At 62.0% G+C, this 53,514-nt stretch carries 63 protein-coding genes, 1 tRNA gene and 1 pseudogene (2 of these 65 running past the window's edge); 32 read left to right on the top strand and 33 right to left on the bottom strand.

Going from position 1 to position 53,514, the window contains the following annotated elements:
• The 7 genes from JNB71_RS03945 to JNB71_RS03915 form a co-directional block, all read left to right on the top strand.
• Window positions 1-271, top strand: partial view of a glutathione S-transferase family protein gene (locus JNB71_RS03945; protein ID WP_220370512.1) — the end only. It extends 335 nt beyond the left edge of the window; only the last 271 of its 606 coding nucleotides appear in the window; its start codon lies beyond the left edge, outside the window; it ends in the stop codon at window positions 269-271.
• Window positions 264-779, top strand: coding sequence for a dihydrofolate reductase (locus JNB71_RS03940; protein WP_220370511.1), 516 nt, complete (start codon window positions 264-266; stop codon window positions 777-779). The genes JNB71_RS03945 and JNB71_RS03940 overlap by 8 nt, the downstream gene beginning before the upstream one ends.
• A gap of 149 nt (window positions 780-928) precedes the next feature.
• The gene (hflK, locus tag JNB71_RS03935; protein WP_220370510.1) at window positions 929-2,032 is read left to right on the top strand and encodes an FtsH protease activity modulator HflK; all 1,104 of its coding nucleotides are present in this window, start codon (window positions 929-931) and stop codon (window positions 2,030-2,032) included.
• Window positions 2,032-2,949, top strand: a complete 918-nt coding sequence (gene hflC / locus JNB71_RS03930) for a protease modulator HflC (RefSeq protein WP_220370509.1) — start codon at window positions 2,032-2,034, stop codon at window positions 2,947-2,949. Before hflK ends, hflC begins: the two co-directional genes overlap by 1 nt.
• Before the next feature lie 8 nt (window positions 2,950-2,957).
• Window positions 2,958-3,143: a DUF2065 domain-containing protein gene (locus tag JNB71_RS03925; protein WP_018324324.1), complete on the top strand. Its 186-nt coding sequence runs from the start codon at window positions 2,958-2,960 to the stop codon at window positions 3,141-3,143.
• A gap of 3 nt (window positions 3,144-3,146) precedes the next feature.
• Window positions 3,147-3,533 (top strand): ACT domain-containing protein, encoded by a 387-nt coding sequence (locus tag JNB71_RS03920; RefSeq protein ID WP_220370508.1) that lies wholly within the window; start codon window positions 3,147-3,149, stop codon window positions 3,531-3,533.
• Window positions 3,534-3,752: 219 nt separating this feature from the next.
• Entirely contained in the window at window positions 3,753-5,282 is a 1,530-nt protein-coding gene (locus tag JNB71_RS03915; protein WP_431028311.1) for a DegQ family serine endoprotease, read from the top strand.
• Window positions 5,283-5,386: 104 nt separating this feature from the next.
• On the opposite strand, the gene JNB71_RS03910 is transcribed toward JNB71_RS03915, so the two are convergent.
• Both JNB71_RS03910 and serB read right to left on the bottom strand, forming a co-directional pair.
• Entirely contained in the window at window positions 5,387-5,944 is a 558-nt protein-coding gene (locus JNB71_RS03910; protein ID WP_220370506.1) for a GNAT family N-acetyltransferase, read from the bottom strand.
• Window positions 5,941-6,828 carry a phosphoserine phosphatase SerB gene (gene serB, locus JNB71_RS03905; RefSeq protein WP_220370505.1) on the bottom strand — a complete coding sequence of 296 codons (888 nt, stop codon included), beginning with the start codon at window positions 6,826-6,828 and terminating at the stop codon, window positions 5,941-5,943. The genes JNB71_RS03910 and serB overlap by 4 nt, the downstream gene beginning before the upstream one ends.
• Here serB and miaA point away from each other — a divergent pair.
• On the top strand, window positions 6,827-7,759 hold the full coding sequence (gene miaA / locus JNB71_RS03900) for a tRNA (adenosine(37)-N6)-dimethylallyltransferase MiaA (protein ID WP_220370504.1): 933 nt from the start codon (window positions 6,827-6,829) through the stop codon (window positions 7,757-7,759). The two genes, serB and miaA, sit on opposite strands and share 2 nt — an antisense overlap.
• Before the next feature lie 261 nt (window positions 7,760-8,020).
• Here miaA and JNB71_RS03895 read toward each other — a convergent pair whose 3' ends face one another.
• Window positions 8,021-10,075: an ATP-binding protein gene (locus tag JNB71_RS03895; protein WP_220370503.1), complete on the bottom strand. Its 2,055-nt coding sequence runs from the start codon at window positions 10,073-10,075 to the stop codon at window positions 8,021-8,023.
• A 327-nt stretch (window positions 10,076-10,402) separates the two neighbouring features.
• Between JNB71_RS03895 and JNB71_RS03890 the strand changes: the two genes are divergently transcribed.
• Entirely contained in the window at window positions 10,403-12,184 is a 1,782-nt protein-coding gene (locus JNB71_RS03890; protein WP_220370502.1) for an acetolactate synthase 3 large subunit, read from the top strand.
• Window positions 12,185-12,206: 22 nt separating this feature from the next.
• Window positions 12,207-12,779 carry an acetolactate synthase small subunit gene (ilvN, locus tag JNB71_RS03885; protein ID WP_112846222.1) on the top strand — a complete coding sequence of 191 codons (573 nt, stop codon included), beginning with the start codon at window positions 12,207-12,209 and terminating at the stop codon, window positions 12,777-12,779.
• Window positions 12,780-12,828: 49 nt separating this feature from the next.
• Here the strand turns inward: ilvN and JNB71_RS03880 are convergent, their stop codons facing one another.
• Window positions 12,829-13,674 carry an aldo/keto reductase gene (locus JNB71_RS03880; protein WP_220370501.1) on the bottom strand — a complete coding sequence of 282 codons (846 nt, stop codon included), beginning with the start codon at window positions 13,672-13,674 and terminating at the stop codon, window positions 12,829-12,831.
• A 197-nt stretch (window positions 13,675-13,871) separates the two neighbouring features.
• Between JNB71_RS03880 and JNB71_RS03875 the strand changes: the two genes are divergently transcribed.
• The 5 genes from JNB71_RS03875 (at window position 13,872) to JNB71_RS03855 (ending at window position 18,105) form a co-directional block, all read left to right on the top strand.
• Window positions 13,872-14,465 carry a LysE family translocator gene (locus JNB71_RS03875; RefSeq protein WP_220370500.1) on the top strand — a complete coding sequence of 198 codons (594 nt, stop codon included), beginning with the start codon at window positions 13,872-13,874 and terminating at the stop codon, window positions 14,463-14,465.
• Between the two features lie 168 nt (window positions 14,466-14,633).
• Window positions 14,634-15,257, top strand: a complete 624-nt coding sequence (gene nthA / locus JNB71_RS03870) for a nitrile hydratase subunit alpha (RefSeq protein ID WP_220370499.1) — start codon at window positions 14,634-14,636, stop codon at window positions 15,255-15,257.
• Window positions 15,254-15,913 (top strand): nitrile hydratase subunit beta, encoded by a 660-nt coding sequence (gene nthB / locus JNB71_RS03865; RefSeq protein ID WP_220370498.1) that lies wholly within the window; start codon window positions 15,254-15,256, stop codon window positions 15,911-15,913. The genes nthA and nthB overlap by 4 nt, the downstream gene beginning before the upstream one ends.
• Window positions 15,882-16,271 (top strand): nitrile hydratase accessory protein, encoded by a 390-nt coding sequence (locus JNB71_RS03860; RefSeq protein WP_220370497.1) that lies wholly within the window; start codon window positions 15,882-15,884, stop codon window positions 16,269-16,271. The genes nthB and JNB71_RS03860 overlap by 32 nt, the downstream gene beginning before the upstream one ends.
• A 235-nt stretch (window positions 16,272-16,506) precedes the next feature.
• Complete coding sequence (locus JNB71_RS03855; RefSeq protein ID WP_223215785.1) at window positions 16,507-18,105, top strand: sensor domain-containing phosphodiesterase; 1,599 nt, start codon at window positions 16,507-16,509, stop codon at window positions 18,103-18,105.
• 33 nt (window positions 18,106-18,138) lie between these two features.
• Here the strand turns inward: JNB71_RS03855 and JNB71_RS03850 are convergent, their stop codons facing one another.
• The 4 genes from JNB71_RS03850 to JNB71_RS03835 all read right to left on the bottom strand — a co-directional run bounded on the left by JNB71_RS03850 (window position 18,139) and on the right by JNB71_RS03835 (window position 21,048).
• The gene (locus tag JNB71_RS03850; RefSeq protein ID WP_220370495.1) at window positions 18,139-18,933 is read right to left on the bottom strand and encodes an anti-sigma factor family protein; all 795 of its coding nucleotides are present in this window, start codon (window positions 18,931-18,933) and stop codon (window positions 18,139-18,141) included.
• Window positions 18,930-19,484 (bottom strand): RNA polymerase sigma factor, encoded by a 555-nt coding sequence (locus JNB71_RS03845; protein ID WP_220370494.1) that lies wholly within the window; start codon window positions 19,482-19,484, stop codon window positions 18,930-18,932. The genes JNB71_RS03850 and JNB71_RS03845 overlap by 4 nt, the downstream gene beginning before the upstream one ends.
• The gene (locus JNB71_RS03840) at window positions 19,468-19,842 is read right to left on the bottom strand and encodes a COG4315 family predicted lipoprotein (RefSeq protein WP_220370493.1); all 375 of its coding nucleotides are present in this window, start codon (window positions 19,840-19,842) and stop codon (window positions 19,468-19,470) included. Before JNB71_RS03840 ends, JNB71_RS03845 begins: the two co-directional genes overlap by 17 nt.
• 105 nt (window positions 19,843-19,947) lie before the next feature.
• Complete coding sequence (locus JNB71_RS03835) at window positions 19,948-21,048, bottom strand: AbrB family transcriptional regulator (protein ID WP_220370492.1); 1,101 nt, start codon at window positions 21,046-21,048, stop codon at window positions 19,948-19,950.
• A 214-nt stretch (window positions 21,049-21,262) separates the two neighbouring features.
• On the opposite strand from JNB71_RS03835, the gene JNB71_RS03830 reads away from it, so the two are divergent.
• Window positions 21,263-22,393 (top strand): ATP-dependent DNA helicase, encoded by a 1,131-nt coding sequence (locus JNB71_RS03830; RefSeq protein ID WP_018324345.1) that lies wholly within the window; start codon window positions 21,263-21,265, stop codon window positions 22,391-22,393.
• A gap of 4 nt (window positions 22,394-22,397) precedes the next feature.
• Here the strand turns inward: JNB71_RS03830 and JNB71_RS03825 are convergent, their stop codons facing one another.
• Both JNB71_RS03825 and JNB71_RS03820 read right to left on the bottom strand, forming a co-directional pair.
• The gene (locus JNB71_RS03825; RefSeq protein ID WP_220370491.1) at window positions 22,398-23,078 is read right to left on the bottom strand and encodes a MerR family transcriptional regulator; all 681 of its coding nucleotides are present in this window, start codon (window positions 23,076-23,078) and stop codon (window positions 22,398-22,400) included.
• Between the two features lie 349 nt (window positions 23,079-23,427).
• Window positions 23,428-24,543, bottom strand: coding sequence for a hypothetical protein (locus JNB71_RS03820; RefSeq protein WP_220370490.1), 1,116 nt, complete (start codon window positions 24,541-24,543; stop codon window positions 23,428-23,430).
• Window positions 24,544-24,906: 363 nt separating this feature from the next.
• On the opposite strand from JNB71_RS03820, the gene JNB71_RS03815 reads away from it, so the two are divergent.
• Window positions 24,907-25,659, top strand: coding sequence for a pyridoxine 5'-phosphate synthase (locus tag JNB71_RS03815; RefSeq protein WP_220370489.1), 753 nt, complete (start codon window positions 24,907-24,909; stop codon window positions 25,657-25,659).
• Between the two features lie 241 nt (window positions 25,660-25,900).
• On the opposite strand, the gene JNB71_RS03810 is transcribed toward JNB71_RS03815, so the two are convergent.
• Complete coding sequence (locus JNB71_RS03810; RefSeq protein ID WP_220370488.1) at window positions 25,901-26,788, bottom strand: SDR family oxidoreductase; 888 nt, start codon at window positions 26,786-26,788, stop codon at window positions 25,901-25,903.
• A gap of 158 nt (window positions 26,789-26,946) precedes the next feature.
• Here JNB71_RS03810 and JNB71_RS03805 point away from each other — a divergent pair, with 158 nt between their 5' ends.
• Complete coding sequence (locus JNB71_RS03805) at window positions 26,947-27,354, top strand: winged helix-turn-helix transcriptional regulator (protein WP_220370487.1); 408 nt, start codon at window positions 26,947-26,949, stop codon at window positions 27,352-27,354.
• A gap of 127 nt (window positions 27,355-27,481) precedes the next feature.
• Here JNB71_RS03805 and JNB71_RS03800 read toward each other — a convergent pair whose 3' ends face one another.
• On the bottom strand, window positions 27,482-28,423 hold the full coding sequence (locus JNB71_RS03800; RefSeq protein ID WP_220370486.1) for a bifunctional helix-turn-helix transcriptional regulator/GNAT family N-acetyltransferase: 942 nt from the start codon (window positions 28,421-28,423) through the stop codon (window positions 27,482-27,484).
• Window positions 28,424-28,489: 66 nt separating this feature from the next.
• A complete protein-coding gene (locus tag JNB71_RS03795; protein WP_220370485.1) occupies window positions 28,490-29,209 on the bottom strand; it encodes an aspartate/glutamate racemase family protein in 720 nt (239 codons plus the stop codon).
• A gap of 173 nt (window positions 29,210-29,382) precedes the next feature.
• Here JNB71_RS03795 and JNB71_RS03790 point away from each other — a divergent pair, with 173 nt between their 5' ends.
• Window positions 29,383-29,847 (top strand): Lrp/AsnC family transcriptional regulator, encoded by a 465-nt coding sequence (locus JNB71_RS03790; RefSeq protein WP_220370484.1) that lies wholly within the window; start codon window positions 29,383-29,385, stop codon window positions 29,845-29,847.
• Between the two features lie 12 nt (window positions 29,848-29,859).
• Here JNB71_RS03790 and JNB71_RS03785 read toward each other — a convergent pair whose 3' ends face one another.
• Window positions 29,860-30,918: an SDR family oxidoreductase gene (locus JNB71_RS03785; protein WP_220370483.1), complete on the bottom strand. Its 1,059-nt coding sequence runs from the start codon at window positions 30,916-30,918 to the stop codon at window positions 29,860-29,862.
• 95 nt (window positions 30,919-31,013) lie between these two features.
• Between JNB71_RS03785 and JNB71_RS03780 the strand changes: the two genes are divergently transcribed.
• Both JNB71_RS03780 and JNB71_RS03775 read left to right on the top strand, forming a co-directional pair.
• Window positions 31,014-31,919, top strand: a complete 906-nt coding sequence (locus tag JNB71_RS03780) for a LysR family transcriptional regulator (protein ID WP_220370482.1) — start codon at window positions 31,014-31,016, stop codon at window positions 31,917-31,919.
• A gap of 85 nt (window positions 31,920-32,004) precedes the next feature.
• Window positions 32,005-33,300, top strand: a complete 1,296-nt coding sequence (locus JNB71_RS03775; protein ID WP_220370481.1) for an NAD(P)/FAD-dependent oxidoreductase — start codon at window positions 32,005-32,007, stop codon at window positions 33,298-33,300.
• Window positions 33,301-33,322: 22 nt separating this feature from the next.
• On the opposite strand, the pseudogene JNB71_RS03770 reads toward JNB71_RS03775, so the two are convergent.
• Window positions 33,323-33,726 (bottom strand): annotated as a pseudogene (locus tag JNB71_RS03770) (hypothetical protein).
• 318 nt (window positions 33,727-34,044) lie between these two features.
• Here JNB71_RS03770 and JNB71_RS03765 point away from each other — a divergent pair.
• The 3 genes from JNB71_RS03765 (at window position 34,045) to JNB71_RS03755 (ending at window position 37,505) form a co-directional block, all read left to right on the top strand.
• A complete protein-coding gene (locus JNB71_RS03765; RefSeq protein ID WP_220370480.1) occupies window positions 34,045-34,695 on the top strand; it encodes a TetR/AcrR family transcriptional regulator C-terminal domain-containing protein in 651 nt (216 codons plus the stop codon).
• Window positions 34,696-34,742: 47 nt separating this feature from the next.
• Entirely contained in the window at window positions 34,743-35,762 is a 1,020-nt protein-coding gene (gene ilvC / locus JNB71_RS03760; protein WP_037122358.1) for a ketol-acid reductoisomerase, read from the top strand.
• Between the two features lie 519 nt (window positions 35,763-36,281).
• On the top strand, window positions 36,282-37,505 hold the full coding sequence (locus JNB71_RS03755; protein WP_220370479.1) for a PLP-dependent aminotransferase family protein: 1,224 nt from the start codon (window positions 36,282-36,284) through the stop codon (window positions 37,503-37,505).
• Here JNB71_RS03755 and JNB71_RS03750 read toward each other — a convergent pair.
• Complete coding sequence (locus JNB71_RS03750; RefSeq protein ID WP_220370478.1) at window positions 37,502-39,163, bottom strand: M20/M25/M40 family metallo-hydrolase; 1,662 nt, start codon at window positions 39,161-39,163, stop codon at window positions 37,502-37,504. The genes JNB71_RS03755 and JNB71_RS03750 overlap by 4 nt on opposite strands.
• A 161-nt stretch (window positions 39,164-39,324) precedes the next feature.
• Here JNB71_RS03750 and JNB71_RS03745 point away from each other — a divergent pair, with 161 nt between their 5' ends.
• From JNB71_RS03745 to JNB71_RS03735, 3 genes are read left to right on the top strand one after another with little or no spacing between them, the layout of a single operon-like run.
• Window positions 39,325-39,741: an Lrp/AsnC family transcriptional regulator gene (locus JNB71_RS03745; RefSeq protein ID WP_220370477.1), complete on the top strand. Its 417-nt coding sequence runs from the start codon at window positions 39,325-39,327 to the stop codon at window positions 39,739-39,741.
• A 32-nt stretch (window positions 39,742-39,773) separates the two neighbouring features.
• Entirely contained in the window at window positions 39,774-40,031 is a 258-nt protein-coding gene (locus tag JNB71_RS03740; RefSeq protein WP_220370476.1) for a type II toxin-antitoxin system Phd/YefM family antitoxin, read from the top strand.
• Entirely contained in the window at window positions 40,004-40,432 is a 429-nt protein-coding gene (locus JNB71_RS03735) for a type II toxin-antitoxin system VapC family toxin (protein ID WP_346657235.1), read from the top strand. The genes JNB71_RS03740 and JNB71_RS03735 overlap by 28 nt, the downstream gene beginning before the upstream one ends.
• A gap of 16 nt (window positions 40,433-40,448) precedes the next feature.
• Here the strand turns inward: JNB71_RS03735 and JNB71_RS03730 are convergent, their stop codons facing one another.
• From JNB71_RS03730 to JNB71_RS03720, 3 genes are all read right to left on the bottom strand, one after another.
• Window positions 40,449-41,498: an aldo/keto reductase gene (locus tag JNB71_RS03730; protein ID WP_220370474.1), complete on the bottom strand. Its 1,050-nt coding sequence runs from the start codon at window positions 41,496-41,498 to the stop codon at window positions 40,449-40,451.
• A 112-nt stretch (window positions 41,499-41,610) separates the two neighbouring features.
• The gene (locus tag JNB71_RS03725) at window positions 41,611-43,512 is read right to left on the bottom strand and encodes a CASTOR/POLLUX-related putative ion channel (protein ID WP_220370473.1); all 1,902 of its coding nucleotides are present in this window, start codon (window positions 43,510-43,512) and stop codon (window positions 41,611-41,613) included.
• A 268-nt stretch (window positions 43,513-43,780) separates the two neighbouring features.
• Window positions 43,781-44,164, bottom strand: a complete 384-nt coding sequence (locus JNB71_RS03720; protein ID WP_220370472.1) for a DUF4189 domain-containing protein — start codon at window positions 44,162-44,164, stop codon at window positions 43,781-43,783.
• 207 nt (window positions 44,165-44,371) lie between these two features.
• Between JNB71_RS03720 and JNB71_RS03715 the strand changes: the two genes are divergently transcribed.
• The 4 genes from JNB71_RS03715 to JNB71_RS03700 all read left to right on the top strand — a co-directional run bounded on the left by JNB71_RS03715 (window position 44,372) and on the right by JNB71_RS03700 (window position 47,413).
• Complete coding sequence (locus JNB71_RS03715; RefSeq protein ID WP_220370471.1) at window positions 44,372-45,478, top strand: endonuclease/exonuclease/phosphatase family protein; 1,107 nt, start codon at window positions 44,372-44,374, stop codon at window positions 45,476-45,478.
• Window positions 45,479-45,483: 5 nt separating this feature from the next.
• The gene (locus JNB71_RS03710; RefSeq protein WP_220370470.1) at window positions 45,484-46,266 is read left to right on the top strand and encodes an NUDIX hydrolase; all 783 of its coding nucleotides are present in this window, start codon (window positions 45,484-45,486) and stop codon (window positions 46,264-46,266) included.
• Between the two features lie 27 nt (window positions 46,267-46,293).
• Window positions 46,294-47,211 carry a PhzF family phenazine biosynthesis protein gene (locus tag JNB71_RS03705; RefSeq protein ID WP_220370469.1) on the top strand — a complete coding sequence of 306 codons (918 nt, stop codon included), beginning with the start codon at window positions 46,294-46,296 and terminating at the stop codon, window positions 47,209-47,211.
• 126 nt (window positions 47,212-47,337) lie between these two features.
• A tRNA-Lys gene (locus JNB71_RS03700) sits at window positions 47,338-47,413 on the top strand.
• Window positions 47,414-47,476: 63 nt separating this feature from the next.
• Here the strand turns inward: JNB71_RS03700 and JNB71_RS03695 are convergent.
• The 12 genes from JNB71_RS03695 to JNB71_RS03640 form a co-directional block, all read right to left on the bottom strand.
• On the bottom strand, window positions 47,477-48,499 hold the full coding sequence (locus JNB71_RS03695; protein WP_346657234.1) for a tyrosine-type recombinase/integrase: 1,023 nt from the start codon (window positions 48,497-48,499) through the stop codon (window positions 47,477-47,479).
• The gene (locus tag JNB71_RS03690) at window positions 48,486-48,692 is read right to left on the bottom strand and encodes a hypothetical protein (RefSeq protein WP_220370467.1); all 207 of its coding nucleotides are present in this window, start codon (window positions 48,690-48,692) and stop codon (window positions 48,486-48,488) included. The genes JNB71_RS03695 and JNB71_RS03690 overlap by 14 nt, the downstream gene beginning before the upstream one ends.
• Window positions 48,693-48,694: 2 nt before the next feature.
• Window positions 48,695-48,856 carry a DUF5131 family protein gene (locus tag JNB71_RS24370; protein WP_223215740.1) on the bottom strand — a complete coding sequence of 54 codons (162 nt, stop codon included), beginning with the start codon at window positions 48,854-48,856 and terminating at the stop codon, window positions 48,695-48,697.
• Complete coding sequence (locus JNB71_RS03680; RefSeq protein WP_220370466.1) at window positions 48,856-49,362, bottom strand: DUF1643 domain-containing protein; 507 nt, start codon at window positions 49,360-49,362, stop codon at window positions 48,856-48,858. The genes JNB71_RS24370 and JNB71_RS03680 overlap by 1 nt, the downstream gene beginning before the upstream one ends.
• The gene (locus JNB71_RS03675; RefSeq protein WP_220370465.1) at window positions 49,362-49,694 is read right to left on the bottom strand and encodes a hypothetical protein; all 333 of its coding nucleotides are present in this window, start codon (window positions 49,692-49,694) and stop codon (window positions 49,362-49,364) included. The genes JNB71_RS03680 and JNB71_RS03675 overlap by 1 nt, the downstream gene beginning before the upstream one ends.
• Window positions 49,684-49,860, bottom strand: a complete 177-nt coding sequence (locus JNB71_RS03670) for a hypothetical protein (protein ID WP_220370464.1) — start codon at window positions 49,858-49,860, stop codon at window positions 49,684-49,686. Before JNB71_RS03670 ends, JNB71_RS03675 begins: the two co-directional genes overlap by 11 nt.
• On the bottom strand, window positions 49,857-50,186 hold the full coding sequence (locus JNB71_RS03665) for a hypothetical protein (RefSeq protein ID WP_220370463.1): 330 nt from the start codon (window positions 50,184-50,186) through the stop codon (window positions 49,857-49,859). Before JNB71_RS03665 ends, JNB71_RS03670 begins: the two co-directional genes overlap by 4 nt.
• Before the next feature lie 95 nt (window positions 50,187-50,281).
• Window positions 50,282-51,193: a DUF2303 family protein gene (locus JNB71_RS03660; protein WP_220370462.1), complete on the bottom strand. Its 912-nt coding sequence runs from the start codon at window positions 51,191-51,193 to the stop codon at window positions 50,282-50,284.
• Window positions 51,194-51,235: 42 nt separating this feature from the next.
• On the bottom strand, window positions 51,236-51,589 hold the full coding sequence (locus JNB71_RS03655) for a hypothetical protein (protein ID WP_220370461.1): 354 nt from the start codon (window positions 51,587-51,589) through the stop codon (window positions 51,236-51,238).
• An 18-nt stretch (window positions 51,590-51,607) separates the two neighbouring features.
• On the bottom strand, window positions 51,608-51,790 hold the full coding sequence (locus JNB71_RS03650; RefSeq protein ID WP_220370460.1) for a hypothetical protein: 183 nt from the start codon (window positions 51,788-51,790) through the stop codon (window positions 51,608-51,610).
• A complete protein-coding gene (locus JNB71_RS03645; protein ID WP_220370459.1) occupies window positions 51,787-52,008 on the bottom strand; it encodes a hypothetical protein in 222 nt (73 codons plus the stop codon). The genes JNB71_RS03650 and JNB71_RS03645 overlap by 4 nt, the downstream gene beginning before the upstream one ends.
• A 5-nt stretch (window positions 52,009-52,013) precedes the next feature.
• Entirely contained in the window at window positions 52,014-52,235 is a 222-nt protein-coding gene (locus tag JNB71_RS03640) for a hypothetical protein (RefSeq protein ID WP_220371185.1), read from the bottom strand.
• Between the two features lie 146 nt (window positions 52,236-52,381).
• On the opposite strand from JNB71_RS03640, the gene JNB71_RS03635 reads away from it, so the two are divergent.
• The gene (locus JNB71_RS03635; RefSeq protein ID WP_220370458.1) at window positions 52,382-52,678 is read left to right on the top strand and encodes a DUF4236 domain-containing protein; all 297 of its coding nucleotides are present in this window, start codon (window positions 52,382-52,384) and stop codon (window positions 52,676-52,678) included.
• Between the two features lie 7 nt (window positions 52,679-52,685).
• Here the strand turns inward: JNB71_RS03635 and JNB71_RS03630 are convergent, their stop codons facing one another.
• Together JNB71_RS03630 and JNB71_RS03625 are read right to left on the bottom strand one after the other, a co-directional pair.
• The gene (locus tag JNB71_RS03630; protein WP_220370457.1) at window positions 52,686-53,096 is read right to left on the bottom strand and encodes a thermonuclease family protein; all 411 of its coding nucleotides are present in this window, start codon (window positions 53,094-53,096) and stop codon (window positions 52,686-52,688) included.
• A 5-nt stretch (window positions 53,097-53,101) separates the two neighbouring features.
• Window positions 53,102-53,514, bottom strand: partial view of an XRE family transcriptional regulator gene (locus JNB71_RS03625; RefSeq protein ID WP_220370456.1) — the 3' portion only. 274 nt of this gene lie beyond the right edge of the window; 413 of the gene's 687 nt are visible here — the last part of the coding sequence; the start codon falls outside the window, past its right edge; it ends in the stop codon at window positions 53,102-53,104.

Genomic DNA, 53,514 nt, shown 5'->3' with positions numbered 1-53,514 from the left:
CATCAGCGGTCTGACGCAGACCAGTCCGGAGCTTGCGAAAGGTTACCAGGATATGTGTGCGCACGTGGTCGCGACGCTTGACAAGCAGCCCTATCTGCTGGGCGAGCGGATCAGCGGCGCCGACATCATGCTGGGCGGCGCGCTCGCCTGGATGCGCAGGCTCTTGCCGGCGAGCCTCAGCGTCGATCGCTATGTGCAGGCATTGACGTCGCGACCGGCACTTGCCCGTGCCCGCGAGATCGACAGCAAGCCGGACGGGTTTCATGACTGAGGCCAAGGTTACAATCGTCGTTGCCGTTTCGACGAACGGGGTGATCGGAAGGGACGGCGGTCTTCCCTGGCATCTGCCCACCGACCTCAAGCGCTTCAAGGCGCTGACGCTCGGGAAGCCGGTGATCATGGGGCGCAAGACCTGGGCGTCGATCGGCAGGCCTTTGCCGGGGCGGCCCAACATCGTCATCAGCCGCGATGCGGATTTCCGTGCCGACGGTGCGACGGCAGTCCGTTCGCTGGACGAAGCGATCACGTTGGCGCGGCAGCAGGCAAGGGCGCTTGGGGTCGACGAGGTCTGCGTCATCGGGGGCGGCGAGATCTACCGGCAGGCGATGCGTGAGGCCGACATCCTGCACATCACGCAAGTGTCCGCCGATGTGGATGGCGACACGCGCTTTCCGCCGGTCGATCCCGGCATTTTCGAGAAGATCGTCGATGAGCCGCTGCCGCAGGGCGAAAAGGACAGCCATGCCATGCGATTCTCGACCTGGCGGCGCAAAAGCTAAGTAAAGATAACTATTTTACCGGATTTACGGTGAAGTTGGATGCGCCGCGTTGAAAGCCGTTCTGGAGATACCTATAACGGGTTCACATCACGGCCAGCGGCGTGTCCGCAGGGTGTCGATCCTGGAATTTTTTCGTGGAAGAGGTATGAATGCCCTGGAGCAATCAGAACGGCGGCGGCGGCGGTCCTTGGGGCGGCGGCGGCGGAAATAAGGGTCCTTGGGGACAGGGGCCGAACCGCCCGCGCGGCGGCCGCGGCAATGGCGGCCCGCCGGATCTGGAGGAAATCTTCCGCCGGGGACAGGATCAGCTGAAAAACGTTGTTCCGGGTGGTTTCAACGGTGGCGTTGCGGCCATCATCGGCCTCCTCATCGTCGGTTTCGTGCTGATCAATTCGATCTATACCGTCCAGCCCGACGAGCGCGGCGTCGAAATGCGGTTCGGCAAGCCCAAGGAAGAAATTTCCATGCCGGGCCTGCACTATCATTTCTGGCCGCTTGAAAAGGTCGAACTGGTCAAGATCACCGAGCAGCAGCAGAATATCGGCAGCAAGTCGAGCCTGGCGAGCCAGTCCTCGGCCGGCCTGATGCTTTCCGGCGACCAGAACATCGTCAACGTGCAGTTTTCCGTGCTGTTTTCCGTGACTGACCCGAAGGCCTATCTCTTCAATGTCGAGAACCCGGCAGAGACGCTGCAGCAGGTCGCGGAAAGCGCCATGCGCGAAGTCGTCGGCCGCCGGCCGGCGCAGGACATCTTCCGCGATAACCGCCAGGCGATCGCGGCCGACGTGAAGACTACGATCCAGGCGACGATGGACACCTATGGCGCCGGCATTTCCGTCAACACGGTTGCCATCGAAGATGCAGCACCGCCGCGCGAAGTGGCCGATGCCTTCGACGAAGTGCAGCGCGCCGAGCAGGACGAAGACCGGTTTGTCGAAGAGGCCAACCAGTATGCCAACCAGGTGCTTGGCAAGGCCCGCGGTCAGGCCGCCCAGCTCCGCGAAGAGGCGGCAGCCTACAAGGGCCGCGTCGTCAAGGAAGCACAGGGTGAGGCGCAGCGCTTCATCTCGGTTTACGACGCCTATGCCAAGGCGCCCGACGTGACGCGCAAGCGCCTCTATCTCGAAACCATGCAGAATGTCCTCGGCAAGTCCAAGAAGGTCATCCTCGACGAGAAGAACGGGCAGGGCGTCCTGCCCTATCTCCCGCTCAATGAAATCGGCAAGCCCGCGCAGTCGGGAGGGGCCCAGTAATGAACAACCGTCTCCCCTATATCCTGATCGCTCTCGCGCTTGTGCTGATGACGGCCTATTCCTCCGTCTTCATCGTCAACCAGCGTCAGCAGGCGATCGTCGTTCGTTTCGGCGAGATCAAGGACGTCAAGAGCGAGCCGGGGCTCTATTTCAAGCTTCCCTTTGCCTTCATGGATGCAGACCGCGTGCAGTATGTCGAGAGGCAGGCCCTGCGCTTCGATCTCGACAACATCCGCGTTCAGGTCTCCGGCGGCAAGTTCTATGAGGTCGATGCCTTCGTCGTCTACAAGATCGCCGATGCCAGGCGTTTCCGCGAGACGGTTTCCGGCGATCGGGAATCGGCGGAATCGCGGCTGCGCACCCGCCTCGACGCGTCGCTGCGCCGGGTTTACGGTCTTCGCGGCTTTGAATCCGCGCTTTCCGACGAGCGGGCATCGATGATGCGCGAAGTGCGCGCCGATCTGAAGACCGATGCCGAATCGCTCGGGCTAAACATCGAGGATGTCCGCATCCGCCGCACCGACCTGACGCAGGAAGTCTCGCAGCAGACTTTCGAGCGGATGAAGGCCGAGCGTCTGGCCGAAGCCGAGTTGATCCGGGCTCGCGGTAACGAGAAAGGTCAAACGCGCAGAGCGGTTGCCGACCGCCAGGTTGTCGAGTTCGTTGCCGAAGCGCAGCGCGATTCGGAAATCCTTCGCGGTCAGGGCGAAGCCGAGCGGACCGCCGTCTTTGCCGATGCCTTTGCCCGCGATCCGCAGTTCTTCGAGTTCTACCGCTCGATGACGGCCTATGATCAGGCGATCGGCAGTCCGGATACGACGCTGGTGCTGTCGCCGGACTCGGAATTCTTCCGCTATTTCAATAGCTCGGATGGAGCCGCCGAACCGCCTGCCGCTCAGCCTGCGACAGGAAACTGATCGGCGCAATGAGTGATTTTCTGACGGGAATTGCATTTTTCCTGATCATCGAGGGGCTGGTGTACGCACTGGCCCCTTTGGTTTTGGTGGAAATGGCGAAACGATTGCCTCATATTCCGGAGCAACAGTTGCGGCTGTTCGGACTTGTTTCCGTCGCCATCGGCGTGGCACTTGTCTGGATGGTTCGAGGATAGAAAATGACACATAAACTGCTGATCCGTCTGGTGGACGCCGAATATGCGATCACCAGGCTCAATATCGGGACGCCATTGCCGGAATGGTTGATGGGACCGGGGTTCTGGACCGTATCGAGTTCGCGCGAGGAGATGACGCTGGTGTGCCGGGCCGCGCGCATTCCCCCAGGCGTGCAGTCATCCGGCGGCTGGCGCTGCCTGCGCATAGAGCAGCATTTCAGCTTCGCAGTCCCGGGCGTGCTTGCCTCCGTGCTCAACCCTCTGTCGGAGGCGGGCGTCGGCATCTTCGCCAATTCGACCTTCAGCACCGATTACGTCTTCATCATGGGTTCGGACCTGGACAAGGCCGTGGCAGCGCTGAAGGCGCATGGCCACGACATCACCAGCTGAACCCGTCCGCGGCCACGCGGGCTTTTCAGTGCTAACGAAAAGATGACTGGACGCGTCCCAAATCCGCCTTATCTTCAGACAGAATCTAGGCCACATTGGCGGCGGAAGGCTGGCGGAGATGCGATCCCGCAGCTGTCACGCGCGCCGGCACGACGAACGACCTGCTGCCGGCCCGTCTTTCTCCGACGTGTCACCCCTAATCGAGAGGACCCCATGGGTTTGTCCATCCGCGCTTCCTTCCTCCGCACCGCGACGCTGGCGGCAAGTGCCGCGCTTGCGATGAATTCCGTGCCGCTTGCGTCTGTCGCCACGGCGCAGACAAAGGCGCCGGTTGCGACCCAGCAGGGGCCGGATTCGGTCGCCGACCTCGCCGCCGGGCTGCTCGATGCCGTCGTCAACATTTCGACCTCGCAGAATGTTAAGAACGACGACCAGGCGCCGATGCCGCAGGTGCCGGAAGGCTCGCCCTTCCAGGATTTCTTCGACGAGTTCTTCAAGGGCCAGGGTGGCGAGGGGGGCAATCGCCAGCGCACCGTCAATTCGCTCGGCTCCGGCTTCGTCATCGACCCCACCGGCTTCATCGTCACCAACAACCATGTGATCGAGGGCGCCGACGACATCGAGGTCAACTTCGCCAATGGCAGCAAGCTCAAGGCCAAGCTGATCGGCACCGACACGAAGACCGACCTTGCGCTCCTGAAAGTGGAGCCGAAAAAGCCGCTGACCGCCGTTCCGTTCGGCGATTCCCGCCAGATGCGCATCGGTGACTGGGTGATGGCGATCGGCAATCCCTTTGGGCTCGGCGGAACGGTGACGGTCGGGATCATTTCGGCGCGCGGCCGCAACATCAATGCCGGGCCGTATGACAACTTCATCCAGACGGATGCGGCCATCAACAAGGGCAATTCCGGCGGTCCGCTGTTCAACATGAAGGGCGAAGTGATCGGCATCAACACGGCGATCATCTCGCCGAGCGGCGGCTCGATCGGTATCGGTTTTTCCGTGCCGACGGAACTGGCGCAGAACATCATCAACCAGCTCAGGGAGTTCGGCGAGACCCATCGCGGCTGGCTCGGCGTGCGCATTCAGCCGGTGACGGACGAAATTGCCGAAAGCCTGAAGATGGAAACCCCGAAGGGGGCGCTCATTGCCGGCATCATCAAGGACGGGCCGGCCGACGGCGGCCAGATCAAGACGGGTGACGTCATCGTCAAGTTCGACGGACGCGATGTCATTGAAATGCGCGACCTGCCGCGCGCCGTCGCCGAAAGCCCGGTCGGCAAGGCTGTCGACGTCGTCGTCATCCGCGACGGCAAGGAGATCACCGTCAAGGTGACGCTCGGCCGGCTCGAGGATGGTGAAAACCTGGCGGGCGCCGAGGCGGATCAGAACCCGCAAACCCAGGAAGGAACCGACCAGGCCGAGCCGCCGGCGGCAGACCTGCCGGCATCCGACCTCGTGCTCGGCATGAAGCTCGCCACACTCGACGCGCAAAGCCGCAAGACCTATGGCATTTCCGAGGATGTCGAGGGCGTCGTCATTGCCGAGGTTCAGCCACAGTCGCCGGCAGCCGAACGGCGGATCGCGGCGGGCGACGTGATCGTCGAAATCGGCCAGGAGGCGATGAAGACGCCAGAGGACGTATCGGCGCGGGTCGAGGAACTGAAGGCCGACGGCCGCCGCAATGCGCTGTTGATGATTGCCAACAAGGCTGGCGAGTTGCGGTTCGTCACCGTGCGGATGGAATAGGCGCTCGCGGCTGCGGCTGCGGCTGCGGCGCCGCGCCTCGACGCGGAGGCGTTCTGCAGGCGCGATCACGGAAGAAATCAGAAGGCGGGCCGCAAAGCCCGCCTTTATCGTGCCAGCCATTCCTTTCGGCTGATGGCATAGAGCACATGGTGCTTGAGCTGCGGCGCAGTGTCTGGCACCCGCGGATGTTCGAAGTCACGCGCCGGGTCTCGCCGCATGCCGATGCGCTGCATCACCGCCGTCGAGCGCGTGTTGCTTGGCACCGCAAAAGAGACGATTTCGGCAAGGCCGTGCGTTTCGAAGCCGTGCCGGAGCATCGCTTGCGACGCCTCCGTGACATAGCCCTGGCGCCAGAAGCGAACAGCCAGCCGCCAGCCGATTTCCACCGTGCCGTCCGGCAGGAACGGCTCCAGATCGGTGCGGGCGAGCCCGAGAAAGCCGATCGGCTCATCCGTATCCCGCAGCGCCAGCGCGAAAAAGCCGAGCCCGGTTTCGCTGATCCGGTGCCGAACCTCGTCCATCAGGGCGTCGGATTCCTGGCGCGAGCGCCGGCGTGGAAAGAACTCCATCACCTTCGGATCGGCGTTGATTTCGGCAAAGAGCGGCCGGTCTGTCTCCCGCCAGTTGCGGATGCGCAGCCTTGCCGTTTCGAGGACGATCAAAGAACGAAGTCCGTTTTCCTGTAACCCTGGATATAGAGGAGGGCGGTGAGATCGGCGTGGTCTATGCGGATTTTTACCTGCGACGAGACGACGGGTTTGGCATGCAGGGCAACGCCGGATCCGGCGAGATGCAGCATGCCAAGATCGTTGGCGCCGTCGCCGACGGCCAGCGCCTCGGCCGGCGAAATGCCGAGCCGGGCCGAGATGTCGACGAGCGCATCGACCTTGGCCTGCTTGCCGAGGATGGGCTCGGCAACGGTGCCGGTGAGGTAGCCTCCCTCTTCGAGGAGGATGTTGGCGCGGTTTTCGTCGAAGCCTAGCGTTTCGGCGATCGGCTGGGTGAAGACGGTGAAGCCGCCGGAAACCAGCGCGGTATAATAGCCCCTAGCCTTCATCGTCGCGACGAGTTGCCTGCCGCCTGATGTCAGCGTGATGCGCCTGGCGATCACGTCGGCGATGACGGTGACCGGCAGGCCCTTGAGCAGAGCCACGCGCTCGATCAGCGCCGGCTCGAAGGCGATCTCGCCGTTCATGGCGCGTGCCGTAATGGCGGCGACCTTGTCCTTGAGGCCGACTTCGGCGGCAAGCTCATCGATGCATTCCTGGCCGATCATCGTCGAATCCATGTCGGCGATCAGAAGCTTCTTGCGGCGCGTCTCGGATTGCTGGACGATGACGTCGACCGGCGCATCGCCGACGACGCCGCGCAGCAGCGCCTCCTGCCAATCGGGATTGGCGCCATCCTTCAGCGCAATGTCGCAGGCGATACCGTCAGCGAGCCAGTAGAGGCCGGACGCATCGACCGCGGCCGCGGCTTCTTCGGCGAGCGCCGGTGTCAGAACGGGGTTTGACGGATTGGCAACAAGCGTGGCAACGAAGGCCATGATGAAGAACCTTGAGATTGGACAGGACGCGATCCTGATAACCGGGCCGACCGCCAGCGGCAAGTCCGCTTTGGCCGTGGAAATGGCGAAGCGGTATAATGGCGTGGTCATCAATGCCGACAGCATGCAGGTTTACGATACGCTGCATGTGCTGACGGCGCGGCCGTTCGAACAGGACATGCAGGGCATTGCGCATCATCTCTACGGGCATGTTCCGGTGTCGCAGCTTTATTCCACCGGCGAATGGCTTCGCGACGCTTGCAAGGTTCTGCAGGCCGTGCGCGGCGAGGGGCGCATTCCGGTTTTCGTCGGCGGCACCGGCCTTTATTTCAAGGCGCTGACGGGGGGCTTGTCGGACATGCCAGCGGTTCCGGCTGCCGTTCGCGACGATGTCCGCAGGCGCCTGCAGGAAGAGGGTGCCGAGGCGCTGCACGTCATCCTTTCACAGAAGGATCCAGAAACCGCCGGGACCCTGCGGCCGGGCGACGGCCAGCGCATTGCCCGGGCGCTTGAAATCTTCGAGGCCACCGGGCAGTCCATCCAGGTCTTCCAGGCACGGCAGGGGCCGGTCGCCATCGATCCGGGAAAAGCGCTGAAGATCGTCGTCCTGCCGGAACGTGACGTGCTGCGCCGAAGGATCGACCGGCGCTTTGCCCAGATGCTGGATGGCGGGGCCGTCGAGGAGGTCGAGGCGCTGCTGTCGCTTGATCTGAAGCCAGAGATGCCGGCGATGAAGGCGATCGGCGTGCCGCAGATTGCCGCCATGCTGGCCGGGGCGATGACGAAGGCCGAGGTGATCGAAACTGCCTCCGCCGCCACGCGCCAATATGCCAAGCGGCAGATGACATGGTTTCGCAATCAACTCGACGAGAGCTGGCTGCGCTGGGATCCGGACGCCGACGATGCAACCAACGCTGACACTGGACGTTAATACCGATTGGAGCACCGGCATGAACAGCGCACCGCGCAATTAGCAGGATGGAGATGATCGGGTGCTCGCGGGAGACCTACATGGATATCACCACACTTCTCATCATCGTTGTTATCATTCTTCTCCTGGGCGGCGGTTGGTACGGCAGAGGACGCTGGTACTAATAGAAACCTGGGAGGCGGCTCGCGGGCTGGGCAGGTGCCGTTTCCGTCCCTTATCGGAAGCCGATTTATGAGCGCCATGCTGCCTGCTGCAGCAAACTTACTTGCGGATGATGCTGCTCAACGGTTTCTTCAGGAGGCTTTCGCGCAGTGATGGGCGGGTCAGGTCAGTTCCGGGCTGGGCAAAGCTTGGGGTGACGCGCGGCGGTGGCGCATGGTAAGGCTCCGGTTTCGGTTGAGCCGGAAGGTCTTCCGAGAGCAACTGATTGCGGATCTGGTTGAAGCGCTCAAGCTGCGGATTAACCGGCTCCGCGCGCGGCAGCATGGCCGGGTTGTACGGTTCGATTGCCGGCGTGTGCGGCTCGTTCCGAGCTTCGGCAACCAGTCCTGGAGGCCTGCTGCTTTCGGCGCTGGGATAGGCCGGAGCTCCAATGTCGTCATCGAGCCCGAGGCTCGCCGTATAGGCCTGCTGGAAGCTTGAGATGTCCGGACCATTCAGGGCTCGCATGCGGGCCACTACCGAGCGCAGGTCGACTGTGTCGGGGGTTTCGTCCGTTGCCCTGACGCCGACGCCATTGGCTTTCGGCAGATTCCTTTCGTCAATACGGGTAAAGCGCATGCGCATCGGCACGGCGACCGCCTCGCCGAAGGCGATTGCTTCGCCATTGCCGATCGAGGAGATGAAACTGGTCGAGGAAATCGACGAGTTCGGGATGGCCGAGCGGATGATGTCCTGGTCCCGGTCGTTGGAAAGGCGCATGGCAAAGACCGTCGAGCACTGCGACAGGATGGTCGGATCGAGTTCGCCAGGGCGCTGCGTGATGACGCCGAGCGACACGCCGTATTTGCGACCTTCCTTGGCGATGCGGGCGATTGCCTGACGGGTCGGAACGAAGCCCAGGCTGGCATCGGCCGGGACATACCGGTGAGCCTCCTCGCAGATGACCAGCATATGCACGCCGCCATTGCTCCAAAGGCCTATTTCGAACGCCATTCGGCAGAGTACCGAAGCGACGGAGTTGACGACTTCCGAGGGAATGCCGGCGAGCTGAAATGTCGTCAGCGGCTTGCCATCGCCGGGAATGCGGAAGATCTTGGCGATGGTCTCGAGGATCGTATCGGTGATTGTGTTCGACGAGAACATGAAGTTATAGCGCGGATCGTTGATCGCGCCGATCACCTTGACCTTCAGCGAGCGCAGGTATGGCTTGTCGCTGCGGCCTTCCAGCCGCCCGATGCGCTCGTCGATCAACGCCAGCAGATCGGCCATCCGGTAGGGGACGGGGGTGTCGGCGGTGATCGAGCTTTTTTCGCTGGTCCGGCGGGCAAGGCCGCTCTCCGCCGCGCCCTTGAACGCCCTCTTCGCCTCCGGAATGACGTCGCGCAGGATGTCGAGCTCTTCCGGAACGGGTGGCCGGCCGCGGAAGATCACTTCTGCGAATTCCTCAAGCTTCATCAGCCAGAAGGGCAGATCGAGATTGTCCGTGTCGACGACCACGGCAATATCGGGAAAGGCGGCGGCGAATTCATTGTGCGGATCTAGGATCAGGACGCGCAGCTTCGGATCGGCCGCGATCGCCTTGCGCAGCAGCAGGCTGACGGCCGTTGACTTGCCGACGCCGGTGGTGCCGACGATAGCGAAATGCTTGGACAGCATCGAGGGCACATGGATGGCGGCATCGAGGCTTTCATCCTGGGTAAGCTTGCCGATGACGCAGACATCGTTCTTGCCCGTGTCGTAGATGCGGGCAAGGTCGGCGGAGCGGATGCGGTGGGCGATGGCGCCGAGATGGGGGTATTGACTGATACCGGCGGAAAATTCCTCACGCCCTGAAGCGCCGACATGCACTTCGCCCATCAGTTCGACTTCGATGCGGAAGACGTTGTCGAGTTCCTCGCCCCACTCATTGGTGACGGTCTGCATCGAATAGACCAGCGCGACCACGCGGTTGTTGCCGACGCTGATCGAGATCAGCTTGCCGACGGACCACAATTCGGTCAGCGAGGTCTCACCCTTTTCGGCAACGGCAGCAATCATTGCCCGCGATCCGCTGCACGCGACAACGCGACCGAGGAAGCGATTGCCCCGGGTCAGAGCATCGCGCCGATCCTGTTCTCCTGCACTGATCGACGAATGAAGGTCACTGTTCAGCACTGCGAAACCTCTGGCCAAGAGTTCACTATATTACCGGAAGGGATTTAATAAGTCGTTTCTTGGGCTTGGGCTATTCTGTGCCGTTTTGCGACCCCCGCCGGTTGTTTTCGGGAAAGGCGTTGACGGGGTCGCCATTTCTGGTTATCACTGCGCCCCATGAAAAAGATCGTTGCAATTCTTGTGGTGGGGCGGCGCATGGGCAGGATGGTGTAACCATCCGGCGATAGCCACCCATGCGCAAACACGAGGCCCTCACGGGGCCTTTTTTTATGCCATCAAACACGATACTCACAGCCAAAATCGCGAAACATGGACGGAAACAGGCCAATGAGCGGCACAGAAAACCAGATGACAGGGGCGGAAATTGTTCTTCAGGCACTGAAGGACAACGGCGTGGAGCATATCTTCGGCTATCCGGGCGGTGCCGTCCTGCCGATCTATGACGAAATCTTCCAGCAGGACGCTATCCAGCACATCCTCGTGCGCCACGAGCAGGGCGCCGGCCATATGGCTGAAGGCTATGCCCGCTCGACCGGCAAGGTCGGCGTCATGCTGGTGACCTCCGGGCCGGGTGCGACCAATGCCGTCACGCCGCTTCAGGACGCGCTGATGGACAGTATCCCGCTCGTCTGCCTGACCGGCCAGGTGCCGACCTCGCTGATCGGCTCGGACGCCTTCCAGGAATGCGACACGGTCGGTATCACGCGGCCCTGCACCAAGCACAACTGGCTGGTCAAGGACGTCAACGAGCTGGCCGGCATCATCCATGAAGCCTTCCGCATCGCCCAGTCCGGCCGTCCTGGACCGGTCGTCGTCGATATTCCCAAAGACGTCCAGTTCGCCACCGGCACCTATACGCCGCCATCGGCCGCGAAGGTCCAGCATAGCTACCAGCCGAAGGTGCAGGGCGACATACGCCGCATCGAGCAGGCCATCGAGCTGATGAAGGGCGCCCGTCGTCCGGTCATCTATTCCGGCGGCGGCGTCGTCAATTCCGGCCCGGAGGCCTCGCATCTGCTGCGCGAACTGACCGAACTGACCGGCTTTCCGATCACCTCGACGCTGATGGGCCTCGGTGCCTATCCGGCTTCCGGCAAGAACTGGCTCGGCATGCTCGGCATGCACGGCACCTACGAAGCGAACATGGCGATGCATGATTGCGACGTCATGGTATGCGTCGGCGCCCGTTTCGATGACCGCATCACCGGCCGCCTCAATGCCTTCTCGCCGAACTCGAAGAAGATCCACATCGACATCGATCCGTCCTCGATCAACAAGAACGTGCGCGTCGACGTTCCGATCCTCGGCGATGTCGGTTCCGTTCTGGAAGACATGGTTCGCCTGTGGCGGGCTTCCACCGCCAAGGACGTCGACAAGGGCCGCCTCGATGACTGGTGGGCCAGCATCGCCCGCTGGCGGGCACGCAATTCGCTCGCCTACAAGGCGAGCGACGAGGTCATCATGCCGCAATACGCCATCCAGCGGCTCTATGAGCTGACCAAGCACCGGGACACCTATATCACCACGGAAGTCGGCCAGCACCAGATGTGGGCCGCGCAGTTCTACGGCTTCGAACATCCGAACCGCTGGATGACCTCGGGCGGCCTCGGCACGATGGGTTACGGGTTCCCGGCGGCAGTCGGCGTCCAGGTCGCGCATCCCGAAAGCCTCGTCATCGACATCGCCGGCGACGCCTCGATCCAGATGTGCATTCAGGAAATGTCGTGTGCCGTGCAGTATAACCTGCCGGTCAAGATCTTCATCCTGAACAACCAGTACATGGGCATGGTGCGCCAGTGGCAGCAGCTCTTGCACGGCAACCGCCTCTCGAATTCCTATACCGAAGCCATGCCCGATTTCGTCAAGCTCGCGGAAGCCTATGGCGGCGTCGGCATCCGCTGTGAAAAGCCGGGCGAACTCGATGCGGCGATCCTTGAGATGATCGACAGCCCGGCGCCGGTGATCTTCGACTGCCGCGTCGCCAATCTCGCCAACTGCTTCCCGATGATCCCCTCGGGCAAGGCGCACAACGAGATGCTGCTGCCCGACGAAGCCACGGACGAGGCGGTCGCCAACGCGATCGACGCCAAGGGCCGCCAGCTGGTTTGATGAATAGGAAAAGGACGAGATCATGAACGCACATCTTCAGCCGACCGGCTCCGCCTATTTCATCGCCAAGGAAACCGAGAAGGCGGAAAACCACACGCTTTCGGTTCTCGTCGATAACGAGCCGGGCGTTCTTGCCCGCGTCATCGGCCTGTTTTCCGGCCGTGGCTACAATATCGAGAGCCTGACCGTCTCGGAGACCGAACACCAGACGCACCTGTCGCGCATCACCATCGTGACGCGCGGCACGCCGCATGTGCTCGAACAGATCAAGGCACAGCTGGAGCGTATCGTGCCGGTCCATCGGGTCGTTGACCTGACAGTCAGGGCCGCCGAGCTTGGCCATGACCGGCCGATCGAACGCGAAGTGGCCCTGGTCAAGGTCAGCGGCGATGGCGAGAGCCGGGCGGAAACGCTGCGCCTGGCGGATGCCTTCCACGCCAAGGTGATCGATGCCACGCTGGAGCACTTCATTTTGGAAATCACCGGCAAATCGTCGAAGATCGACCAGTTCATCGCCATCATGAAGCCGCTCGGCGTTATCGAGGTCTGCCGCACCGGCATCGCGGCGATGAACCGCGGCCCGCAGGGAATGTAATCGGGCAAGGGGCGCCGCTTCGAGTCATGCCGCGCCCCTTGCCATGCTGTCAGATCATCTCCAGCGGCACTTTCCGCCACGGTGGCGGAAATATCCTGTCGAGTGCGGCAAGATCGTCGTCCGTCAGATGCACCTCGACGGATGCCCGATTCTCCCGGGCCCGTTCCGGCATCCCGGTCTTCGGGATGACGATGACGCCGGGATTGCGGATCAGGAAGGCGAGGGCGATCTGGGCGACGGTTGCCTGATGCGCCTTGGCGATATGGATCAAATCCGGATGGCGCAGCAGCCGGCCTTCGTCGAGCGGCGAATAGGCCATGATCGGGACGCCGCGGGCTTGGGCGTCCTTCAGGAGATCATATTCGATGCCGCGGCGGTTGAGATTGTAGAGCACCTGATTGGTCGCGACATTGCCGCCTTCGGGTACGGCGAACAGTTCATCCATATCGTCGGAATCGAAATTGGAGACGCCCCAGGCGCCGATCTTGCCAGCCTGCCGCAGCGTCTCGAAGGCGTCGACCGTTTCTGAAAGCCGGTAGCGGCCCCGCCAGTGCAGCAGATAGAGGTCGATATGATCGGTGCCGAGCCGTTTCAGGCTCGCCTCGCAGGCCTTGATGGTGCCGTCGCGGCTGGCATTGGTGGGCAGAACCTTGCTGACGACGAACGCGTCGGCGCGCCGGCCCTTGATTGCCTCGGCGACGACCCGCTCGGCGCCGCCGTCCGCATACATTTCCGCCGTGTCGATCAGCGTCATGCCGAGGTCGAGCCCGTGCCGCAGGGTTCTGGCTTCCTCGGCAGCGCTCGCCTTGCGCTCGCCCATGTGCCAGGTGCCCTGGCCGATCACGGGAACGGTCCTGCCGTCGGGAAGGGTGGTGGTCGGAATGGCGTCGTGCATCGGAATCCTCTTTCGGCCGCAGATCGGCCCAGTCGTAGGAAGGGTCGATGTCTCATTTAAGGCATATCCTGGCAGCGCAAAGGCCGTGACTCAAAAACGTCGGCGCCGACAATCGCCCGTGTCTTGTCACGGTGACAAGTTTTGGGTGGCCCCCGCCGGCAGGTCAGCTAGTTTGACCTGAAATTCGGGAGGTTTCCATGCAGGCCGACACGCTACTGGCGTTGTTTCTCTTTGCTTTTACGACATCGATCACGCCGGGGCCGAACAACATGATGCTGTTTTCATCGGGCGTGAATTTCGGCTTTGTCCGCACCGTTCCGCACATGCTCGGCATTGGCGCAGGCTTCCTGTCGCTGTTGATCGCCGTCGGTCTCGGCCTTGGCGCGCTTCTGTATTCCGTGCCTCTGCTCTACACCGTGCTGAAATTCGCAGGCGGCGCCTATCTCGTCTGGATCGCCTGGAAAATCGGGACGTCACGGAACCTTGCCGAAGGGAAAGGCAAGGCCGTGCCGATGACCTTCCTGCAGGCGGCCGCCTTCCAGTGGATCAACCCGAAGGCCTGGGTGATGGCGGTTACCGCAATGGCGACCTATACGAGCCAGCAAAGCTATCTTACCAGCGTCATCTGGGTCGGCATCGTCTTTGCCATCGTCAACGTGCCGAGCGTCTCGACCTGGGCCGGCTTCGGCTCGGCGCTCAGGCAGTGGCTGTCCGATCCGCACCGGCTGAAATGGTTCAATATCAGCATGGCGGTCTTGCTCGTCGCCAGCCTTTGGCCGATGCTGCGCTAGCTGCGGAGTTCAGGGCAGATGGGGGTTTGAGCATGCCGGGGGCGCTTGTTACCTCGATCAGCGGCGGCGACGGTTGCCGTTCGAAAATCTGCTGCTTGGAGACATGGGCAAGAGACTGCCACCCGTGGCACCAAGCACGCAAACCAGCCAATGACATGCGAGGACGCCATGCACGATCACGATGACCACCACCATCACGACAACCATTTTTCCGATATGCAGGCGCGGGTGAAGGCGCTGGAGACGGTGCTGACGCAGAAAGGGCTGATCGACCCGGCAGCGATCGACGCGATCGTCGAGACTTACGAAACGAAGGTCGGCCCGCGCAACGGTGCCCGTGTCGTTGCCAAGGCCTGGAGCGAACCCGATTTTGCCGATTGGCTCAGTCGCGATGCGACGGCGGCGATCGCCAGCCTCGGTTATGGCGGGCGGCAGGGGGAGCACATGAGGGCGGTGTTCAATACAGCGGCGACGCACAATCTCGTCGTCTGCACGCTGTGCTCCTGTTACCCCTGGGCGGTGCTGGGGCTGCCACCGGTCTGGTACAAGGCGCCGCCCTACCGTTCACGCGCGGTGATCGATCCGCGCAGTGTACTTGAGGAATTCGGGCTAACCCTGCCGCAAACCAAGAAAATCCGCGTCTGGGACTCGACGGCGGAACTGCGCTATATCGTCATTCCGGAACGGCCGGAGGGAACGGAAGGGCTCGATCAGGAAGCGCTTGCCGATCTTGTGACGCGCGATTCGATGATCGGCACGGGTCTGGCCAAACCGGTGGGAGCAGGACGATGAATGGCGCGCAGGATCTTGGCGGCCAGCATGGGTTGGGCCCGGTTGCGCCGGAAAAGGACGAGCCCTATTTCCATGCGGAATGGGAAAAGCGCGCGCTTGGGCTGACGCTCTCCTGCGGCGCTTTCGGCGCCTGGACGCTGGACGAAAGCCGGCATGCCCGCGAAAGCCTGCCGCCCGCCACCTATCTCGCCGCCAGCTACTATGAAATCTGGATACGGGCGCTGGAAACGCTGCTTACGCGGCACCGGTTCGTCTCGTCCGCGGAACTGGCCGAGGGCCGGATGCTGGAAAAGGGTGCGCAGCCGAAGCGAATCCTGACGGGGGATATGGTGGCCGGCGTGCTGGCAAAGGGCGGTCCCTGCGACCGGCCGGTGGCCGAGGCTCCGGTCTTTGCCGTGGGGCAGCGGGTGCGGACCCGCAATTTCCATCCGGAAACCCATACGCGCCTGCCGCGTTATGCACGCGCCAAGACCGGCGTCGTCGAGGCGGTGCAGGGCTCGTTCGTCTTTCCCGACGACAATGCGCATGGCAAAGGCGAGAACCCGCAATGGGTCTATACGGTCGTTTTCGACGCCGGCGAAGTCTGGGGCGAGGGCGCCGATCCGTCGCTGACCGTTTCGATCGATGCCTGGGAGAGCTATCTTGAACGCGCATGAACCTTCAAACCTCCTGGCGGGTTCGCCGGAACTGCCGAAATCCGTGGAGGGCGACCCGGTCTTTGCCGAACCATGGCAGGCCGAAGCCTTCGCCATGACGGTGCGCCTGCACGAGAAGGGCGTGTTTTCCTGGAGCGAGTGGGCCGAGGCTCTGTCGCGGGAGCTTTATCAACCAGGCCGCTGCGCCGACGGCAGCGACTATTTCGATTGCTGGGTCGCAGCTCTGTCGCGTCTGGTAACGGAGCTGTCGATCACCTCGGAAGCGCAGCTCGACCATCTCACCCGAAGCTGGCAAAGGGCGGCGGAAGCAACGCCGCACGGACAGCCGATCCTTCTGGAAAACGATCCGGCCCTCTGAGGTGAATTGTCCCGGCTGATGCCGACGCGCGATGGGGCCAAGGCATTTGTTGCGATTGGCGAGAGCGGGGCGTGAGACCAGAAAGCACGCGCACAGTTCCGGTCCCGACATCGGGGCCGGATTTGCGCTGATCGCTGGCCAACAGCTGCCGGACTTAAGTAAAAATGAAGACATTATCAGCTAATATAGCGTGATCTGTTGTGCCGCCGCTTAAAGTCCACCGAGAGAATCTGCCCTGACACAAGTTGTTCCCCTCGCTAAACTCAAGGATGCCCTGCGTCACAGCCGGTTCGAACCGGCATTTCAGCCGCTCGTGGATCTGGCGAATGACTCGGTTGTGGGTTTCGAGGTTCTGGCGCGATGGGTGGATCCCGCGTTGCCGGCCATTGGCCCTGTCGATTTTATTCCGGCTGCCGAGCGGTACGGTCTGATCGGCCCGCTGACACGGCAAATTCTTCGCAAGGGATGCACCCAGGCCCTTCAATTTCCCGGCGAACCGATCCTTGCATTCAATCTATCGCCGCTTCAATTTCGCGATCCCGATCTGTTCGATTTCCTCATGGCGATCATCGAACCAACCGGCTTTCCGTTGCAGCGCGTCCATATCGAGATGACCGAAAGTGCCTTGATCGGCGACGACGGCGTTGCGCTGACAACCGTCGAGCGATTCAAATCCGTCGGTATTGGTGTCGCACTCGACGATTTTGGAACTGGTTTTGCCAGTCTTACCAGGCTGCATGCGTTTCCGTTCGAGACGATCAAGATCGATGCCAGCTTCGTCCAGACGATGCAAACCGACCCAGGCAGCCGCAAGATCGTCGCCTCCGTCATCGGCCTTGGCCAAAGTTTAGGAATGACGGTTGTTGCGGAGGGGGTAGAAACCGAGCAACAGGCGACGATCCTGCGACGCCTTGGATGCGACATCGCCCAAGGCTGGCTATTCGGCAAACCGGCGCCTGCGGCGGAAATCGCAAGGTCGCTTGCGCCCAGCGCCGGAGGCATGCCGAGGACATCGACGCGCGTTTCTCCACTGCAACGGTTCCATCAATTGGAAGCGTTGTATAAGGACGCGCCGATCGCGCTTGGATTCGCCGATCTCGATCTGCGATATGTCAGCGTCAACGATAGGCTGGCGCAAATCCTTGGTCGGCCGGCGGAGGACATCGTCGGCCATCGCCTAACCGAGCGACTGCCCGCGCGTCATGACGTGGCGATGACCCGCCTTCTGCGGCGCATCATAGAAAAACGGTCGATCACATCCCGCGAATTCAGCCATCGGGCAACGGGGCGCGCTTATCACATCTCCTGCCAATGCGTTTGCGACGACGTCGGTGATGCGATCGGATTGTCGATCGCCGCGATCGACATCACCCAGCGCAAGGCGGCGCAAATCGCGCTGAAGGCAGACGAGGAACATTTCCGTCGTGCCGTGGAGCTCAGTCCGAACGTCGCATGGGCGGCCAGGCCGTCAGGCGAGGTGGACTATATGAGCCCGGCGCTCGGGGTCGGTGAAGCCAGCGGCATGGCCGACAGGATTGCCGACTGGTATGCGCGGATGCACGAACAGGACAGGGTGAGGGTACGACAGGAATGGCTCGCGTGGCTGCCGTCTCAACAGCCGTTTTCGACGGAGTTCCGCATCAAATGGAATGACGGCGAATGGCGGTGGGTGTCGAGCCGGGCAAAGCCCTTTTTCAATTCAAGAGGCCAATTGGAACGCTGGTACGGCGTGATCAGCGATATCAGCGAGCAGAAGGTCCTCGAGGCGGAGGTCGCTCGCATGGCGAGCTTGCCCCAGGAGCGAGCCACACAAATCCTAAAACTCTTCCGCTGACATGCAGCACCTGAAAAGCGGTGCCGGAGAGGATCAGCTTTCGAACTGGCGGTAGCACTCCTCGGCGATCGCCTGCAGTTTCGCGCGAGTGACTTCGCCGGTTACCGCATAGCCGATCTCCCCGTCGATCCAGTAGAAGGTCTCGATCGATCCTGAGGTTTCGAACCGGAAGCTGGTCTCGGTGCTGTGCGGATTCCTGCCGAGGAGAACGGTGAGACGCTCGCCGCCGGCGTCCTGGTACATCAGCATCGCGCCGGCCTTGCCATTGACGGGCAGGAGCCTGCCGCCGACGAGGGAGAAACCCTCTGAACGGAGATCGGGTGCTACCAGTTTGTAATTGAGGCGTTTGCCAAGCCAGGTGATCAGGTGTGCCTGGTCGTCCGCGCCGACTTCGACGGGATGCCGTTTTTCGCTGGCATAGACGAGAAAGGCGGTTTTCGATTGCCCCGGCAGGCTTTCGAGAGCCGAGGCGGTCGCGACCGGCGGCTTGCCGGCGTAGAACCGGTCGGCATAGACGCCGGCAGCGGCACCGGACAGGAAAAGTATGAGCGAGGCGGCAAGCAGACCCGTCTTGCGCCAGAAGGATGCCGGGGGCCCGGATTGCGTCGTAGGTCGCAGCAGGGTGTGGTCGTTTTCGCCGAAGCGGGCATAGCCGGAAAAGGCGGCTTTCAGGTCCCTGGCCTGCGCCTGCCACAATTGAACCTCGGCGGCTTCTTCCGGATGGTCTTTCAGGAAGAGTTCGACCTGACGCCGGCGTTCATCGTCGAGACGTCCATCGACGAAGGCATGCAGGTCGGATTCGGTGACCGGGGTGTGTTCGTCTGTCATTTCGGTCTCCGCAGCGTAACAATATTGTCCCTTGCAAGGTGCGCGGCCATCTGTCGGCGTGCTCGCGACAGCCGCGACATGACCGTGCCGATCGGGATAGACAGCATTTCGGCGACGTCCTGATAGGCATAGCCCTCGACGACCACGAGCATCAGCACCGAGCGGTATTCCGGCGTCAGTGCGTTCAGTGCCTGCTGCAGCCGCGTCTTTTCCAGCGGATCGCCGGAAACATCCTCCGCCGTCAAGCCCAGCGTCTCGTCGAATTCGACGGATGGATGCTGGCTGGAGCGGCGGTGGCGGTCGCGATAGAGATTGGTCATGATCGTGAAAGCCCAGGCACGCAGGTTGATGCCGCGCCACTGGCTGCGGCGGACGAGAACCTTCTCGACGCAATCCTGCAAGAGGTCTTCGCCGTCGCTGTCGGACTTGGCAAGGCTGCGGGAATAGCGGCGCAGCGACGGCATCAACGTCAGGACCTGATTTTCAAACGTTTCCGCGGAAAGGGGGCTTGCCCCCTTCGCGCGAGAACCCTCATCAGGGGCGTGCGGCATCCCAGACCTTTCCTACGCCGTCCCCGGTGACGTCACCCTTTTTTGCGTCCTTGATCCAGAAGTAGAGCGGCATGCCCTTGAGCGCCCATTGCTTCTTGCCATCCTTGCGTTCAACGAGCGTGTATTCGCCTTCGGCCTTGGCGGATGCATCGGCGAGATAGGGCGGCCAGTTGGCGGCGCATTTATCATAGCAATAGGATTCGCCCTTTTCATCCTTCTTGTAGGTGTAGAGCGTCATGCCGTTTTCAGCGGCGATGACCTTGCCCTTGTCGGTATTGACCGTCTGGACCGGGGGAGCGGCAATGGCGGAAGTGGCCGCCACGATGGAAAAGGCAGTAGCGAGCGGCAGAAATCTCATTGGATGTGTCCTCTTTTGAAATCGTTCCGAACGAACCGCCTTTCGAGCCGGTTCGAACGTAAGACACATCCGGGCCGCATCTTATTCCCGGCATTGCGGAAAAACTTATCGCCGTGGCGTGGCCCTTGAAGCGACAAACCGCGCCAGTGACGGTCCGACCGCCATGACGAGCAGCAGCCGCGCCGTCTGCAGCGCCATGACGAAGGGCACGTCGACCTTGCTGGAAGCGGCGATGATGGCGATCGAATCCATGCCGCCAGGGCTGGTGGCGAGATAGGCAGTCAGAGGGTCGATGCCGACCGCCTTGACAAGGACGAAGGCGAGCAGGCCCGAAACGCTCATCAGCACGAGGATGGAGATGATCGTCGGCAGAGTCGCGCGGCGGGCATGGGCGAGGATCGGCCGGGTAAAGCCGAGGCCGATGTTCCAGCCCAGCATGGCATAGCTGATCGCAAGCAGCCATTCGGGAATTTCAATCGTCAGCATGCCCGAGACGCTGAGAACGGAACCGAGCAGGAAGGGCAGGAGGAAGACCCCGGCCGGCACGCGCAGCCATTTGCCGAGAAAGCCGCCGACGATGGCCACCGCGGCGGTCTTAAGGAAAGAGACTAGGTGGATCGGCCCGAACCAGATGATCTCCTGTCCCGCTGCGTCGACCTGCGCCCAGTAGCGCGCGACCAGCGAGGCAGCGGCGGCGACGAAGACGACGCGCAGATATTGCATGAAGGCGACGAGGCGGATGTCGGCGCCGTAGGCATCGGCCATGACCAGCATCGATGTCGCCGCACCGGCGGAGGAGCCCCAGATCGCCGTCGTTCCCGGCAGGATCTTGAGCCGGCTCATCACGAGGCCGCTCAGCGTGCTCATCGCGATGACGGCGGCGACGATGGCAAGGAATAGTGGCCAGTTGGCGAAGAAGGTCACCAGAATGCCGGGGCTCATCGTCTCGGCGATCATCGTGCCGATCAGGGCCTGGCCGCAACGAAGCGCCGGCAGCGGCAGACGGATCGTACCGCCGTTCATGCCGACAAAGGCGCCGGCCACCATGGGGCCCATCAGCAGGGCTGCGGGAATGCTGGCGAGTTCGAGGCAGCCGGCAAGGACGGCCGAGAGAAGCAGCAGCAGACACCATTGCACGGCGGCATTGCAGCGGCCGATACCCGACGTTGCGGGTACGGACGGGTCTTCGGCAGGATCGGGTCTCACATCGGCACTTTCGGTATTCAGAACAGGCAGCGCTTGGGAGGCGGCTTCGGCGGGACTATTATCATGGGCCGTCTCGTTGCGATATGCGCGGCTTGTGGCGGTTTCTTGCGCTGTTTCGCAATAATAGCCAAATTTTTGGACGCGCGGGCGAGGTGGCAGAGCTTCAGGTGCAAGCCGGGCGACAGGTCGGCGCGAATCGGGCAATAGATCGACGATGGAATTCGCACCGCAACAGGATGAGGCCCTCAAGGCCGTTTCGCGCTGGCTGAAGGAAGGGCGCTCGCCGCTCTTCCGGCTGTTCGGCTATGCCGGAACGGGCAAGACCACGCTTGCGCGCCATTTCGCCGAGCATGTCGACGGCGATGTGCTGTTTGCCGCCTTCACCGGCAAGGCCGCCCAGGTGCTGCGCTCCAAGGGGGCGACCAACGCCAGGACGATCCATTCGCTTATCTACCGGCCACGCGGCGAGGAGGAGGTCTCCGACGAGGAAACCGGCAAGACCTCGATCGCGCCGATGTTTGCCATCAACCGGCAGTCGCCGGTCGCCAAGGCGGCGCTGATCATCGTCGACGAGTGCTCGATGGTCGACGAGGCGCTCGGCAAGGATCTGATGAGTTTCGGCACGCCGATCCTGGTGCTCGGTGATCCCGGCCAGCTTCCGCCCGTGTCCGGCGGCGGCTACTTCACCAACGAGGAGCCGGATTACCTGCTGACCGACATTCACCGCCAGGCGCGCGATAATCCGATCATCCAGCTTGCCATGCATGTGCGCGAGGGCAAGGAGATCATGCACGGCGACTACGGTACGACGGCCAGGGTGATTTCGAAGAACGAGGTGACGCAGAGCCTGGTGCTCGACGCCGACCAGGTGCTGGTCGGGACAAACAAGACGCGGCGACGCTACAATATGCGGCTGCGGGAGCTGAAGGGGTTCACCACCGACTATCCGCAATCCGGCGACAAGCTCGTCTGCCTGCGCAACGACCCGGCCAAGGGGCTGCTCAACGGCTCGCTCTGGCAGGTGATGACCTCGTCCAAGGAGACGGTGAAGCCCGGCATCAACCTGATGATCCGCCCGGAAGACGACGACATGGATCGCGGCGCCGCCAAGATCAAGCTCTTGAAAACCGCGTTCGAGGATGTCGAGGGCGAAATCCCGTGGTCGACGCGCAAGCGCTACGACGAATTCGACTACGGCTATGCGCTGACCGTGCACAAGGCTCAAGGGTCGCAATGGAACGACGTCGTGCTGTTCGACGAAAGCTGGGCCTTCCGCGACACACGCGAGCGCTGGCTCTATACGGCGATCACGCGGGCTGCCGAAACCTTGACGATCGTGCGCTGACCGTTCACTCGGCGGCAACCAGACCCATCAGCACCGCCTTGGCCACCGCCTGGAAGCGGTGGTTGACGTTGAATTTGCGGATGATGTCGGATTCAAGCGTCAGCACGGCGGTCAGGTCCATGTCCATCAGGCTGGCGATCCGGTTTGCCGGATAGCCTTCGGCCATGAAGGCGAGGCACTTCGCTTCGATCGGCGACAGGTGGATCGGCGTCACGGCGGCAGGTCCCCCACCATCGCCGTCCGCCGCCGATTCCAGAAGCTCGCTGACCCGCTGCATCTGGCGCCGCAGGATCGATTGCTGGGCTGCCAGTTCCCGCTTGCGGGCATTGAGCGCGTCTTCGAATATCTGCGCGGCGTCACCCTGGCTTTGGCATGCTGTCAGCGCCCGCATGAGGTCCTGGATTTCGGCGATCGGCATGTCGATCTCGCGACAGGCGTTGATGATGGCCATTCGCCGGATGTCCTCGAGGCCGTAGACCCGCATCGGCCCCATCCTGTCGGCGGCGAGCAGTCCCTTCTCCTCGTAGAAATGCAAGGTGCGGTGAGTGACGCCGAAGGCGTCCGCCATGTCGGCGATGGCGACGTGATTGTCGGGAATGGTTCCGGGCAGGGGCAGGTGCGGCAGGAAGCCGGAAGTCCTCCGCTTGCCGGGTGCGGACTGGATGGTCGTCGACTGTTCTGCCATCGTATGAAATCGCCCTCGCTGATCATGCGCGGGAGAAAATCCTGGAGGCGGCAATCTGCCGGCTACGCATCGAAACGACGCGGCAGTTGCCTTTCCCCGTGGCCCTCCATGCCATGCACACCACCCGGCCCTTGGATGGATACTCGCGACCATTGTGCTTGCCTGATGAGCGATCAGGCCTTTATCCCCGTATGCCCGAGCAGAATACACGCAGTGCGGGAAGAGCGATAGCTAGCAAGATTAGGGATAAAATCCGGGATCTCTAAGAGAATTCGCGTTTCGGCAGACGCGCTGCGGGCCGTGACTTCAGGCTGTCGCGTCATTCACAGCTCACTTTTGGCAATGTGCCTCAGCGAATGAGCGTCGAGGGCAGGGCGCCTGCGCTGATGACGAAGCTCAGCTTCCGGCGATGTTCGGCCGATAGCTTCTCCTGGCAAGCCTTGGCCTCGCGAAAGGATGCGCGCGTCTGCAGATGCCGGTAGGCGTCGGTCAGCGCCATGCATTTCATCAGCGGGCTGTCGATCGTGGCACTGCTCGCATAGCGGAATATGTAGCCGTCAGCAGCCAGGGTCTTTGCCGCGAGAGCAAGGCTTTCGTAAAGAATATCCGCCTCGCCGGCCACATGCGCCTGGTCGAGAAAGCCTTCGTGAAGCGTTTCGGAGGTCGCGTCATGAGTGACCAGAACCCGCAGACCGGCTGGCGACTCCTGCTGGGTGATGGAGATGGTGAACGCCAGCGGGTCGGTTGCCGGCGATTTCGGCAGCGGCCAGAGCACCGTGCCGGGCACGGCGGCGATCGTCCGGTAGTGCGACGCGGCGGTGCGAAACGCATCGGCAAAGCGCCCCGCCTTGCTGGTGCGCGGCCATTGCGTCTGAACCGTTATCTTTGGAAGATCGTCGGCGAATTTGCGCTCCAGGACGGCTCCGTGCAGACGAGACTGTGCCGGGATGTTGACGCTCATGGCGGGCGAGGACAGGGGCACGAAGATCAAGAGCGGCAGGGCGGAAAGCACGGCGAGCGGCGAGGAGAGCGGTGCCGGCAGCCAGGGCATCCGGCGGGACACGGCCGGGCGCGGCGGAACCGACGGGCGCTCCGGTTGCGCCTGCACAAGCGGGGCTGCACGCTGGCGCAGATATTCAGGCACATAGGTGCCTTTCGGAATATCGATGCGCCACGCGTCGCCGGCGCCTTCGCCGGCATAATAGGCCGCGAGCAATTTCCTCAGCTTGCCCGCATGGACGCGCACCAGTGGGTCGCTATCCGCATTGAAGGCCTGCGGCCGGTCGAAGACGTCGATGCCGATCGCGTACCCCTTCAACTGATGGCCGTTGCCTTCGATTTCCCGCTCGACGACATATTTCAGGAAGGCGCGCAGCCGCTCGGAGCGCGAAAACGCAGCACTCGACAGAACGCTGTCCAGCGCATCGAGGATGGCACGGTCGTTTGGCCTTTCGCGCGTGTTCATCAGCGCCTTCTCTCTGAAACACACGCCCGCGTCCGTGCTCCATCTGGAATGACAGGCGATTCGGTGAAGTCGCAGCAAAAACGAAGGTTCATTGGTTCGGTTCGGGTCTTTCCGTGGGATTTCAGCACCGCCGCTCGCCATCCGCGAGCGTATCGCTTGTACTTGAGTCTGCATTTAACCGGATATTTCCGGGTTTGTCAGTGCTCGAATCATTAAACTTGCGTTTCAGATAAGATGTTCGGCCGGACGGTGCCCGGTTTATTGTGACGGGTACATTTTCCGGATCGCCGCTTTGTTGCGGGTCGCGCAAGGAACCGCTAGAAAAGACCCGCCGCAACGCCATCTCCCATCGAAAGCGCTGAAATGCCTGCGAAACTCTCGGTAAACCTGAATGCGATCGCCATGCTTCGCAACCGGCGCGATCTTCCCTGGCCATCGGTGACGGGCTTGGGCCAGATAGCGCTTGAGGCCGGCGCCAGCGGCCTGACGGTGCACCCGCGACCGGACCAGCGGCATATCCGTTTCTCCGATCTCGCCCCGATTCGCGCCTTGATCGACGATCTTTATCCGGCGGCCGAGTTCAACATGGAAGGTTTTCCGAACGAGCAGTTTCTCGAACTGGTCGAAGAGCATCAACCCGAGCAGGTGACGCTGGTCCCCGACGATCCGACGCAGGCGACCTCGGACCACGGCTGGGACTTCCGCAAGAGCCACAACCTGCTCGGCAAGGTCGTCGGACGCCTGAAGAAGAAGGGTTTTCGAGTGTCGTTGTTTGCCGACGGCGACCCGGACATCGAGGCCCTGACGATTGCCAAGGAGACCGGCGCCGACCGGATCGAGCTTTACACCGGCCCGTATGGCGGCTGCTACGACGAACCCGAGCGGGCTGCCGTGCTCCTCGAGCAACTGGGGCGCACGGCCGAGCTTGCAACCGGGCTTGGTCTCGACGTCAATGCCGGCCACGACCTGACGGTCGCCAACCTGCCGCCGCTGGCGGCGCGCATCTCCAACCTCGCCGAGGTTTCGATCGGCCACGGCCTGACAGCGGATGCGCTGCAATACGGCATGGCGGAAACCGTCCGCCGCTTCTGCCGCGCCTGCGGCCAGGATATCTGAGACGTCCGCCTGTTTTGAGAAGGGCTTCCGTGTGGCCGGAGATGACGCAGTCGGCCATCTCCTTCTTCTTCCGTCATGCTTGGGCTTGTCCCGAGCATCTGACCCATAAGTGAATTTTTTAATAAGCGATTAACAGGGCGGGAGGCAGATCCTCGGCACAAGGCCGAGGATGACGTCGCGGCTGCTGCGAGCTTTGTCAGTCGTGTGAGAGCCCGGCGTGTCCGGAGCCCCTCACTTTTGCTTAACCGAGAAGGGCTGGTTTGCTGGCTTCAAGGAAGCTTTCGAGCGTCGCCAGCTTCTCGCCGGAAAGCGTGGCGGCATCATCGGTGACCATATCGATGTGACCCTCGCGTGTGTTGGCATCGAAGGAGACGACGACCGGAATGAGGAAATCGGGCAGGCCTGCGGCCTTGAGCCCGCCTGCGAGCTGCTCGTCGGTGACATGCACGACGTCAAGTGGCTTGCCGGTGACCTTCGAGACGGTGGCAGCGATTTCGTTGACGGTGTACTTGGTCTCGCCGGTCAGCGTGTAGGTCGCGCTTCCGCTCGCGCCGGAGGCAAGTGCTGCGGCTGTTGCCTTGGCGATGTCCTTGCGTGCGATATGGGCGAGCTGGCCCTCGCCGGATGCACTGTACCACTTGCCCTCGGCGAGCGCGTGCGGCAGCGCCATGAACAGATTTTCCATGTACCAGCCATTGCGCAGGATCGTGTAGGGGATACCGGTCGCCTTGATCGCGTTTTCCGTGCCGAGATGATCGAGGGCGAAGGGGATGACCGAGGTTTCGGGGTTCGGCATCGAGGTGTAGAGAATGTGCTTGGCACCGGCCTTTTGCGCGGCTGCCACCGCCGTCTGGTGCTGGCGCAGGCGCTTGCCGGCTTCGTCCAGCGCGTCGGTGGAGATGATCAGGATGCGGTCGGCGCCCTTGAAGGCTGCTTCCAGCGAAGCTGCATCGTCAAAGCTCGCCGAGCGAGTCTGGACGCCCTTGGCAGCGTAGTCAGAGAGCTTGGCGGCATCGCGGCTGGTGGCGATGATGTTGGCGGGCTGGACCTTGCCGGAGGCGAGGAGTTCATCAAGCACGAGGCGGCCGAGCTGGCCGGCGGCGCCGGTGACGAGAAGGGTTTCGGGCATGGTGCTTCCTTTGTTGTCAAACGGCGCTGCAGCGCGTTGCTGAAGCGTCCGGTTTGAGATATGGTTCCCAAATGAGACCTTCTCTTAATTCGTTATCGCTCGACGGATGTAAAGGAGGCAGTTTTTTATTTGGTGGTTACGTGAAGGGAACCGGCCCCATGAACAAGATGGCAGGCAAGACGGTGGGCGAACGGGTGATCGTCGTCATGGGCATGGCTTTTTCCCGCGAGGATTGCCCGGTGCGCGACGTCATCGACAATATCGGCGGCAAATGGAATACGCTGATGATCCTGGCGCTCGCCGACGGCCCGATGCGTTTTTCGGCGTTGCGCCGGCTGATCCCCGATATTTCCCAGCGCATGCTGACCCAGACGCTGCGCGATTTACAACGAGACGGTTATATCGGCCGCGAGGTCTTTCCGACCCAGCCGCCGAGCGTCGAATACCGGCTGACGCCGCTGGGACAGTCCTTCCTGGTGCTTGTCAAAGGGCTGGTCGACTGGTCGAAGGAGCACCACGATGCGATCCGGGCGGCGCGGGCGGAATATGACGCAACGGCTGCGTGACGATCCGCGCGCGCCGATGCGGCTGGACGGTCACGGTGATCGATCCGTTTGGGCCTGCCGGCCTGACGGAATGCAAGTGGCAAGAGGACCTCAGCCTGCTCCGCGGCACGCAGCATCACCGCGGCGGTCAGAGACCAAGCTGCCAGGTCTGGCCGTTCAGATCCGTTCCAAAGCTGCGATGCCTTTCCTCGGCAACAAGAACGAAGCCCTCTGCCTGGTAGATCCTGCGGGCACTGACGAGAACGTCGTTGGTCCACAGTGTCAGCGTTTCGTAGCCGGCCTCGCGGGCAAAGGCGATGCACTGGCGAACCAGCGCCCGGCCGAGGCCAAGGCCGCGGGCGAAGGGCTCGACATAGAGCAGCCGCAGCTTGGCGGTGCCGCCGCCGGCATCCACTAGGAACACCGAGCCGGCGATCTCGCCACCGAAATCGGCGATCCAGCAGAACTCGCGGCCGGGTTTGAAATGATTGATGAAATCGCCGGCGATCTGCAGTATTAGCCCTTCATATTCACCGTTCCAGCCATATTCCTCGGCATAGAGTTTCGTCTGGCGGCCGAGAACCCAGCTGATGTCACCGGGCTGATGCGGACGAAGGATGAAGTTGCTGGCGGAGGGGGCCGAGAGCAGCGTTTCGATCCGCCCCATGGCCGTGGCGATCATCTCCTGCTGTGCGGCATTGAGCGGCGTGAGCATGGCCGCGATCGCCTCACGGGAGCGGACGGCAAGGATGCGAGCCTGCGACACGCCCTCGGCGGTCAGTTCGAGCAGCTGGCTGCGCTGGTCCTGCGGGTCCGGTCGCGTGGTCAGGAGCCCGTCACCGCGAAATTTCTTCAGGATGCGGCTGAGATAAGCGGGGTCGAGATGCAGTTCCTCGATCAGCTTTTTTGCCGGCAGACCGGGGCGGGCTGCCAGTTCGTAGATGATGCGCGCTTCGGTCAGCGTAAACCGGCTGTCGAGGAAGGCGCGGCCGAGCAGGCCGAGCTGATTGGTGTAGAAGCGGTTGAAGGCCCGCACGGTCTCGATATGGTCCCCCGGCTGCGGATCATGCAAGGTCACGAGTGTATTCATGGCAATCTCCCTGCTGGAGACTGCCATTAGTTAGTTGACTGAGTCAAATAAATTGCGAACCGGAGGTCAGGCCGCCTGTTGGCCGAGTTGCGGAAGACCCTTCAGCGCAAACGCGACGGCTGCTTCGGCATGAATCGCGGTGGAATCAAAGCCGGGCAGGGGCAGGCTGTGCGGGTCGAGGATCAGGCAGATCTCGGTACAGCCGAGGATGATCGCGTCGGCGCCCTCACTCCTGGCGCGCTCGATGACGGTCATCAGCGCCTGGCGCGAGGTGTCGAGCACGGCGCCGGCGCAGAGTTCGTTGAAGATGATGTCGTGAACGAGGGTGCGGTCGTGGGCATTCGGAACCATGACCTCGAGGCCGTGGGTTGCCATGCGGCCGGTGTAGAAGCCGTGCTCCATCGTGTAGCGCGTGGCAAGCAGCAGCGGACGCTTGATGTCGGCGGCTTTCATCGATGCGGCGGTTTCGTCGATGATGTTGATCAACGGAACCGAGATCGATGACTGAACCGCATCGGCGATCAGGTGCATCGTGTTGGTGCAGATCAGCACGCAGGAGGCGCCAGCGGCCTCGAGGCCCTGTGCGACCTCGCAGAGGCGCTTGGCAGCATCATCCCAGCGGCCGGCCTTCTGCAGATCGACGATGCTCTGGAAATCGACCGAATGCAGCATGACTTCGGCAGAATGCAGCCCGCCGAGGCGTTCGCGCACCGCTTCGTTGATCATGCGGTAATAGACTGCCGAGCTTTCAAAGCTCATTCCACCGATGAGGCCGATCTTGTGCATGAGGCTGTTCCTGTCCTGCTGTGTTTTCCGATGAAGGAATTGTCGCCGAGAGCGTACGGAAAGTGTTCGCTTTATTGCGTGACATCGCGACTGTTTGCGCGTATTTTTTGCGTGTTTTTCCAAAATTGCGCAAATTGATGTTGCGCGCGTCGGATGAGTCGGGAGAGCGCGGCGTGCTGGACGAAAGAGACCGGAAGATCCTGTCATTGCTGCAGGAGGATGCGAGCCTGTCCGTTGGCGACCTCGCAGAAAGGGTAAGCCTGTCACTCTCCGCCTGCTCGCGGCGTATTCAGCGGCTGGAGGAGGCTGGCTATTTCGCCCGCCGGATCGCGGTGCTCAGTCGCGACCTGATGGGTGTTCCGACAACCGTCTTCGCCCTCATCAAGACGGCACACCATTCGGACGACTGGATAGACATCTTCCGCAAGGTGATCGCGGATATTCCCGAGATCGTCGAGGCGCATCGGCTGACCGGCAATTACGACTATATTTTGAAGGTCGTGCTGCCGCGGGTCGAGCACTACGACGTGATCTACAAGCAGATCGTCCGCAAGGTGGAACTGTTCGACGTGTCCGCCTCAATCTCGATGGAGGTGCTGAAGAGCGGAATGGCCGTGCCGGTGGACTATGCGCGGTAAGGCGGTGCCGCTTCAAGGGATGATGCGCTGTTGCCGCATTTCAGTGAAGACCGACAGGAACATCTCGTCAGTCTGCACATAGTCATGGAATCCCAGTCTGCGCGCCTTGGTGCCGTCGGCGAAGAAGTCGTAATCCCATCCGAACACCGCGTCGCCGAAACCCCAGGAGGAAACGGCATCATAAGAATGGTCGGCAAGGCCGTATTTTTCCTTCATTGCCTTCCAGAGCCGGGCCTTGTCCGCCATTACGACGTTGAGCAACATCGGGAGAGGAGCGGCGGTTTCCACCTCGAAGAAGCGGGCGATCTTCGGCCACATCTCGTTCCACCGAAAGAGATCCCCGTTGGTGATATTGAAGGCCTGATTGGCGCATTGCGAATTGGTGGCGGCCCAGACGGTGGCCCTGGCCAGAAGGCCGGCATCGGTCATTTCGAGCAGCGTGTCGTAGGCGCCCGCCTTGCCGGGAAAGCGCAGGGGCAGGCCGAGTTCCTTCGACATTGCGGCGTAAATGCCGATCACCATGGCAAGGTTCATCGGATTGCCGGTGGCGACGCCAATGACGACGGAGGGACGCAGGGCCGACCAGGTCCATGATTTGCCCTGTTGTCGGTGCTGCAGGAACGCCTGCTGGTCCATGTTGAATTCGGGCGGCATATGGTTGTCTTCGTTTTCGCGGGCCGGTGTCTTGAATGGCCCAAGATGCGCGCCGTAGACCTTGTAGCCTTGCATCAGGCTGACATGCTCAAGGTTCGGCGCCACACGCTCGATGGCGGTGACGACATTCACCAGCATGGCCAAATTGGGCTCGACCAGTTCGGCCCAGGTGGGACGGTCCTGATAGGCGGCGTAGAAAATGTGTGTCACTTCAGTGAGATCGCCAAGTTTCGTCGCGCAATCAGCAGGATCGAGCAGATCAACGGAAATGTGCCGGATTTTCGGCGTAGCGGTGCCGCCACGGCGCGAGAGACCGATGATCGACCAGTCATCGAGTGTTTCCATGTGGCGGGCGAGGTTGCTTCCGATGACGCCCCGGGCGCCAACGATGAGTGCGGTTTTGTGCTGGTCACGCATGACGATCTCCTGTGTCCTGATGGAAGAGATATGGACGCGGCGCGATTTCGGAACTAGACAGCGGACAAGCACAGGACTTGTGAGGTGAAGTCACAATGGCGCGGCTGGACGTCAATCGATCGGGTGAGATGGAAGTGTTCGTGCAGGTCGTCGATCTCGGCGGCTTTTCTGCCGCCGCTCGCCACTTCGCCATGACGCCGTCGGCCGTCAGCAAACTGGTCTCGCGGCTGGAGGCGCGGCTGAACGCGCGGCTTGTCAACCGTTCGACCCGCAAGCTGCAACTGACGCCGGAAGGCTGCCGTTACTATGAGCATGGCGTGCGGGTCCTGGCCAATCTCGACGAGGCCGAAGGCGCGGCAGCGCTGGCCAACAATCCGAGCGGCCGGGTTCGTGTCAGCTGCAACATTCCCTTCGGGCGGCATATCCTGTTGCCGGTGCTTTCGGACTTCATGGCGCTTTATCCAGATGTGTCACTGGACCTGTCGCTGACTGATAGTGTCGTCGATCTCCTGGAGGACCGCGCCGATGTGGCCGTTCGGGCGGGCCCCCTTAAAAGTTCGGCGTTGATGGCGCGCAAGCTCGGAACGGTGAAGATGCACATCGCCGCGGCACCCGGCTATATCGAGCGCAGGGGTGCCCCGCGCCACCCCGACGACCTGCAGATACACAATCTTCTCGGGCCTAGTTACGTCCGCGCAGCCGGCGGCTGGCCTTTTGTTGCTGACGGCATCAACATGACGATCAGGCCGGCGGGCAACATCCGGGCGAGCGACGGCGAAGCCTTGCGTGAGCTTGCACTTGCCGGGGCAGGGCTGGCACGTCTTGCCGACTTTCAGGTGCGGGAGGATTTCGCCCGCGGAGCATTGACGCCGGTGCTAGAGGCCTTCACCGCGACGGACAGCGAAGAGGTGCATGCGGTGTTTCTCGGCCAGGGCGGTCATATGCCGGCCCGGGTGCGGGTGTTTCTCGACTTCCTCTCCGCCCGCTGCCGAGTCGGATGAGGTTTCAACAGGGTAGCCATTCCGACAGCGCAGTTGTGTGCGTTCATGGGAGCGTACACACTGCCGTGAAAAACGGAGATTGTGCATGCCAGCATCGAGCCGTCATCATCTGGTTGTCGTCGGAGGTGGCTTCGGCGGCCTTCAATTGGTCAATGACCTGAAGGGCGCGGCCCTCGACATCACGCTCGTCGACAAGCGGAACCATCATCTCTTCCAGCCGCTTCTCTATCAGGTGGCGACGACGCTGCTTGCGACCTCTGAAATCGCATGGCCGATCCGCCGGCTGTATCGAGATCGGCCGGAGGTGACGACGCTGCTGGCCGAGGTCGAGGGGGTCGATGTGGTGGCGAAAGCCATCCGGCTGACAAGTGGCAAGAGCATCAGATACGACACCCTGGTTGTGGCGACCGGCGCTACCCATGCCTATTTCGGCAAAGACGAGTGGGAAGCGGTCGCTCCCGGGCTGAAGACCCTGGAGGATGCAACGACCATTCGCAGGCGCGTGCTGCTCGCCTTTGAAAGGGCGGAAATCGAGGCCGATCCGGCGGTGCGTCAAGCGCTTCTGACGTTTACCATCATCGGCGCTGGGCCGACCGGCGTAGAACTGGCGGGGATCATCAGCGAGCTCGCGAAGTCGACCCTGCCGAAGGAGTTTCGCCGCATCGACACTCGCACAGCGCGGGTCATCCTCGTGGAGGCCGGGCCGCGTGTCCTGCCGGGATTTTCGGAAGATCTATCGGCCTATGCCCGTCGGGCGCTGGAAAAACGCGGTGTCGAAGTTCGGACCGGCCAGAGGGTTACGTCCTGCACGCAGGCGGGCGTGACGATCGACGACACTTTCGTTGCGTGTCGCACGATGGTCTGGGCCGCGGGCGTTCAGGCCTCGCCGGCCGCCCGGTGGCTCGGCATCGAGGCGGATCGCGCCGGCCGCGCCATCGTTGAGAAGAACCTCAGCGCACCCGGCCATGCGGATGTCTTCGTCATCGGCGATACGGCTTCGGTCTTGCGGGAGGACGGCAGCCCGGTACCGGGTATCGCGCCGGCGGCAAAGCAGCAGGGCGCTTTCGTGGCAAAGGTCATTCGAGCCAGGTTGAACGGCCAGTCGGAGCCTGCCGGTTTTCGGTATCGCCACCAGGGCAGCCTTGCGACGATCGGCAAGCGCTCGGCGATCATCGATTTCGGACGCTTCAAAATGAAAGGGGCGCTCGCCTGGTGGGTATGGGGGATTGCCCATATCTACTTCCTCATCGGCACGCGAAGCCGCTTCGCCGTTGCCTGGAGTTGGTTGTGGAGTTATCTAAGCGGCCAGCACAGCGCGCGTCTGATTACGCAGAAGGAGACCATGCGCGATGGATCCGCTGACGAGCACGGCGCGCGATAGGCAGACTTTCGTTCCGGCGCTCTCAGTTGTTGATGCTGGTCACGGCCCAGTGGGACGAGCTGCAATCGTCGTTGTCGCAGATGCCGCTCATCCAGACCGCGCCATCCGCCAGCATGACGCCGTCGCTGTTGACGAAGAGCTGGTCATATTCCTGGTTCGCGACGGCCTCGCGTGTTTCCGGCGTGACGAGGGCGTCGAAATTTTCGATGAAATCGTTGGCGCTCTGAATGTCATAGCTTTCGTCATTGGCAGCGACCCGCAACGGGTATTCGGCAAGGCCGGCGATCGTTGCCGCATCGCCATTGCCCATGGCTTCCACCAGGTCAAGAGCGTTTCGGCGAGATCTCCGGCGTTGCCATGCAGCGCTTCGATCCGGTTGAAGACCTCTTCATCGGATTGAGCGGCGGCCGACAAGGGCATCAGCATCAGCGCGGCGGACAGAAGCGTGGCGGCTGTATTCAGGTAGGGCACGAAAACTCCGGGGAGTGAGAGGGTGCGTGGGCAGCCGCACGGTAGCGGAGGCGCTCTTGAAACGGAACTGGGATGGACGGATGCCGGGTGTCCATTTTTGGGGTTTGCCTTGGTTGTCTTCAATATGCCTGGCGGTTGGCAATCGGCGTCGTGGCGCCCTGCCTTGCAACAAGGTGGCGCTCTATTTCCTTCGCGAAGAGCCTTGACCGGGCTTAGGCTTTGCGGCATAAGCAGCGAACCGTACCGTACGGTACTGTGAATGGAGATGGATTTTTGCAGCTTGCCGCCCACCCGCATCAGCCGGATTATTCGCCGCGCCAGAACGCCGTTCTGGACAGCGCGTTGCGGCTGCTTGTCGATGGCGGCGAGAAAGCCTTGACGACGGCTGGCGTGGCGCGGGCCGCCAACTGCTCGAAGGAAAGCCTCTACAAATGGTTCGGCGATCGCGACGGTTTGCTTTCGGCGATGATCGGCTACCAGGCAAGCAAGGTCCGCACGTTCGAAGACAACGCCGAGGCATTGACGGCAGATACCTTGCGGGAGCATCTGGTTCTCTTCGCGCGCGACCTTCTGGAGGTGCTGGCGGGCGACGTGTCTTTGGCGCTGAACCGGCTGGCCATCGGGCAGGCGAGCCGGGAAGGCTCCAAGCTTGGATCGATGCTGCAGGAACGCGGCCGGCGGCAGGTCGGCAAGCGGGCGGGGGCGTTGCTGGAAGCCGGGCGCAATGCCGGGTTGCTTGCGTTCGACGATCGGGACGAGGCCTATGATACGCTCTACGGGCTGATCGTTTCAGACCTGCACCTGCGCATGCTGCTCGGCGAGGATAGCGGCCGCATGGCCAAGGATTTCGGACGCAGAGCGGAGCGGGCGGTTTCGGCCTTCCTTCGCCTCTATGGCCGTGAAAAGGGTTCGGTCGAGCCTTAAGGGCGGCCGGAAGACTTTAAGAGACAAGCAAAGGGAAGGAAAATACAATGCGCGTCTATTACGATCGTGATGCCGATCTCAACCTCATCAAGTCCAAGAACGTCGTTATCGTCGGCTATGGTAGCCAGGGCCGCGCCCATGCGCTGAACCTGAAGGATTCGGGCGCCAACAATGTCGTTATTGCGCTGAAGGCCGGTTCGGCCACCATCAAGAAGGCCGAAGCCGACGGTTTCAAGGTCATGACGGTTGCGGACGCCGCCAAGTGGGGCGACCTCATCATGATGGCGACCCCGGACGAACTGCAGGCCGACATCTACAAGGCTGAAATCGCGCCGAACATCCGTGACGGCGTCGCGATCGCTTTCGCCCACGGCCTCAACGTTCATTTCGGCCTGATCGAGCCGAAGGACACGCTGGATGTCGTCATGATCGCGCCGAAGGGCCCCGGCCACACGGTTCGCGGCGAATACCAGAAGGGCGGCGGCGTTCCCTGCCTCGTTGCCGTCGAGAAGAACGCCTCGGGCAACGCCCTTGATCTTGCCCTCTCCTACGCCTGCGGCGTCGGTGGCGGCCGTTCGGGCATCATCGAAACGAATTTCAAGGAAGAGTGCGAAACTGACCTCTTCGGCGAACAGGTCGTTCTTTGCGGCGGTCTGGTCGAACTTATCCGCGCCGGTTTCGAAACGCTGGTCGAAGGCGGCTATGCGCCGGAAATGGCCTATTTCGAGTGCCTGCACGAAGTGAAGCTGATCGTCGACCTGATCTATGAAGGCGGCATCGCCAACATGAACTACTCGATCTCCAACACGGCGGAATGGGGCGAATACGTCACCGGCCCGCGCATCATCACGGCTGAGACGAAGGCTGAGATGAAGCGCGTCCTGCACGACATCCAGACCGGCAAGTTCACCTCCGACTGGATGCAGGAATACCGTTCGGGTGCTGCCCGCTTCAAGGGTATCCGCCGCATGAACGACAACCACCAGATCGAGGAAGTCGGCGCCAAGCTGCGCGGCATGATGCCGTGGATCGGCAAGAACAAGCTGGTCGACAAGGCCAAGAACTAATCTTTGCTGCAAAGCAACATAATCTGTTGCGCCTGCTCTATACTGAACGCCGGAGAGAAATCTCCGGCGTTTCCATTTGCCGTCGACCGTTGATGCGCAATGTTTGGAACATTTCGGATTCTGCAGTATTCTGTCCGGCAGGAGGATACTGTGATGGAAACCTTCTTCTACCATTTCGCATTGTTCGACGCCTTGATCCTCGGCGCCATCGTCTTGCTGCTGGCGCTCAGCATGTCCGGGCACCACGAGGCCTGATTCGTCTTCCGGAACCGAGCCGGTTCCGATACCGCAGGCGCCTTGGCGCGATCAGGTCGCGCGCCCGTCCAGGCGAGCATCGCAGTTTGGCCGCACCCCCTCACGCATTGCAGATCGGCTGCCCAACCCCGTCGACTATTTCTGTCGGCCATCCGCCGCTCAAGCAGAGAAAAACTGCTTCCTCATCGAAATATAGGTCAGCATTATTGACTTAATAGGCCGGCTGTGTTGTGCTCCGGCAAAATCATAATCTGAGGAAACTCCATGCTCGATTGGGAAAAGATATTCGCGACGCGGTCCTCGCGGATGCGCGCTTCGGAAATCCGCGAACTTCTGAAACTGCTTGACCGGCCGGACATCATCTCCTTCGCCGGCGGTATTCCCGACCCGGCGCTGTTTCCGGACGAGGACTTCAAGGCTGCCTATGCCGACATCTTCGGCGGGCCGGCCGTCAGTGCTGCCTTGCAATATTCGGTAAGTGAAGGCTACCTGCCGTTGCGCCAGTGGCTTGCTGGCCGCATGGCCGCCATCGGCATTCCCTGCGAGGCGGAAAACATCCTGATCACCTCGGGCTCGCAGCAGGCGCTCGACTATCTCGGAAAGCTTTTCCTGTCGCCGAACGATACGGCTCTTGTGACCTGGCCGACCTATCTCGGCGCGCTGCAGGCTTTCAACGCCTATGAGCCGACCTACGACCAATTGTCACCTTCCGGCAATCGCACGCCGCAGGCCTACCGCGACGCGGCCACCGAGGCAGGCGGCCGGGTGAAATTCGCCTATATGTCGGCCGAGTTCGCCAACCCGACCGGCGAGACGCTCGACCTTGCCGCGCGCGAAAAGGCGCTGGCGCTTGCCGAAGAACTCGATATCGCTCTCATCGAGGACGCGGCCTACCAGTCGCTGCGTTACGACGGCGAGGCCGTTCCGCCGATTCTCTCGCTCGAGATCGCCCGCAAGGGATCGATCAACGACGCCCGGACGATCTATTGCGGCAGTTTCTCCAAGACGCTGGCTCCTGGCCTGCGCGTCGGCTGGGTCTGTGCTTCCAACACCGTCATCCGCAAGCTGGTGCTGATGAAGCAGGCGGCCGACCTGCATTCCTCGACCGTCAACCAGATGGCGATCTGCCACGTTGCCGAGCGTGGCTTCGACAAGCAGGTCGCCAAGCTCAAGGCCGTCTATAGCAAGCGGCGCGATGCCATGCTTGCGGCTCTCGCCAAATACATGCCGGCGGACGTGAGCTGGACGGTGCCGGAAGGGGGCATGTTTGTGTGGCTGACCTTGCCGGCCGGCATGGATGGTGCCGAACTGCTCGCCAAATCGCTGGTGACGGCCAAGGTCGCCTTCGTGCCTGGCAAGGCCTTCTTTGCCGATGGTTCCGGCGCCAACACCTGCCGCGTCAGCTTCTCCTGCGCCGACGAGGCGATGATCGAGGAGGGGATTTCCCGCCTCGGCGGGCTGATCGGCAAGGAGGCGCTGGCCGCCTAACTCTCATCTTCGAGGCAGGCGACGGCCGTCTCGAAAACCAAATCCGGGAGCACGTCGAATGCATAGGGCATGTGGACGCGCTCCCATTTCTGATGATAGTCGCGGCCCCATGGGCCGATATTGACCACCGGATAGGACAGAACTCCGTCCGGTGCCCTGTCGATGAAGGCCGAGCACGGCGTGTTGCTGGACAGAATCTGCGTCTGTTCGGTGGCGGGACGGTGTCCGAAGAAGCTCATGTCGGAGATGCCGGCGAAGAACTGCTTTGCCTTGATGCCTGTCCCATGCCGTGCCGCGCATTTTTCGGCGGCGGAAATCACGTTCCGCTCGAAAATGCGGCCTTCGGTTCCGGCGCCGTCCAGATGGACGCGCGGATAGTGCAGGGTGGAGAAGCCGATAATCACCAACGGTCCTTCGAGGCCGGCTTCCGTCAGCGTCGCCGCGACGATCTGGCGGGTTGTCGACAGCGGGTCTTCTCCGCCTGACAGGGATCGATCGAGCGCGTCGAGCCGATCGGCCGCAGCCTGCCTGCCGTGAGCGACGGCCAGTTCGTGCAGTTCGGCGTAGGTGAGCACCCGCCCCTCGTGCGGCCTGGCGTGGCCGGTGCCTTGCCGGTCAAAGAAGCTCTTTGCATTGCGTGCCTGCGTATCGAGTGCCGTTTGCATGGCGGCACCGACGAGTGCGCGGAATTCGCCGAGCACGTCTGCCGGCGTGCGCCGGTGGGTCAGCCAGTTGAACGAGAGCCAGACGTGGCCGGGCGTGGTGACTTCGTAGCCGTGGCGCACGTCCCTTGCCTCCAGGCAGACCGGTGCCGGGGAAAGCTCGCCGTGGGCCTCGTCGCAAAGGGCGCTGTTGAATTCCGTGGCGCGCATGATTTCGGCGCCGATCAGATGCGCGCTGACGCCGTCGAAAGCATAGCCGGCATGGGTCGGGCGGCCTGCGACGAAGGCAAAGGGCGAGAACTTGCCGACAGAGCCCAGATAGACGGCGCGACCTTCCTCGCCGTCGCCATCGTCACCGCTGGCGTCCAGATTGATGCCGCCGACGATGTCGAGATCGAATTTTTCCGCGAAGGCGGGCAGGGCGTCCCGGAACGCGCGCATCCCGCGCGACCGGTTTTCCTCGTCCGGTGTGGCGACAAACAACAGGTTGCCGGGCGGTTCATCTCGTTCAGCGAAACGCTCAAGTGCGGCGATGCCGGCGGCCAGCCCGCTTTTCATGTCGAGCAGGCCGCGACCGGCGAGGAAATCGCCGCTCGAGAGGTCGGTGAATGCCTTGTCTTCCGCCGGGTTGCGTGCCTTGTTCGATAATTCCGCGATCAGGGCATTGGTGAGCGCTTCAGGCTCGCAGGCAAGCGCGGCAAGCGCGCCGTAGTTGGCGATCGACACGGTGTCGAAATGTCCCGCCAGCACGACGCAGCGGCGGCCTTTGCCGCGCACCAGCGCCAGCACATTCTGCCGGGCCGGTTTGCCATGGCTGTCCAGGGCCAGCAGTTGCTCCGGATGCCTTCGGAAATAGGGGGTGCCGCCCAGCAGCGCCATCAGCCGTCCGGAAAAGGTGGCCTCGTCATCGCTCTCCGTCACGCTCGGCCAGCGGGTCATTTCAATGGACAATTCGCCGGCGCGCGACCGCGGATGGGAGGGGCGGCTGGATGGCATCGGATCAATCCTCCGGAAACTGCTGGGGCGGCCGCATTGATGAGGCTGCTGACGAGACTAGGCGGCCGACCGATAAAGCGAAATGGCAACTTTATGGAAATTTGTTTGAGATTTCTGCCAAAATGACAGGTAATTTGGCGAATTGATAGGAGGCGGGGCTCATGGACACGATCGACCGGCGTTTGCTGGCAATTCTCAGAACGGATGGCCGCGCTTCGATCTCGAAGCTGGCGGAACTGCTTAAAATTTCGCGCGGAACGGTACAGAACCGAATCGATCGGCTGACCGCCGAGGGCATCATCGCCGGATTCACGGTGCGGATCGCGGCGGCGGAGGATCCGAACGCGGTCCGTGCGGTTATGCTGATAGAGATCACCGGCCAGAAGACGGTATCGGCGATCAAGATGCTGCGCGGTATCCCGGAAATTCGCGCGCTGCATACGACCAACGGCGCCTGGGACCTGGTTGCCGAGATCCAGACGGAGAATCTGGCAGAGTTCGACCGCGTGCTGCGTCATATCCGGGCAATGGACGGCGTGTCGAAATCCGAGACGAGCCTGCTGCTTACGACGATTTGAAGTGCCCCGGTTGCATTGCATGGAGCAAATCAGTGCGCGAATGGCAGGTTCAGGACGCGAAAGCTCATTTCAGCGAATTTCTGAGGACGTGTTTGACGGAAGGACCGCAGGTCGTTTCACGACGAGGCGAGGCGAAAGCGGTCCTCGTTCCGCTTCAAGAATGGAACGATCTCAACAAACGGGCAAAGCCAAGCGTGAAGGATGTCTTGCTCGCCGACGAGCCACGTTTCGAGCTCGACATTCCTTCGCGTAGCGACTGGGCATGGCGGTCGCTCTCGATGGAAGAATAGGCATGTATCGTCTCGATACCGGTGTCGTTTCCGAGCTGAGGCGGCCCCGGCCGCGCGGCGCTGTTCTCGCTTGGATCGCCGCAACGGACGAGCGAATGCTTGCGATTTCGGCAATTACCATCGGTGAAATCCAGCAGGGAATTGAAGCCGCGCAAAAACAGGACATCGCGCGCGCCCGGATGATCGAGGTGTGGCTTGGCCAGCTGATGCAAAGCATGAGCGTTTTGCCGCTCGACGGGCAATGCATGATCCAATGGGCGAAGCTTATGCACCGGCGCCCGTCGCATCTCGTTGCAGAAGCCATGATCGCCGCAACCGCGACTGTTCATGGCTTGATCATCGTCACCCGCAATGGTCAGGGATTTCGGGCATTTCCCGGTGAAAGTGCTCAATCCCTTTGAAGCTGAACAATAGGCATTATACGTGCGGCCCCAGCAGCGATAAATCTGCGTCGCCCAGCCGATCCTTGGCGGTGCGCAGCTGGTGCCAGTAAGGGTAGAGCACGGGCGGGGCGCTGACCGCGTCGAGGCGCTGGCGTTCTTCGTCGCTGAGCACGAGGTCGGCGCTGGCGAGGTTGTCCCTGAACTGGGCTTCGGTGCGGCCGCCGATGATGACGGAGGTGACGGCCTTGCGGCCGATCAGCCAGGCGAGAGCGATCTGCGCGGCGGAGACGCTGCGATTTTCTGCAATGTCAACGAGAGCATCGACGATGGCCCAGAGGCGGTCCTCGTCGCGGATTGGCGGCTCGTCCCACCCGGCCAGTTGCCGCGACCCTGCCGCCGTCTTGTTGCGCCGGTGCTTGCCGGAAAGGAGGCCGCCTGCCAGCGGGCTCCAGACGAGCACGCCGAGCCCCTGGTCGATCGAGATCGGCAGCAGTTCATATTCGGCGTCGCGGGATTCGAGCGTGTAATGGATCTGCTGGCTGACGAAGCGCTGGCGGTGATCGGCGGCGCTGACGCCAAGCGCCTTCATGATGTGCCAGCCGGAGAAATTCGAGCAGCCGATATAGCGGACCTTGCCCTGGCGCACGAGCATGTCGAGCGCTTCCATGGTTTCCTCAAGCGGCGTCTGGCCGTCCCATTCGTGCAGCTGGTAGAGGTCGATGACGTCCGTCTTCAGGCGTTTCAGGCTTGCCTCGCAGGCGCGGATCAGATGGTGTCGCGAGGAGCCGGCGTCGTTCGGTCCGTCGCCCATCGGGAACCGGGCCTTGGTTGCGATCAGCACGCCGTTCTTGCGCTTACCGCCGGTGATTTCGCCGATAATGTCTTCCGACACCCCTTGCGAATAGACATCGGCCGTATCGATCAGGTTGACGCCGGCATCGAGGCAGAGATCGACGAGCCTGCGCGCGTCGTTGACGCCGAGATCGCCCACGGTCTTCGCCCAGCCTTTGCCGCCGAAGGTCATGGTGCCCACGGTCAGTGTCGAAACCTTGAGGCCGGAGCGGCCGAGAACACGATAGTCCATGATGATTTTCCAATCGACGGTCAGAATGCAGACGCGGCAAATCTAGGGCCGTTCGGTGAAAAGGAAAGGACCGTCGCGGCGAAAAGCCTTCGCCTTCTCTTGTCCTTGTTGCCTAGTTCCTGGCAAGGACGATGACGCGGTCTGTCTCGCTGTAGAGCAGTCTTTCCGACTTCGAGGGATTGACCGTGACGCCGCCGAGCCTGCGCAGATCCGGATCGTCGTCGCGCTGGCGACGATAGCCGAGGGCGACCTCACCGCGGCGCAGGGCCGCCAGTGAGATCGTGTAGAAGGTCACCGGTTCACCGATCGCCACGTAGTCGCTGACCGGGCGCATGTAGATTTCCGATCCGTCCTCGTCGAGCAGTTCATCGAAGATCGCCGCCATCGATGCGTTCTCGGAAGCCTGCGCCAGCATCATGCTGACCAGCTTGTTGCTGACGACGAAATCGTCGGCGCGGGTCACTTCCGCCAGCTCCCGATTGCGCACGTCGGTCATCTCGCTGACGACGCTGATGTGCCGACCCGCCTGTTCGGCGATCTTGCGCAACTGCAGCAGCGTCACCAGCGTGCGGGTATCGGCGGGCTGGGGCGCCATGTGGTCGCTGTAGCCGAGAACGAGCACATGGTCGTAACCGGGAATATCGAGCGCATCGAGCTCGGCGCGGTTGCTCGTATCGATGACGCGGTAGTCGACGGCCATGTTGTCGCTGGAGACCTTGAGCGCCTTGATGTCGTCCTCCAGTTCCGGCGTATCGGCTGCGATCGTCAGGAGCGACCCGGGGGCGACATAGCGGGAGAGTTCGAAGGTGATGATCGGCCCGCGCCGGTTCCAGCCGAGAAGCAGAGTCCGCTCCGGTCTCGGATCGCGTGCTACCGCGGGCAGGATGGCCTCCTTCTCGATACGGATTTTATTGCTTGCGGTTTTGATTGCGGCATCGTCCTCGGCGATGATGACGGCGCGCTCGCCCTGTTTGAAGACGCGGCCCGGCGGCGGATTGAGATGCAGCTTGCCCTCTTCGTCGCAAAGCCCGATCAACGTCGAGGTTTCGTAGGCCATGACGGCGGAGGCGAAACTCTTGCCGGTGATGTCGGGCTGTTCCAGCGTGTAGATCTCGCAGCCGTCGAAATCGAGCAGTTCGGAATAGACGGCGCTCAGGCCCGACTGGCGGCTGGAATGGACGACGATACGCGAAATCAGGTCGTCGGCCAGAATGAGCTGCAACTCGCTGCCGCCGACGATGCGGGCAACATCAGCGTTCCTGCTGTCGCGAATCTCCGCAGCGATCTGGTAGGGGGTTGACCGGCGGTGCGGGTCATTGACGAGCGCAAGAACGCTCTTGATTACCTGCGAATCCGGATCGTCGCCCTCTGGCGACAGCACGATGACGGAACGCGATGTCTGCGGATTGACGATGCTGAGGTCGTAGAGGTCGGTCGGGTCGCCGCTGCGGCAAATGATCCGGGTGTTCTTCAGGTCAATCACCTTCGCGGCGATCTCGTCCTCCATCTCCACCTTGTCCTTGTTGGCCATGATGACGATACGCGGCTTGCGGCGACTGGTGTTGGCGATGATGAGCTCGCAGATGACGTCGAAGATCGACGGCGACCAGTTGAGGATGATGGTGTGGTCGTTTTCCAGCACCTGGGAGCGCCCTTTGCGCAGCTCCTCGAGCTTGTTTTCCAGGCCGGAACTGAGCACGCCGATCAAGGCCGAGAAGACGAAGATGCCGGTGATCGTCACGAACAGCGAAACGCCGCGGAAACTCCAGCCGACGTCGCCGCCCATCGTTCCGGCATCCATCGTGCGCATCAGCGATTCCCAGGCACCTTCAACGAAGCTCACCGGCTGGCCGCCTTCCGGCGCAATCCGCGTGAGAGCGAGAAAGGCGCCCGCGACGACAATGACGATGAGTGAAATGACCGCCAGCCAGCCGATCAGCGCGATCGGTCCCGCGGCCATGCTCTTGTCGAACTCATAGCGCAGCCGCGCGCCCCATGGCGTACCCTGTTTCATCGATTCCCCCGGCCCCTGCGTCCACTCACGATTTGCAGATATTTCCAATGTCATCAACAGGTTTAGACGGTGACGACGGAAACCACCCAGATATGTCGCTTGAAGACGTCGCCCGAGGAACAAGACCAAGTGCTTCGTTCAACGCGGGTAATGAGGAGAGCTTGGCGATCGCTACGAGCGGGTGCCAAGGTACAGACGGCGCTGCGGTGCCTTGCGGAACCTTTACAGCCCGTCCGCCAGGACGCTCGCGGCCAGGACCGCGGACTTGTCAGTATGCACCTGAACACTGCCAGCGGATCACCTCGCAACCGTAGGAATGGTTGGAACATGCGGCAATCGCTGCCCGTTTGGCCTGCCCGCGTCCGGATGCCCAGTCTGCGCCCCAGCCGTCCGGTCCGCGTGCCACCGCGCCACAGGCGTTCTTGAACCAGATCGCTACGCGGCAATCGCCGGCATGCTGGTAGCAATGGGACTGCGCCACCTCCTCGGCTTCCCAGCGCGACGCATAGTCATGCGACCAGCCCGTTGCTCCGGTCGCGGGCGAGAGCGCAATTGCGCCGAAACTGTCGGCATTGGCTGCGGTGGCGCCGGCGCCGGTGAGAAAAGCGATCGTGACGAGCGCGGCGCTCAGTATCTGTGTGCAATGCGGCATTGCATTCCCCCTTGCTGCACGTTTGTACCGTGGATCAATCCTGCGTTTGAGCAACGGTTCATCAAACTTGATTATTCGCCGCGAACCGTCCGCCCCCAATTTTGGTCGGTTGTCTGACGATGAAGAGGTGGATCCGTCCTGGAGAAAGGCGTTCGACATTTGCCGGTGTTTGTCTAAAGTCGCGGCGATCGCATACGGAATCGTCTGATGTCCCTTCGCCTTGCCACGTTCAATATCGAGAACCTGATGAGCCGGTTCGATTTCTCCGGTTTTCGCAACAACCTCAAGCAGGACCGTGTCCTGCGGCTTTTCGACGTAAGGAGCGAGGCGGAATATCAGCGGCTCGAGGAAGCCCGCACCATCGCCCACACGGACGATACGCGGCAGATGTCGGCGTTGGCGATCGCCGATTGCGACGCCGATATTCTCTGCCTGCAGGAAACCGACAACATGGCGGCGCTGCAGGCCTTCGAATACGGCTATCTGTTCAAGATGATCGGCAGCGGCTACCGGCAGAAATATCTGGTCGAGGGCAATGACGGCCGCGGCATCGACGTCGCCGTGATGGTGCGCGAAGAAACCCGCGACGGCCAGAAGATCGAATGTGTCGACGTCAAATCCCACGCCGCCATCACCTATGCCGATTTCGGTCTTTTCAACGATGCGCTCGCGGCGACCAATGTGCCCGGTGACCGCATCTTCAAACGGGACTGTCTCAAACTGGATTTCCGCATCGGCGGTCGGCCGCTGACGTTGTTCGTCGTGCATTTCAAGTCGATGGGACCGGCGCGCGAGGGGCTCGACGGGCGCGCCGCGACGATGCCACTGCGAATCGCGGAGGCTCATGCGGTGCGCCGCATCATAGAGGACCGCTTCGGTTCCGGTAACACCGCGGACAAGATGTTCGCGATCTGCGGCGACATGAACGATTACCAGGAGCGGATCGAGGTACTCGGCGACCGGCGCAACGGCTACAGTTTCGTGCCACGGCAGGAAACGCAGAGCGCACTCGACATTTTCAGCCATGACGGCTTTGTCGAAAATACCATGCGGCGGCGGCCCGAACTTGATCGATGGACGCTGTTTCACAGCCGTGGACCGGAGGAGCGGCACCTCTGCCAGCTCGACTATATCTGGCTTTCGCCCGCCCTTGCCAAACGCAACCCGGCAAGCGTGCCGGAAATCATCCGCGCCGGTCAGCCTTACCGGACGATCTTCCCGATGGGTCAGGAGGTCGAGCGCTATCCGCGAACCGGATGGGACCGGCCGAAAGCCTCCGACCATTGCCCCGTTGTCATTTCCATCAACGTCTGATCCCCATGGCGCAACTGACGAGCAACATGTCCGATTGGCCCGATGAACGGCGGATATTTCCCGTGAGCCGTGTCGATTTGCGCGTCGTGGACCGACCGCATCCCTACCATCTCGCCGAGCGCCACAGGATCGCCGAAAACTGGGCGCGGGAGGTTTCTGCCAATCCGGCACTTTACGATGGCCGCATGATGCTGTCGCGCGCGGTGCAGATCAGCGACGGCGTGATTTCCGGAGAAACCCATATCGTGCCGTTCTCGGCATTCCTGTTGTGGCGAAAGACGCGACCGGTGACGTCGGCAATCCACCTGTTCGCCCTGCCGGTCGTCGTCTCGTCCGACGGCGCGGTGATCGCAATCCGGATGGGAAAGCACACCGCCAATCCGGGACGCGTCTATTGCGCGGCCGGGTCGCTGGAGCCAGCCGATATCCGCGATGGCCTCTGCGACATGGACGGCAACATGGCGCGTGAAGTGCTGGAAGAGACCGGGCTCGTCCTGTCCGATGCCGACCGCGTGTCGGGGTTCCATGCGCTGCATGACCGGGGCATCATCACGGTTTTCCGCTGCTTTGGGTTTTCCGCGATTGCCACGGAACTGATCGGCCGCATTACCGGTCATATCGCGCAGGACAAGGAGCCGGAAATCGACGAAGCCCTGGCCATTCGCAGCGCCGACCCGGGCCTGCATCTCTACCAGCCTTTCATGGTGCCGATCCTGGAATGGGTCTTCACAAACATGCGCTGCCGCTTTTTTACGCTTGCCGCAGGTTCTCTGCCGTGCAAGGTCTGACACCAAAAGACATACAGGGAGATTACAGTGGCGCGACGTTTTGCCATTTACGACGTCTTCACCGCCAACAGGCTGGAAGGAAACCCGCTGGCCGTCGTCTTCGATGGCGATGAGCTAAGCGATGCGGCGATGCAGGCGATCGCCTGTGAGTTCAACCTGTCGGAGACGGTGTTCGTCAAGCCTGCCGAAAACCCTGCCCATGCCGCCCGGCTGCGGATTTTCACGCCTGGCTACGAGCTGCCTTTCGCCGGCCATCCCACGGTCGGTGCGGCGGTCGCCTTGGCCGAGGCGGCGCGTGATGGCGATGGCGAGGACTACGATCTTGTGCAGGTGCTCGAGGAAAATGTCGGTCCGGTCCGCTGCGCCGTCCGGCTCCGGGCCCAGTCAGCAACCTTTGCGGAATTCGACATGCCGCGCAAATCGGTACAGATCAGCGCCAAGCTCGACCGGCAGGAGATTGCCAATACCTTGAGCCTGAAGGCGACGCAGATCGGTTTCGAGAACCACGTGCCGACCTTCTGGAGTGCCGGTGTCCCGTTCGTGATGATCCCCGTGCACGACATGGCGGCGGCAGCCGCCGTCGAATTCGACGCGGCACTGTGGGAGAAGATCACGCCGATCGCCGATGGACGGCTCGCCAGCGCCTACGTCTACTGCCGCGGCGGGATCAATCATGTCGCCCGCTTCCATGCCCGCATGTTCGCACCGGCCATGGGCATCGTCGAAGACCCGGCGACGGGCGCGGCGGTCGCCGCTCTTTCCGGGGCCATCCACTATTTCGACCAGTTGATCGACGGGCATCATCCGTTCCTGATCGAGCAGGGCGTCGAGATGGGCCGGCCGTCGCTGTTGCATCTTCATCTCGACGTTTCCGGTGGTGAAATCGCGACCGCGCGGATCGGCGGTCAGGCGGTGAAGACCGCGGCCGGCGAACTTTATCTTTGAAAAACAGGCCCTAAACGGCAATACAGATTTTTTTGAGAAATCCGAAAAGAAAATCGTTGTGGGGGTAGACAAGCCCGGCGAAGGCCATTATACGCCCCATCAGACCGCAGCAACGCGGTTCTGGATGGGTGATTAGCTCAGTTGGTAGAGCAGCTGACTCTTAATCAGCGGGTCCACGGTTCGAGCCCGTGATCACCCACCAATTTCATATACTTAGCGCCTTTCTACCAACGCGCATTTTACAGCAGACTCGCCATTTTACAGTTTATGCCTTTTTCGTTCCACGGCCGATGGCGTCGATGACCTCCTGGCCGGCGAGGTAGTGCTTGCGGATGATTGATTCGGCTTCCTCTGCCGAATGGCCGGAAATCTCCGCTATGAGCTTGATCTTCTCATCATGTGACCGATTGAGGTTCGCATAGGCATAGGTAATGGCCGTGCCGCGCAAATCGTGGAAGGTGACGCCGGTTATCTTGAGGCGCGCCATTTCCTTGCGCCATGAAGCGCGGAAGCCGCTGGACGTCCAGTTCTGGCCGTAGGAGTTCACCAGCACGCGCTGGCGCTCCTCGCGTTTTGCTTTCCCTAGGATCGGCAGAATGTCAGGCGCCGCCACAACTCTTACCCGCGCTCCCGTCTTGCCCTGCTTGATCGACGTACGCTCGCCGTCGAAGGCGAGCGTGGGCATTGTCAGCACGTCGGCCTGCCGCTGCATCGTCCACAGCGCGATGAGGGCAACGTCGCGAAGATGTGGCGTTGCGTCGGCCAACAGTTTCGTCAGTTGTTCGTTCGACCAGATGATGTCGCGGCGCGTGGCGTCATGCAGCCTCTCGACGCTTTCCAGGGGGTTGCGCAGGATCAGTTCATTGCCCTTTGCCCAGGCGAAAAGGCGCGAGAGCAGGGCGATGTGCATATCCGCCGAGCGTGGCGCTTCCCTCATGGTATCGCGCCAATCGATGAAAAGCCGGCGGCTGCCGCGGGCCTCGATCGCTGGGACGGGAAAGGTCTCGAACTTCAGGCGGATGGTGGCGAACTGGCGTTCATAGTCGCGCCGCGTCGACGGCGCCAGCTTCTGATAGCCGGCCGTCTTGCGGAAATCATCGATCAGCGAGCCGATCGTTCCATCAACGACGGTCTTCTGCCGGTCGCGCGTGAGGCGCATGAACTCCTGAGTAAATGCCTTCGTGCCTGGCTTCGCGTGGATGCGCGGGGCACCCTTGCCGCGCCAGGCGTAGTAATAGGTTTCCGCCCCGCCGCCTGCCAGTTTGACATTGACCTTATGAACGCCCACTAACTTTCCCTCCATCAAGCCACCCTTTCAATGCCTTTTCTGCCGTGTCGCCATCTTCAAGCCTCGCAGCGAAGCTGCGCGGCGAGAACTCGATCTCGCCTGACGGGTGCATGATGACGCGAACGTTATGGATCGCTGCTGCGGCTGCAGCATCGGATATTTCGGATTTGGTGTAAGTGCGGGCGCGGCTCATCGTCAGTCGTCCACATTGTTTCCACAGCCCTGCACCTCCGGAAAGCCGTTGTGCTCGACGCCATCGAGGAGGCGGCCGGCTGTGCAGCCGGGCGAGACGACTGAACAGCCGGTGATCGGGTTCCACGTTGCGTCCGTCCATTCGATCTTGGTTCCGTCAGCCATCAGCGTTTCCAATCGGTGAGCGGGGTTGCATAGGGCAAAGTGAGGGGATGGAGCGGGTCGCCGGATCGGGTCAGACCGAAGATTTTTACCGGCTTTGCGGCGGCGAAGATCCTGTCGGCGACGAGATCGAGGCGGGGCCACAGGCGCGGCGGAAGCTTGGCGCGGCTACCCCAGCAGGGCACGAGGATGTCGGCCTCGGCGATGATCTCGGCCAGATAGCGGTCGTTATCCGGGCCGACCGGATCGGCGGCGTTCGCCAGCTCGCGCACGTCGGTGGCGCAGAAGGCGTAGACGTTGCCGACGATGAAGCGGGCGCCGCCGTTGCGGTTGGTGAAGCCGGTCCACTTCGTCACCGTGTGGTCGTTGTCATCGGCCGTTGCCGTCGCGCCGTTGATGCCGAAATAGGCGAAGACGAAACCCCGATCGGCGACGCCGCGGTCGAGCCGCATGCGATAGAGCCCGCAGTCCGAGAAAACAGCCGCGCCTGCGCTGAACAGATCGGTCATCACATGAACCTCACGCCGGTCACCGGGAAGGCGCGACGCTGGTCGGGGTTGGCGATCAGATAGAATTCTACGCCGCCGAAGCCGTCTCCGTCAGCGGGGCGCAACCAGAACTGGGAGATGACGGCGCCGCCGGCTGCGTCGATGATCTCACGGGCGTCGTCGGCCAGGCCGATTTCGTCGAAAGCCTTGACGATCGCGTCCTCGGCGTCTCCGGCCAGCGTGAAGGGGTTCAAATGGCCGCGCACGAAGGCGGCGAAGGGTTCGCCCTCATCTGTGCAGAGGGCCTGCCAGACAAGCGCGGTGGCGGCGGATTCCAGCATTTCAGCGTGCATTGGGCTTCTCCTCGCGAATGAGTTTGATTTTCTTGACGAAGCCGCCGGGATGGGCGGCGCGGGCCTTTTTCTCGGCGATCAGCGGGTGACCGGCGAGATAATCGAGCGACTTGCCATCGTGGAAATGGACGCGGAACCAGAAGGTCTTGGCGGTGGGTTCGGTCACAGCCCGGCCTCCAGCGCGGCGACATGCATGCTGATGCGGGCGACCGAATAGGGGCGGATTGTCCAGCTGCCGTCCTTGCACGGGATAGGGCGGAAGAGGATGGTTTTCTTCGGCGTCACCTTGAACTCGGCGTCGGTGCGCCCCAACCAGGCCTTCTTGTTGGAAGCGGCGAAGCTCTCGAAAGACGCGAGCGGGATGCCGAGGATGGCTGATATCTCCGGGCCGGATCGACCTTCGACGACCATGCGGCGAATTGCTTCCTGCTGGTCGGCGGTCAACCGCTCGGACGGGGGCGCGATTGGGCGTGACGGTGCTTTTGCGGACATGGAGATGATCCTCAATCGGGTTGGTCAGTGATGTTCAGACTGTGGTGGGCGGCCGGCTCTCGCTGGGCGGGCCGCCCTTTGTTCGCCGCGCTCGATTACGAGGCGGACATTTCCGGGCTGCCTTCGAACTTCGGCAGGCTGGTTTCTGCGGCGGCGGCTTCGAGATCCGTGCGGACCTGTTCTGTGATGTAGCGATCCGGACGGTAGAGCTGGAAGGTCCATTTCAGTTCGCCGCCGGAGAGGCGATAGCGCAGGCGTACCGGGATGCGCTTGGCCTCGCCCATGAAGAACGGCGCGATCTGCAGGATGAAGACGCCCGGCACGACAAGCGGTTCGCCATGGGCGTTCTTGTGATCCTCCTCGAAGGTGATCTGCGCTTCGCCCGTCTGCAGCTTGATGACCTGCTTGACGCGGGTCTCGGCATTGATCTGCAGGCCGCGCGACAGCATGACGATGTCATTGGGGAAGGCGACCTTGGCGGAGAACATCTTCTCGAAGTCCTCTGCCTCGTTGAAATCCGGCGTCGAGAGATCGGCGATATGGTCTTCGATGAACTCGGCGAACTGCGCCTGCGCCATCTGTTTGCCGTCGACGGCGAGCCAGGCGTTCCATTCTTCCGAGAGGGGGAATTGGTAGTGGATGCGGTGCTTGCCGTTATCCGGGTCGGTGCCCGAATGATAGTCGATCACCGCCGTGAGCGACGGCTTGCGCCAGTCGGTCTTGGCGAAGATGACGCTGTTTTCCTGCTTGTGGCGATCGACGAGGTCGATGAAGGATTCGAGCGTCTCCGCGATCGCCGTTCCGGTCTTGCGCTCCGGCTTGGTGCGCCAGGGGGCAAGCTCGTGATAGAGGCCGGTGACCTTGCCGGTTTCCGGATGCACGAGCACCGGAATGGACGACGGCAGGCCGTTGATCTTCTGCGGCAGGGAAACGGACACCAGATGGCTGCCGGTCTGCCTTACGAGGGCGGCGACGGCATCGACCGCGCCTTTATCGATAGTTTCCACGGGTTTTCCTTTCGTGGGGTTCGGGGTTAAAGCTGGGTGTGCTTACTGGGTCTGGCGCTCACCCTCGGTCGAGGAGACCGGGCGGGGGCCGAACATGTCGTGCTGGCGGGGGTGCTCGGTCGAAAGCGCGCCGTCCTCGACGACCCAGAAGACGGAATTCTTGCGCGGGCGCTTGGGCGTTTTCGATTCGAAGGCGGTGGCGATCGTGACCATGCCATCCTTGACGGCGAATTCGAGGGTCAGGGTCGTCTTGCCCTTGTGGGTGGCGGCCGGGTTCTGGTCCGACAGGGCGGTGAGCTTTTCGAGCGTGTCGGCCACCTCGGCGGATAGCGCCGGGTTGAGCTGGCCGTTCTCGAGCATGCCGATGATCTGGCTGAAATCGCGGATTTTCTTCATGGGGGGAGGGCTCCGGTTTTAAGACAGCCACTGCAGCGCGCAGAAGCCGGTGATGATGACGGTGATCGCGGTGACGACGCCGCAGGTGTAGCCGCGCATAAAATCGAGGCGTCGCTCCTGCCGGTCGAGATCGGCCAACTGCTCGGCGTCGTCTCTGGCGGGCAGGACAAAATAGGGGCCATTGAGGACGGGCCTGCTCACATCAGCCTCCCCAGAAAGAAGCCGCCAATGACGCAGAGGGTGACGACCATGGCGGCGCAAATCAGGACAATGCCCCACGAGGTCAAGACGCGATCGTTGGCATCTTCCCGGGCGATCTCCGCCTTGACGGCCTCCATGAAAGGGGAGCGCTTCGCCCGTTCGGAGCGGGTGAGCGTATAGTGCTGGCCGTTGATCGGCTCGGGCGGGCGCTGGTTCATGGCGGTCAGGCCGCGCGGCGGGAGGGGATGCGGGCGCGGGTGACCGTCTCGGCTTTTGCCATGGCCAGCTCGCGGGCAGCATCGCCGTGGGCGTCGATCTGCGCCTGGCTGAAACCGTCAAGCTTGATATCGGCCGCGGTGCAGCCTTCGCCGTGACGGATCATCGATGAAGCCATCGCCTCGACGAGCTGGGTGCGCGTGGCATTCTGGAATTTGTTGGTGAGCATTGTGTGTCTCCGGGTTGGTTGGTTGCCGGCGACAATATGGCTTAAATAGCCAAAACACGTCAAGCCACAAAATGGCGATAACAGCCATTTAAAATGGCTTACTGCTCTGCAAGCATGCTCCTGCAACTTTTCGGGGAGGGATGGCAATGGCTTTTCGATTTCGCAAGTCGCTGAAAATCGCGCCGGGGGTAAAAGTCAATCTCAACAAGAAATCCGCAAGCGTTCGCGTCGGCCCGAAGGGTGCCGGTCTCACGGCTGGTACCAAGGGCTCACATGTTTCGGCCGGGATTCCGGGGACCGGGCTGTCCTATTCAAAGAAACTGTCAAGTCGGGCAGGCAAGCAGACTGGCGATGGATCGGCGGGAGGGTCGATTGTTGCCGGTGCGATCGGGGTCGCTGTTTTCATAGGCTTTGTGGTCGGCTTGGCCGTGCTACTCACCTGAGCGGTGGCTAATCGCACCAGCTGCGCCTTGCGCCGTCCCATCGACGCGCCAGCCCTTCTGAAACGAGAATGTCGCCGATCGACTGGCTGCCGCGCATGACGAGGCGCAACTTGCGGCCATAGGCATCCTCGTCCCGATCGGCAGGGGCGAGTTCGAACCGGCCGTCATTGAGCAGGCTTTGCAGGCGCACTGTCGCGCGCTCGGCGAGTGCCAGCTCCCTTTGACAGTGTGGTTTCGACAATTCCGGCGCGTCGATATCGGCGATGCGGATCTTCGTTCCGTCCAGCCACAGCGTGTCGCCGTCTACAATGCAGTTGACGCGCTTACCGTCGTCGCAGAGTGGCAGCTGCGCCGCCGGCAATGACGATGAAGACGCAAGGGCGGCAACGGTGATCGCGGCGAAACGTCGGCTGATCATGGGACTCAGAAGAGTTCGTTCGGCGGCAGGACGCGGTGCATCGACTTGACGTATTTCTTCTTGAAGATCAGCCGTCCCGGCGGATTATATTGCGAGACATAGATCTCGTCGGCCGTTTCGGTGTCGAATCGCTTCACCCATGTATCGATGCCGCTGCCGTCGTGCGTCTGGACCTGGATGATGACATGGTCGCCCGCCCGTACGGCCTGATGCGGATGAACATAGAGATATTCATTCGGCAGATAGCGGGGCACCATGGAATCATTCTTGGTCATCATCACATAGGCGTCGCGGACATGTTGCAAGGCCGGTGGCGCCGGGACCTCGTCGATGACATCGGTCATAACCTGGTGTTCACCGGCCAGTGAGCCCGCAGCGAAACCATAAAGCGGGATGAGACCGGTGGCGACATAAGGCG

The sequence above is a fragment of the Rhizobium herbae genome (assembly GCF_019511375.1).
Classification (GTDB): Bacteria; Pseudomonadota; Alphaproteobacteria; order Rhizobiales; family Rhizobiaceae; genus Pararhizobium; species Pararhizobium herbae_A.
The sequence above is the reverse complement of the archived record's forward strand: the minus strand, read 5'-3'. Positions and strand labels throughout refer to the sequence as shown.

Bases quoted from the DNA above. Each gene is read 5' to 3' on its own strand.
- JNB71_RS03940 (WP_220370511.1), top strand. From the start codon at position 264: ATGACTGAGGCCAAGGTTACAATCGTCGTTGCCGTTTCGACGAACGGG.
- hflK (WP_220370510.1), top strand. From the start codon at position 929: ATGCCCTGGAGCAATCAGAACGGCGGCGGCGGCGGTCCTTGGGGCGGC.
- hflC (WP_220370509.1), top strand. From the start codon at position 2,032: ATGAACAACCGTCTCCCCTATATCCTGATCGCTCTCGCGCTTGTGCTG.
- JNB71_RS03925 (WP_018324324.1), top strand. From the start codon at position 2,958: ATGAGTGATTTTCTGACGGGAATTGCATTTTTCCTGATCATCGAGGGG.
- JNB71_RS03920 (WP_220370508.1), top strand. From the start codon at position 3,147: ATGACACATAAACTGCTGATCCGTCTGGTGGACGCCGAATATGCGATC.
- miaA (WP_220370504.1), top strand. From the start codon at position 6,827: ATGATGAAGAACCTTGAGATTGGACAGGACGCGATCCTGATAACCGGG.
- serB (WP_220370505.1), bottom strand. From the start codon at position 6,828: ATGGCCTTCGTTGCCACGCTTGTTGCCAATCCGTCAAACCCCGTTCTG.
- JNB71_RS03890 (WP_220370502.1), top strand. From the start codon at position 10,403: ATGAGCGGCACAGAAAACCAGATGACAGGGGCGGAAATTGTTCTTCAG.
- ilvN (WP_112846222.1), top strand. From the start codon at position 12,207: ATGAACGCACATCTTCAGCCGACCGGCTCCGCCTATTTCATCGCCAAG.
- JNB71_RS03880 (WP_220370501.1), bottom strand. From the start codon at position 13,674: ATGCACGACGCCATTCCGACCACCACCCTTCCCGACGGCAGGACCGTT.
- JNB71_RS03875 (WP_220370500.1), top strand. From the start codon at position 13,872: ATGCAGGCCGACACGCTACTGGCGTTGTTTCTCTTTGCTTTTACGACA.
- nthA (WP_220370499.1), top strand. From the start codon at position 14,634: ATGCACGATCACGATGACCACCACCATCACGACAACCATTTTTCCGAT.
- nthB (WP_220370498.1), top strand. From the start codon at position 15,254: ATGAATGGCGCGCAGGATCTTGGCGGCCAGCATGGGTTGGGCCCGGTT.
- JNB71_RS03860 (WP_220370497.1), top strand. From the start codon at position 15,882: ATGCCTGGGAGAGCTATCTTGAACGCGCATGAACCTTCAAACCTCCTG.
- JNB71_RS03850 (WP_220370495.1), bottom strand. From the start codon at position 18,933: ATGACAGACGAACACACCCCGGTCACCGAATCCGACCTGCATGCCTTC.
- JNB71_RS03845 (WP_220370494.1), bottom strand. From the start codon at position 19,484: ATGCCGCACGCCCCTGATGAGGGTTCTCGCGCGAAGGGGGCAAGCCCC.
- JNB71_RS03840 (WP_220370493.1), bottom strand. From the start codon at position 19,842: ATGAGATTTCTGCCGCTCGCTACTGCCTTTTCCATCGTGGCGGCCACT.
- JNB71_RS03830 (WP_018324345.1), top strand. From the start codon at position 21,263: ATGGAATTCGCACCGCAACAGGATGAGGCCCTCAAGGCCGTTTCGCGC.
- JNB71_RS03825 (WP_220370491.1), bottom strand. From the start codon at position 23,078: ATGGCAGAACAGTCGACGACCATCCAGTCCGCACCCGGCAAGCGGAGG.
- JNB71_RS03820 (WP_220370490.1), bottom strand. From the start codon at position 24,543: ATGAACACGCGCGAAAGGCCAAACGACCGTGCCATCCTCGATGCGCTG.
- JNB71_RS03815 (WP_220370489.1), top strand. From the start codon at position 24,907: ATGCCTGCGAAACTCTCGGTAAACCTGAATGCGATCGCCATGCTTCGC.
- JNB71_RS03810 (WP_220370488.1), bottom strand. From the start codon at position 26,788: ATGCCCGAAACCCTTCTCGTCACCGGCGCCGCCGGCCAGCTCGGCCGC.
- JNB71_RS03805 (WP_220370487.1), top strand. From the start codon at position 26,947: ATGAACAAGATGGCAGGCAAGACGGTGGGCGAACGGGTGATCGTCGTC.
- JNB71_RS03800 (WP_220370486.1), bottom strand. From the start codon at position 28,423: ATGAATACACTCGTGACCTTGCATGATCCGCAGCCGGGGGACCATATC.
- JNB71_RS03795 (WP_220370485.1), bottom strand. From the start codon at position 29,209: ATGCACAAGATCGGCCTCATCGGTGGAATGAGCTTTGAAAGCTCGGCA.
- JNB71_RS03785 (WP_220370483.1), bottom strand. From the start codon at position 30,918: ATGCGTGACCAGCACAAAACCGCACTCATCGTTGGCGCCCGGGGCGTC.
- JNB71_RS03780 (WP_220370482.1), top strand. From the start codon at position 31,014: ATGGCGCGGCTGGACGTCAATCGATCGGGTGAGATGGAAGTGTTCGTG.
- JNB71_RS03775 (WP_220370481.1), top strand. From the start codon at position 32,005: ATGCCAGCATCGAGCCGTCATCATCTGGTTGTCGTCGGAGGTGGCTTC.
- ilvC (WP_037122358.1), top strand. From the start codon at position 34,743: ATGCGCGTCTATTACGATCGTGATGCCGATCTCAACCTCATCAAGTCC.
- JNB71_RS03755 (WP_220370479.1), top strand. From the start codon at position 36,282: ATGCTCGATTGGGAAAAGATATTCGCGACGCGGTCCTCGCGGATGCGC.
- JNB71_RS03750 (WP_220370478.1), bottom strand. From the start codon at position 39,163: ATGCCATCCAGCCGCCCCTCCCATCCGCGGTCGCGCGCCGGCGAATTG.
- JNB71_RS03745 (WP_220370477.1), top strand. From the start codon at position 39,325: ATGGACACGATCGACCGGCGTTTGCTGGCAATTCTCAGAACGGATGGC.
- JNB71_RS03735 (WP_346657235.1), top strand. From the start codon at position 40,004: ATGGCGGTCGCTCTCGATGGAAGAATAGGCATGTATCGTCTCGATACC.
- JNB71_RS03730 (WP_220370474.1), bottom strand. From the start codon at position 41,498: ATGGACTATCGTGTTCTCGGCCGCTCCGGCCTCAAGGTTTCGACACTG.
- JNB71_RS03725 (WP_220370473.1), bottom strand. From the start codon at position 43,512: ATGAAACAGGGTACGCCATGGGGCGCGCGGCTGCGCTATGAGTTCGAC.
- JNB71_RS03720 (WP_220370472.1), bottom strand. From the start codon at position 44,164: ATGCCGCATTGCACACAGATACTGAGCGCCGCGCTCGTCACGATCGCT.
- JNB71_RS03715 (WP_220370471.1), top strand. From the start codon at position 44,372: ATGTCCCTTCGCCTTGCCACGTTCAATATCGAGAACCTGATGAGCCGG.
- JNB71_RS03710 (WP_220370470.1), top strand. From the start codon at position 45,484: ATGGCGCAACTGACGAGCAACATGTCCGATTGGCCCGATGAACGGCGG.
- JNB71_RS03690 (WP_220370467.1), bottom strand. From the start codon at position 48,692: ATGAGCCGCGCCCGCACTTACACCAAATCCGAAATATCCGATGCTGCA.
- JNB71_RS24370 (WP_223215740.1), bottom strand. From the start codon at position 48,856: ATGGCTGACGGAACCAAGATCGAATGGACGGACGCAACGTGGAACCCG.
- JNB71_RS03680 (WP_220370466.1), bottom strand. From the start codon at position 49,362: ATGACCGATCTGTTCAGCGCAGGCGCGGCTGTTTTCTCGGACTGCGGG.
- JNB71_RS03675 (WP_220370465.1), bottom strand. From the start codon at position 49,694: ATGCACGCTGAAATGCTGGAATCCGCCGCCACCGCGCTTGTCTGGCAG.
- JNB71_RS03665 (WP_220370463.1), bottom strand. From the start codon at position 50,186: ATGTCCGCAAAAGCACCGTCACGCCCAATCGCGCCCCCGTCCGAGCGG.
- JNB71_RS03655 (WP_220370461.1), bottom strand. From the start codon at position 51,589: ATGAAGAAAATCCGCGATTTCAGCCAGATCATCGGCATGCTCGAGAAC.
- JNB71_RS03645 (WP_220370459.1), bottom strand. From the start codon at position 52,008: ATGAACCAGCGCCCGCCCGAGCCGATCAACGGCCAGCACTATACGCTC.
- JNB71_RS03640 (WP_220371185.1), bottom strand. From the start codon at position 52,235: ATGCTCACCAACAAATTCCAGAATGCCACGCGCACCCAGCTCGTCGAG.
- JNB71_RS03635 (WP_220370458.1), top strand. From the start codon at position 52,382: ATGGCTTTTCGATTTCGCAAGTCGCTGAAAATCGCGCCGGGGGTAAAA.
- JNB71_RS03630 (WP_220370457.1), bottom strand. From the start codon at position 53,096: ATGATCAGCCGACGTTTCGCCGCGATCACCGTTGCCGCCCTTGCGTCT.